At 72.0% G+C, this 55815-nt stretch carries 50 protein-coding genes, 1 tRNA gene and 4 pseudogenes (2 of these 55 running past the window's edge); 26 read left to right on the forward strand and 29 right to left on the reverse strand.

From position 1 onward, the window contains the following. Positions 1–1139: the 5' portion of a methionine synthase gene (gene metH, locus CCZ36_RS05075; protein ID WP_128817104.1), read on the reverse strand. It extends 2374 nt beyond the left edge of the window; the window shows 1139 of its 3513 coding nt (coding positions 1–1139); it begins with the start codon at positions 1137–1139; the stop codon falls past the left edge of the window. Positions 1140–1390: 251 nt separating this feature from the next. On the opposite strand from metH, the gene CCZ36_RS05080 reads away from it, so the two are divergent. The 5 genes and pseudogenes from CCZ36_RS05080 to CCZ36_RS05100 all read left to right on the forward strand — a co-directional run bounded on the left by CCZ36_RS05080 (position 1391) and on the right by CCZ36_RS05100 (position 7915). Next, positions 1391–2155, forward strand: a complete 765-nt coding sequence (locus CCZ36_RS05080; RefSeq protein ID WP_006123393.1) for an IclR family transcriptional regulator — start codon at positions 1391–1393, stop codon at positions 2153–2155. A gap of 379 nt (positions 2156–2534) precedes the next feature. Then, positions 2535–3326 carry an MIP/aquaporin family protein gene (locus CCZ36_RS05085; protein ID WP_069738781.1) on the forward strand — a complete coding sequence of 264 codons (792 nt, stop codon included), beginning with the start codon at positions 2535–2537 and terminating at the stop codon, positions 3324–3326. A 39-nt stretch (positions 3327–3365) separates the two neighbouring features. Then, positions 3366–4910, forward strand: coding sequence for a glycerol kinase GlpK (gene glpK / locus CCZ36_RS05090; RefSeq protein WP_006123395.1), 1545 nt, complete (start codon positions 3366–3368; stop codon positions 4908–4910). Positions 4911–4924: 14 nt separating this feature from the next. Continuing rightward, a pseudogene (locus CCZ36_RS05095) lies at positions 4925–6534 on the forward strand (FAD-dependent oxidoreductase). 334 nt (positions 6535–6868) lie between these two features. Further along, positions 6869–7915, forward strand: coding sequence for a PAC2 family protein (locus CCZ36_RS05100; RefSeq protein WP_069738779.1), 1047 nt, complete (start codon positions 6869–6871; stop codon positions 7913–7915). Positions 7916–8007: 92 nt separating this feature from the next. On the opposite strand, the gene CCZ36_RS05105 is transcribed toward CCZ36_RS05100, so the two are convergent. From CCZ36_RS05105 to CCZ36_RS05125, 5 genes and pseudogenes are all read right to left on the reverse strand, one after another. Continuing rightward, entirely contained in the window at positions 8008–11070 is a 3063-nt protein-coding gene (locus CCZ36_RS05105; protein WP_128817105.1) for an NPCBM/NEW2 domain-containing protein, read from the reverse strand. 114 nt (positions 11071–11184) lie between these two features. Continuing rightward, positions 11185–12413 (reverse strand): annotated as a pseudogene (gene mshC, locus CCZ36_RS05110) (cysteine--1-D-myo-inosityl 2-amino-2-deoxy-alpha-D-glucopyranoside ligase). Between the two features lie 121 nt (positions 12414–12534). After that, entirely contained in the window at positions 12535–13374 is an 840-nt protein-coding gene (locus CCZ36_RS05115) for an SCO1664 family protein (RefSeq protein WP_128817106.1), read from the reverse strand. Further along, positions 13338–13928 (reverse strand): DUF3090 domain-containing protein, encoded by a 591-nt coding sequence (locus CCZ36_RS05120; RefSeq protein ID WP_069738775.1) that lies wholly within the window; start codon positions 13926–13928, stop codon positions 13338–13340. Before CCZ36_RS05120 ends, CCZ36_RS05115 begins: the two co-directional genes overlap by 37 nt. A gap of 70 nt (positions 13929–13998) precedes the next feature. Then, entirely contained in the window at positions 13999–14721 is a 723-nt protein-coding gene (locus CCZ36_RS05125) for a histidine phosphatase family protein (RefSeq protein WP_069743879.1), read from the reverse strand. Positions 14722–14770: 49 nt separating this feature from the next. On the opposite strand from CCZ36_RS05125, the gene corA reads away from it, so the two are divergent. Beyond that, positions 14771–15766, forward strand: a complete 996-nt coding sequence (gene corA, locus CCZ36_RS05130) for a magnesium/cobalt transporter CorA (RefSeq protein ID WP_069738773.1) — start codon at positions 14771–14773, stop codon at positions 15764–15766. Positions 15767–15833: 67 nt separating this feature from the next. Here the strand turns inward: corA and CCZ36_RS05135 are convergent, their stop codons facing one another. Both CCZ36_RS05135 and CCZ36_RS05140 read right to left on the reverse strand, forming a co-directional pair. Beyond that, positions 15834–16622: a ferritin-like domain-containing protein gene (locus tag CCZ36_RS05135; RefSeq protein WP_128817107.1), complete on the reverse strand. Its 789-nt coding sequence runs from the start codon at positions 16620–16622 to the stop codon at positions 15834–15836. 258 nt (positions 16623–16880) lie between these two features. Then, positions 16881–17930 (reverse strand): LLM class F420-dependent oxidoreductase, encoded by a 1050-nt coding sequence (locus CCZ36_RS05140; protein WP_069738771.1) that lies wholly within the window; start codon positions 17928–17930, stop codon positions 16881–16883. 139 nt (positions 17931–18069) lie between these two features. Here CCZ36_RS05140 and CCZ36_RS05145 point away from each other — a divergent pair, with 139 nt between their 5' ends. After that, a complete protein-coding gene (locus tag CCZ36_RS05145) occupies positions 18070–19053 on the forward strand; it encodes an aldo/keto reductase (RefSeq protein ID WP_069738770.1) in 984 nt (327 codons plus the stop codon). Beyond that, positions 19050–21347, forward strand: coding sequence for a helix-hairpin-helix domain-containing protein (locus CCZ36_RS05150; protein WP_128817108.1), 2298 nt, complete (start codon positions 19050–19052; stop codon positions 21345–21347). Before CCZ36_RS05145 ends, CCZ36_RS05150 begins: the two co-directional genes overlap by 4 nt. A gap of 93 nt (positions 21348–21440) precedes the next feature. On the opposite strand, the gene CCZ36_RS05155 is transcribed toward CCZ36_RS05150, so the two are convergent. Further along, a complete protein-coding gene (locus CCZ36_RS05155; protein WP_069738828.1) occupies positions 21441–22103 on the reverse strand; it encodes a hypothetical protein in 663 nt (220 codons plus the stop codon). A 47-nt stretch (positions 22104–22150) separates the two neighbouring features. On the opposite strand from CCZ36_RS05155, the gene CCZ36_RS05160 reads away from it, so the two are divergent. Continuing rightward, positions 22151–22339, forward strand: coding sequence for a DUF5703 family protein (locus CCZ36_RS05160; RefSeq protein ID WP_006123409.1), 189 nt, complete (start codon positions 22151–22153; stop codon positions 22337–22339). A gap of 70 nt (positions 22340–22409) precedes the next feature. Here CCZ36_RS05160 and CCZ36_RS36540 read toward each other — a convergent pair whose 3' ends face one another. From CCZ36_RS36540 to CCZ36_RS05175, 3 genes are all read right to left on the reverse strand, one after another. Next, positions 22410–23222 (reverse strand): chaplin, encoded by an 813-nt coding sequence (locus CCZ36_RS36540; RefSeq protein ID WP_069743909.1) that lies wholly within the window; start codon positions 23220–23222, stop codon positions 22410–22412. A gap of 140 nt (positions 23223–23362) precedes the next feature. Continuing rightward, the gene (gene chpH / locus CCZ36_RS05170; protein ID WP_006123411.1) at positions 23363–23596 is read right to left on the reverse strand and encodes a chaplin ChpH; all 234 of its coding nucleotides are present in this window, start codon (positions 23594–23596) and stop codon (positions 23363–23365) included. Positions 23597–23760: 164 nt separating this feature from the next. Beyond that, positions 23761–25092, reverse strand: a complete 1332-nt coding sequence (locus tag CCZ36_RS05175; protein WP_069738889.1) for a M20/M25/M40 family metallo-hydrolase — start codon at positions 25090–25092, stop codon at positions 23761–23763. A 182-nt stretch (positions 25093–25274) separates the two neighbouring features. Here CCZ36_RS05175 and CCZ36_RS05180 point away from each other — a divergent pair. Beyond that, positions 25275–25362 (forward strand) — tRNA-Leu (locus tag CCZ36_RS05180). A gap of 62 nt (positions 25363–25424) precedes the next feature. Then, the gene (locus tag CCZ36_RS05185) at positions 25425–26363 is read left to right on the forward strand and encodes an RluA family pseudouridine synthase (RefSeq protein ID WP_128817109.1); all 939 of its coding nucleotides are present in this window, start codon (positions 25425–25427) and stop codon (positions 26361–26363) included. 12 nt (positions 26364–26375) lie between these two features. On the opposite strand, the gene CCZ36_RS05190 is transcribed toward CCZ36_RS05185, so the two are convergent. The 3 genes from CCZ36_RS05190 to CCZ36_RS05200 form a co-directional block, all read right to left on the reverse strand. Next, positions 26376–27005 carry an MBL fold metallo-hydrolase gene (locus CCZ36_RS05190; protein WP_069738831.1) on the reverse strand — a complete coding sequence of 210 codons (630 nt, stop codon included), beginning with the start codon at positions 27003–27005 and terminating at the stop codon, positions 26376–26378. Then, the gene (locus tag CCZ36_RS05195) at positions 27005–28090 is read right to left on the reverse strand and encodes an S-(hydroxymethyl)mycothiol dehydrogenase (protein WP_128817110.1); all 1086 of its coding nucleotides are present in this window, start codon (positions 28088–28090) and stop codon (positions 27005–27007) included. The genes CCZ36_RS05190 and CCZ36_RS05195 overlap by 1 nt, the downstream gene beginning before the upstream one ends. A gap of 70 nt (positions 28091–28160) precedes the next feature. Then, complete coding sequence (locus CCZ36_RS05200) at positions 28161–28862, reverse strand: FadR/GntR family transcriptional regulator (RefSeq protein ID WP_128817111.1); 702 nt, start codon at positions 28860–28862, stop codon at positions 28161–28163. A 132-nt stretch (positions 28863–28994) separates the two neighbouring features. Between CCZ36_RS05200 and CCZ36_RS05205 the strand changes: the two genes are divergently transcribed. Next, the gene (locus CCZ36_RS05205) at positions 28995–29522 is read left to right on the forward strand and encodes a gluconokinase (RefSeq protein ID WP_069738834.1); all 528 of its coding nucleotides are present in this window, start codon (positions 28995–28997) and stop codon (positions 29520–29522) included. An 11-nt stretch (positions 29523–29533) separates the two neighbouring features. Beyond that, complete coding sequence (locus CCZ36_RS05210) at positions 29534–30931, forward strand: GntP family permease (RefSeq protein ID WP_069743913.1); 1398 nt, start codon at positions 29534–29536, stop codon at positions 30929–30931. Between the two features lie 109 nt (positions 30932–31040). Here CCZ36_RS05210 and CCZ36_RS05215 read toward each other — a convergent pair whose 3' ends face one another. Together CCZ36_RS05215 and CCZ36_RS05220 are read right to left on the reverse strand one after the other, a co-directional pair. After that, on the reverse strand, positions 31041–32612 hold the full coding sequence (locus tag CCZ36_RS05215) for an APC family permease (protein ID WP_069738836.1): 1572 nt from the start codon (positions 32610–32612) through the stop codon (positions 31041–31043). A 101-nt stretch (positions 32613–32713) separates the two neighbouring features. Then, a complete protein-coding gene (locus tag CCZ36_RS05220; RefSeq protein WP_128817112.1) occupies positions 32714–33685 on the reverse strand; it encodes a hypothetical protein in 972 nt (323 codons plus the stop codon). A 204-nt stretch (positions 33686–33889) separates the two neighbouring features. On the opposite strand from CCZ36_RS05220, the gene CCZ36_RS05225 reads away from it, so the two are divergent. After that, a complete protein-coding gene (locus CCZ36_RS05225) occupies positions 33890–34315 on the forward strand; it encodes an ASCH domain-containing protein (protein WP_069738838.1) in 426 nt (141 codons plus the stop codon). Between the two features lie 58 nt (positions 34316–34373). Here the strand turns inward: CCZ36_RS05225 and CCZ36_RS05230 are convergent, their stop codons facing one another. After that, positions 34374–36029, reverse strand: a complete 1656-nt coding sequence (locus tag CCZ36_RS05230) for an FAD-binding dehydrogenase (protein ID WP_128817113.1) — start codon at positions 36027–36029, stop codon at positions 34374–34376. A gap of 110 nt (positions 36030–36139) precedes the next feature. Here CCZ36_RS05230 and CCZ36_RS05235 point away from each other — a divergent pair, with 110 nt between their 5' ends. The 3 genes from CCZ36_RS05235 to CCZ36_RS05245 all read left to right on the forward strand — a co-directional run bounded on the left by CCZ36_RS05235 (position 36140) and on the right by CCZ36_RS05245 (position 37425). Beyond that, a complete protein-coding gene (locus CCZ36_RS05235) occupies positions 36140–36649 on the forward strand; it encodes an NUDIX domain-containing protein (RefSeq protein WP_128817114.1) in 510 nt (169 codons plus the stop codon). A 72-nt stretch (positions 36650–36721) separates the two neighbouring features. Further along, a complete protein-coding gene (locus CCZ36_RS05240; RefSeq protein WP_128817115.1) occupies positions 36722–37117 on the forward strand; it encodes a YidH family protein in 396 nt (131 codons plus the stop codon). Next, a complete protein-coding gene (locus CCZ36_RS05245; protein WP_069738842.1) occupies positions 37114–37425 on the forward strand; it encodes a DUF202 domain-containing protein in 312 nt (103 codons plus the stop codon). The genes CCZ36_RS05240 and CCZ36_RS05245 overlap by 4 nt, the downstream gene beginning before the upstream one ends. 92 nt (positions 37426–37517) lie before the next feature. Here CCZ36_RS05245 and CCZ36_RS05250 read toward each other — a convergent pair whose 3' ends face one another. Further along, positions 37518–38453 (reverse strand): NADP-dependent oxidoreductase, encoded by a 936-nt coding sequence (locus tag CCZ36_RS05250; RefSeq protein WP_128817116.1) that lies wholly within the window; start codon positions 38451–38453, stop codon positions 37518–37520. A 297-nt stretch (positions 38454–38750) separates the two neighbouring features. On the opposite strand from CCZ36_RS05250, the gene CCZ36_RS05255 reads away from it, so the two are divergent. Both CCZ36_RS05255 and CCZ36_RS05260 read left to right on the forward strand, forming a co-directional pair. Continuing rightward, a complete protein-coding gene (locus tag CCZ36_RS05255; RefSeq protein ID WP_069738844.1) occupies positions 38751–39773 on the forward strand; it encodes a phosphotransferase family protein in 1023 nt (340 codons plus the stop codon). Positions 39774–39779: 6 nt separating this feature from the next. Further along, positions 39780–40994, forward strand: coding sequence for an acyl-CoA dehydrogenase family protein (locus CCZ36_RS05260; RefSeq protein WP_069738845.1), 1215 nt, complete (start codon positions 39780–39782; stop codon positions 40992–40994). A gap of 107 nt (positions 40995–41101) precedes the next feature. Here the strand turns inward: CCZ36_RS05260 and CCZ36_RS05265 are convergent. The 4 genes and pseudogenes from CCZ36_RS05265 to CCZ36_RS05280 form a co-directional block, all read right to left on the reverse strand. Beyond that, positions 41102–42437: pseudogene (locus CCZ36_RS05265) on the reverse strand (M28 family metallopeptidase). Positions 42438–42740: 303 nt separating this feature from the next. Next, positions 42741–43334: a TetR/AcrR family transcriptional regulator gene (locus tag CCZ36_RS05270; protein WP_069738847.1), complete on the reverse strand. Its 594-nt coding sequence runs from the start codon at positions 43332–43334 to the stop codon at positions 42741–42743. 49 nt (positions 43335–43383) lie between these two features. Further along, entirely contained in the window at positions 43384–45171 is a 1788-nt protein-coding gene (locus CCZ36_RS05275) for an AMP-binding protein (RefSeq protein WP_237302596.1), read from the reverse strand. After that, positions 45168–45941 carry an SDR family oxidoreductase gene (locus CCZ36_RS05280; RefSeq protein WP_176734672.1) on the reverse strand — a complete coding sequence of 258 codons (774 nt, stop codon included), beginning with the start codon at positions 45939–45941 and terminating at the stop codon, positions 45168–45170. Before CCZ36_RS05280 ends, CCZ36_RS05275 begins: the two co-directional genes overlap by 4 nt. 201 nt (positions 45942–46142) lie before the next feature. Here CCZ36_RS05280 and CCZ36_RS05285 point away from each other — a divergent pair, with 201 nt between their 5' ends. Beyond that, positions 46143–47417: an exo-beta-N-acetylmuramidase NamZ family protein gene (locus CCZ36_RS05285; protein ID WP_128817117.1), complete on the forward strand. Its 1275-nt coding sequence runs from the start codon at positions 46143–46145 to the stop codon at positions 47415–47417. A gap of 13 nt (positions 47418–47430) precedes the next feature. Here CCZ36_RS05285 and CCZ36_RS05290 read toward each other — a convergent pair whose 3' ends face one another. Further along, on the reverse strand, positions 47431–47916 hold the full coding sequence (locus tag CCZ36_RS05290) for a GNAT family N-acetyltransferase (protein WP_128817118.1): 486 nt from the start codon (positions 47914–47916) through the stop codon (positions 47431–47433). 242 nt (positions 47917–48158) lie between these two features. Between CCZ36_RS05290 and CCZ36_RS05295 the strand changes: the two genes are divergently transcribed. Beyond that, entirely contained in the window at positions 48159–48773 is a 615-nt protein-coding gene (locus tag CCZ36_RS05295) for a hypothetical protein (RefSeq protein WP_128817119.1), read from the forward strand. A 24-nt stretch (positions 48774–48797) separates the two neighbouring features. Here CCZ36_RS05295 and soxR read toward each other — a convergent pair whose 3' ends face one another. Beyond that, a complete protein-coding gene (soxR, locus tag CCZ36_RS05300) occupies positions 48798–49277 on the reverse strand; it encodes a redox-sensitive transcriptional activator SoxR (RefSeq protein ID WP_069738851.1) in 480 nt (159 codons plus the stop codon). Between the two features lie 114 nt (positions 49278–49391). Between soxR and CCZ36_RS05305 the strand changes: the two genes are divergently transcribed. Then, on the forward strand, positions 49392–49853 hold the full coding sequence (locus tag CCZ36_RS05305) for a MaoC family dehydratase (RefSeq protein ID WP_128817120.1): 462 nt from the start codon (positions 49392–49394) through the stop codon (positions 49851–49853). A 10-nt stretch (positions 49854–49863) separates the two neighbouring features. On the opposite strand, the gene CCZ36_RS05310 is transcribed toward CCZ36_RS05305, so the two are convergent. The 3 genes from CCZ36_RS05310 to CCZ36_RS05320 form a co-directional block, all read right to left on the reverse strand. Continuing rightward, complete coding sequence (locus tag CCZ36_RS05310; protein WP_069738853.1) at positions 49864–50502, reverse strand: TetR/AcrR family transcriptional regulator; 639 nt, start codon at positions 50500–50502, stop codon at positions 49864–49866. Between the two features lie 90 nt (positions 50503–50592). Further along, positions 50593–50883, reverse strand: coding sequence for a YiaA/YiaB family inner membrane protein (locus CCZ36_RS05315; protein ID WP_069738854.1), 291 nt, complete (start codon positions 50881–50883; stop codon positions 50593–50595). A gap of 97 nt (positions 50884–50980) precedes the next feature. Further along, positions 50981–52132, reverse strand: a complete 1152-nt coding sequence (locus CCZ36_RS05320) for an acyl-CoA dehydrogenase family protein (RefSeq protein WP_069738855.1) — start codon at positions 52130–52132, stop codon at positions 50981–50983. A 76-nt stretch (positions 52133–52208) separates the two neighbouring features. Here CCZ36_RS05320 and CCZ36_RS05325 point away from each other — a divergent pair, with 76 nt between their 5' ends. The 4 genes and pseudogenes from CCZ36_RS05325 to CCZ36_RS35560 all read left to right on the forward strand — a co-directional run. Next, positions 52209–52898 (forward strand): TetR/AcrR family transcriptional regulator, encoded by a 690-nt coding sequence (locus CCZ36_RS05325; RefSeq protein ID WP_069738856.1) that lies wholly within the window; start codon positions 52209–52211, stop codon positions 52896–52898. A 14-nt stretch (positions 52899–52912) separates the two neighbouring features. Beyond that, complete coding sequence (locus tag CCZ36_RS05330) at positions 52913–53644, forward strand: ArsR/SmtB family transcription factor (protein ID WP_069738857.1); 732 nt, start codon at positions 52913–52915, stop codon at positions 53642–53644. Positions 53645–53798: 154 nt separating this feature from the next. Next, complete coding sequence (locus CCZ36_RS05335) at positions 53799–54731, forward strand: DMT family transporter (protein WP_128819402.1); 933 nt, start codon at positions 53799–53801, stop codon at positions 54729–54731. A gap of 46 nt (positions 54732–54777) precedes the next feature. Then, positions 54778–54912, forward strand: a pseudogene (locus CCZ36_RS35560) (polyphosphate kinase 2); the annotation flags it as partial. Here CCZ36_RS35560 and CCZ36_RS05345 read toward each other — a convergent pair. After that, positions 54909–55815, reverse strand: partial view of a Zn-dependent alcohol dehydrogenase gene (locus CCZ36_RS05345; protein WP_069738859.1) — the 3' portion only. It continues 176 nt past the right edge of the window; the window shows 907 of its 1083 coding nt (coding positions 177–1083); its start codon lies beyond the right edge, outside the window; it ends in the stop codon at positions 54909–54911. The pseudogene CCZ36_RS35560 and the gene CCZ36_RS05345 overlap by 4 nt on opposite strands.

A 55815-nucleotide genomic window follows, 5' to 3' on the forward strand; every position in this document is an offset into this window, starting at 1 on the left:
GCCATCTCCACGCAGTCGTCCCAGCGGGCCTCCAGCATGGCCTCGCGGAACTTCTTGGAGCCGTTGGCGTTGGTGCGCTCCCCGATGGCCAGGTAGGCGGTGTCCTGGCGGAAGGGGACGTGCTGGTAGAGAGAGGCGGCGCCGGGCTCGGGGCGCGGGTCGCGCTCGGTGGGCGTGAGCTCGCGGGCGCGGTCGACGACGGCCTTCAGGTGCGCCGGGGTCGTACCGCAGCAGCCGCCGATGAGGGAGAGGCCGTAGTCCCGGACGAAGTGCTCCTGGGAGTCGGCCAGCCCCTCGGGGCCGAGCGGGAAGTGCGCGCCGTCCTTCGTCAGGACGGGCAGGCCGGCGTTGGGCATGCACATCAGGGGCGTACGGGAATGGCGGGCGAGATAGCGCAGGTGCTCGCTCATCTCGTCCGGGCCGGTCGAGCAGTTCAGCCCGATCAGATCGATACCGAGCGGCTCCAGGGCGCTCAGGGCCGCGCCGATCTCGGAGCCCAGCAGCATCACGCCGGTCGTCTCGAAGGCGAGGGAGCAGATCAGCGGCACCTGGAGGCCGAGGGCGTCCATGGCCCGGCGGGCGCCGATGATGCTGGCCTTGGTCTGGAGCAGGTCCTGGGTGGTCTCGACGATCAGCGCGTCGGAGCCGCCCGCGAGGAGGCCCTCGGCGTTCTGCTGATAGCCGTCGCGCAGGATGTCGTACGTGATGTGGCCGAGCGAGGGCAGCTTGGTGCCGGGGCCGATCGAGCCGAGGACCCAGCGCTGGCGGCCGTCCTTGGCGCCGAACTCATCAGCGACCTCGCGGGCGATGCGCGCACCCGACTCGGAGAGCTCGAAGATCCGGTCGGCGATCTCGTACTCGTTGGCGGCGGAGTGGTTCGCGCCGAACGTGTTGGTCTCGACGCAGTCGACGCCGACCGCGAAGTACTCCTCGTGGACGGAGCGCACGATGTCGGGCCGGGTGATGTTGAGGATCTCGTTGCAGCCTTCGAGATTCTCGAAGTCCTCCAGCGTGGGGTCCTGTGCCTGGAGCATGGTGCCCATCGCCCCGTCGGCCACCACCACGCGGGTGGCGAGTGCCTCTCGGAGTGCTTCTGCGCGGTTCCGGCTGTCGGCGGCGGATGTCGGCAACGAGGCCATGGATGATCTCCCAGGGATGCGACGGCTGTCGGCTTTGCGTCCTTCTCGGGGAAGGCGCACCTCGCCAGCCTAGCCCGAGGACGCCCGGGTCCGTAGGGGCGTCCACGGGACGGAACGCGTACGGCCTGCATGCTGTGCCGGGTGCGGCACGTGCGGCCGGGTGGCGGAGACTTTCCCCCGGAGTCCGGCGCAGGTCGGCATCGACCGATAGTGTTCAGCATTGTCGAACCGAGGTGGAGGAGTACGGCGCGATGGCCAAGAACATCCAGTCGCTGGAGCGGGCGGCCGCGATGCTGCGTCTGCTGGCGGGCGGCGAGCGCCGGCTCGGGCTCTCCGACATCGCCTCCTCGCTGGGGCTGGCCAAGGGCACCGCGCACGGCATTCTGCGCACCCTCCAGCTGGAGGGCTTCGTCGAGCAGGACGCGGCGTCCGGCCGCTATCAGCTGGGCGCGGAGCTGCTGCGGCTCGGCAACAGCTATCTGGACGTCCACGAACTGCGGGCGCGCGCGCTGGTCTGGACGGACGACCTGGCCCGCTCCAGCGGCGAGAGCGTCCACCTCGGGGTGCTGCACCAGCACGGCGTGCTGATCGTCCACCACGTCTTCCGGCCCGACGACAGCCGCCAGGTGCTGGAGGTCGGGGCGATGCAGCCGCTGCACTCCACCGCGCTGGGCAAGGTGCTCTCCGCGTACGACCCGGTGGCCCACAGCGAGGTCATGGAGGCGGAGCGCCGCTCCTTCACCGGGCGCACCGTCACCGAGGCCGATGCGTTCGAGTCGATGCTCGACCTGATCCGGGCCCAGGGCTGGGCGGCCGACGCGGAGGAGACCTGGGAGGGCGTCGCCGCCGTGGCCGCCCCCGTGCACGACCGGCGCAGGATGCCGGTGGGCGCGGTCGCCGTGACCGGCGCGGTGGAGCGCGTGGCCCCGGGCGGCACGCTGCGCCCCGAGCTGATCGCGGCCGTACGCGACTGCGCCCGGGCGGTCTCCCGGGATCTGGGCGCCGGCCGCTTCTGAGGCGCCTGCGGCCCGCACCCTCCGCTCCAGGCCCGGCCCGCACCCTTCCCCCCGCCCGGCACGTACGGGCCCGCGCCGACCCGCGCCCGGCGCGCCCCTGCCGGGTACGCCAGGCACCTGCCGGTAACGATCCCGTCGCGCACCGAGTCGTGGACCACAGAACCCTTGACGCTTCCTTCACTTCGGGGAAACACTGCCGTTCAACGGTCGGCATTGTCGAACGCCTAACGGCAATACGCGTTAGGGTGTGACAGTGCCAAGGGCCGGTCAAGCCCTTACAGATGGGCTGCCCACGCTTCGTGGATACCCATCTGGGGCGCGGAACACCGGCAGGACCGGTGATCCGCTCTCCCCTGGACGAAGGACGAAGGAGTCGCGGGTGTCCAGCTCCGACATTTTCATCGGCGAGACCATAGGTACCGCCGTACTCATCCTGCTCGGCGGCGGTGTCTGTGCCGCCGTCACGCTGAAGAGCTCGAAGGCCCGCAACGCGGGCTGGCTGGCCATCACCTTCGGGTGGGGCTTCGCCGTGCTGACCGGCGCCTACCTCGCCGGCGGCGTCTCGGGCGCCCACCTCAACCCCGCGGTCACGGTCGGCCTGGCCATCCAGGGCGGCACCGAGTGGGGTCACGTACCCCTGTACCTCGGCTCACAGCTGCTCGGCGCGATGATCGGGGCCCTGCTGGTCTGGGCGGTGTATTACGGGCAGTTCCACGCCCACCTCACCGACCCGGAGATCATCGAGGCGCAGCCGACCGAGGAGGCCATGGTCGACCAGGCCGCCGCCCCCAAGGCCGGACCGGTGCTCGGGATCTTCTCCACCGGCCCCGAGATCCGCAACGGCGTGCAGAACGTCGTCACCGAGATCATCGCCACCGTGGTGCTGGTCCTGGCGATCCTGACCCAGGGCCTCAACAACGAGGGCAACGGCATCGGCGTGCTCGGCGCGCTGATCACCGCCCTGGTCGTCGTCGGCATCGGCCTCTCGCTCGGCGGCCCGACCGGCTACGCCATCAACCCGGTCCGCGACCTCGGTCCGCGCATCGTGCACGCCCTGCTGCCGCTGCCGAACAAGGGTGGTTCGGACTGGGGCTACGCGTGGGTACCCATCGTGGGTCCGCTCGTCGGCGGCGCACTCGCCGGCGGGCTCTACAACCTCGCCTTCGCCTAGCCGCCCCTCCACCACCTCACAGACTTCCGGGAGCACACCGTGACCGACGCACACACCACCGGCACCCATGGCACCGGGCCGTTCATCGCGGCCATCGACCAGGGCACCACCTCCAGCCGCTGCATCGTCTTCGACAAGGACGGCCGGATCGTCTCCGTCGACCAGAAGGAGCACGAGCAGATCTTCCCGAAGCCGGGCTGGGTCGAGCACGACGCGACCGAGATCTGGGAGAACGTCCAGGAGGTCGTCGCCGGAGCCATCGTCAAGGCCGGCATCACCTCCGCCGACGTCAAGGCGATCGGCATCACCAACCAGCGCGAGACCACCCTGCTGTGGGACAAGAACACCGGTGAGCCGGTGCACAACGCGCTGGTCTGGCAGGACACCCGCACCGACGCGCTCTGCAAGGAGCTCGGCCGCAACGTGGGCCAGGACCGGTTCCGCCGCGAGACCGGGCTGCCGCTCGCCTCGTACTTCGCCGGCCCCAAGGTCCGCTGGCTGCTCGACAACGTCGAGGGGCTGCGCGAGCGCGCCGAGCGCGGCGACATCCTCTTCGGCACCATGGACTCCTGGGTCATCTGGAACCTCACCGGCGGCACCGACGGCGGCGTCCACGTCACCGACGTCACCAACGCCTCGCGCACCCTCCTGATGAACCTGCACACGATGGCCTGGGACGAGAAGATCCTCGCCTCCATCGGCATCCCGGCCGCGGTGCTCCCGGAGATCCGCTCCTCCGCCGAGGTCTACGGCAACGCCAAGGGCGGCATCCTGGACGGCGTCCCGGTCGCCTCCGCGCTCGGCGACCAGCAGGCGGCGCTGTTCGGCCAGACCTGTTTCGCCGAGGGCGAGGCCAAGTCCACGTACGGCACCGGCACCTTCATGCTGATGAACACCGGTGGCACCCCGGTCAACTCGTACAACGGGCTGCTCACCACCGTCGGTTACCAGATCGGCGACAAGCCCCCGGTGTACGCGCTGGAGGGCTCCATCGCGGTCACCGGTTCGCTGGTGCAGTGGATGCGCGACCAGATGGGCCTGATCAAGTCGGCCGCCGAGATCGAGACGCTGGCCTCCTCGGTCGAGGACAACGGCGGCGCGTACTTCGTGCCCGCCTTCTCCGGACTGTTCGCCCCCTACTGGCGTCCCGACGCCCGGGGCGTCATCGCCGGTCTCACCCGTTACGTCACCAAGGCGCACATCGCCCGTGCCGTCCTGGAGGCCACCGCCTGGCAGACCCGCGAGATCAGCGACGCCATGACGAAGGACTCCGGCGTCGAGCTGACCGCGCTCAAGGTCGACGGCGGCATGACGTCCAACAACCTGCTGATGCAGACGCTCGCCGACTTCCTGGACGCGCCCGTGGTGCGCCCCATGGTCGCCGAGACCACCTGCCTCGGCGCCGCCTACGCCGCCGGTCTCGCCGTCGGCTTCTGGCCGGACACCGACGCGCTGCGCGCCAACTGGCGCCGGGCCGCCGAGTGGACACCCCGCATGGACGCGGACACCCGTGCCCGCGAGTACAAGAGCTGGCTCAAGGCCGTCGAACGGACCATGGGCTGGATCGAGGACGAAGAAAGCTGACGAGGAGCATCACCATGACCACCCTGCAGAGCGTTCCCGCCCTCGGAACGCACCCGGCCTCCGGCTCGCTGCCGAGCCGCGCCGAGACCCGGGACCAGCTGTCCGGGCCACGTACGACCTCCTGGTCATCGGCGGCGGCATCCTGGGCATCTCCACCGCCTGGCATGCCGCGCAGTCCGGGCTGCGGGTGGCTCTGGTGGACGCCGGCGACTTCGCCGGCGCCACCTCCTCCGCCTCCTCCAAGCTCCTCCACGGCGGTCTGCGCTACCTCCAGACCGGCGCGGTGAAGCTGGTCGCGGAGAACCACTTCGAGCGGCGCGCGGTCTCCCGCGAGGTTGCCCCGCACCTGGCCAACCCGCTCACCTTCTACCTGCCCGTCTACAAGGGCGGCCCGCACGGCGCCGCCAAGCTCGGCGCGGGCGTCTTCGCCTACTCCGCGCTCTCCGCGTTCGGCGACGGCGTCGGCCACGTCATCTCCCCGGCCAAGGCGCAGCGCGACGTCCCCGAGCTGCGTACGGACGACCTGAAGGCGGTCGCGGTCTACCGCGACGACCAGATGAACGACGCCCGCATGGCGCTGATGACGGTCCGCGCGGCCGTCGACGCGGGCGCGGTCGTCCTCAACCACGCGGCCGTCACGGGCCTCCGCTTCACCCGGGGCCGGGTCACCGGCGCCGAGCTGAAGGACAGCACCGACGGCACCGAGTTCGGCGTCGACGCCCGGCTCGTGCTGAACGCCACCGGCCCCTGGGTCGACCACCTGCGGAAGATGGAGGACCCGAACGCGGCCCCCTCCATCCGCCTCTCCAAGGGCGCGCACCTGGTCCTCAAGCGGACCCGGCCGTGGCGGGCGGCGCTGGCCACCCCGATCGACAAGTACCGCATCACGTTCGCGCTGCCGTGGGAGGACATGCTGCTCCTCGGCACGACGGACGAGGAGTACGAGGGCGATCCGGCGGACGTCTCGGTGACCGAGGCGGACACCGCGCAGATCCTCGACGAGGCGGCGTTCTCGATCAAGGACCAGCAGCTGTCGCGCGATCTGATCACCTACTCCTTCGCCGGTCTGCGGGTACTGCCCGGCGGTCCGGGTGACACCTCCAAGGCCAAGCGCGAGACGGTCGTCACCGAGGGCCGCGGTGGGATGCTGTCGGTCGCGGGCGGCAAGTGGACGACCTTCCGCCACATCGGCCGTACGGTCATGAACAAGCTGGCCGCCCTGCCCGGGCACCCGCTGGCCGAGGACATGGAGCCGATGAACCGGCTGCCGCGGAAGCTGCCGCTGCCCGGGATCGCCAACCCGAACGCGGTCGCGCACCGGCTGCTGATCGACGGCCCGGCCCCCGGCCCGCGCATGGCGCCGGACACCGCCCGGCACCTGGCCACGCACTACGGCTCGCTCGCCTTCGACATCGCCCGGCTGGCCAACGAGAACCCGGAGCTGGCCGAACGGGTCCACCCGGACGCCCCGGAGATCTGGGCCCAGGTCGCCTACGCCCGGGACCACGAGTGGGCGGAGACGGCGGACGACGTGCTGCGCCGCCGGACCACGCTGACCATCCGGGGCCTGGCGACGGACGGCGTCCGCGAGGGCGTCGAGAAGCTGCTGGCCGAGCGGGACTGATCCATCGGCCCACCCCCCACGGGTACATGGCCGGGGCGGCTTCCTCGCGGGAGCCGCCCCGTTCCCGTACCCCCGGCGCACCGGCCGTGAGCCACACTCTCGCCACACGCCGGCAACGCCCAACGGGAGCAGTGGAGTTCATGCGCGCGCTACCGCGAGGGGTTCGAGGCGTACGGGCACGATCCGGCGGACGCGAGGGCGCGGCGTCAGGCGCCGTCCTCGCTCCGGGAGTGATCGAACACTGTTCACCCGGCCGTGCAAGAGGGCTGCGGCCAGGGGCCCGGGAAGCCGTAAGGTTGCTCCGTACGTATGGAGACATCGGAAGGAGGCCCGGGTGATCGAGCTCGAGTCGGTGCCCGAGCTGGTCGACCCGGTCATGGTGGCCGCGTTCGAAGGCTGGAACGACGCCGGGGACGCCGCCTCCACAGCGGTCGGTCATCTGGACCGGGAGTGGAAGGGCGAGGTGTTCGCGGCGCTGGACGCCGAGGACTACTACGACTTCCAGGTCAACCGGCCCACGGTGTGGCTGGACGGCAACACGCGGAAGATCACCTGGCCGACGACGCGCCTGTCCGTGGTGCGGGTCGGCGGCGACAAGCCCCGCGACCTGGTCCTGGTGCGCGGGATCGAACCGTCGATGCGCTGGCGGTCGTTCTGCAACGAGATCCTCGGCTTCGCCCATGAGCTGGGCGTCGAGATGGTCGTCATCCTGGGCGCGTTGCTCGGCGACACCCCGCACACCCGGCCGGTGCCGGTGAGCGGGGTCACCTCCGACGCGGACCTGGCGCGGACGATGGACCTGGAGGAGACGCGGTACGAGGGCCCGACGGGCATCGTCGGGGTCCTCCAGGAGGCGTGCACGCACGCCGGGGTGCCCGCGGTCAGCCTGTGGGCGGCGGTCCCGCACTATGTGTCGCAGCCGCCGAACCCGAAGGCGACCCTGGCCCTGCTCAACCGGCTGGAGGACCTGATCGGGCTGCGCATCCCGCTGGGCGAACTGCCCGAGGACGCGCGGGCCTGGCAGCTCGGCGTCGACCAGCTGGCCTCGGAGGACAGCGAGGTCGCGGAGTATGTGCAGACGCTGGAGGAGGCGCGGGACACCGCGGAGCTGCCCGAGGCGTCCGGCGAGGCCATCGCCCGGGAGTTCGAGCGGTATCTGCGGCGGCGGGACGGCGGCCCCGGGCAGGGGCCGGGCGGCCATGCCACGGAGACCGGGGACGTCTCCTATCTGCGCGACCCCTCCAGCGGGCGCACCCGCCCGCCGAAGCCGCCGCGCCCGGAGACGGGACGCGGGAAAGCCTCCGACGACAAGGGCGCGAAGGACACCGACGGCGACGAAGGCACCGACGCCGGCCGTCCCGAGGAGGACGGCGAGGGCTGAAGAGCCCGCATCGGTGACGAACGGCGGGGCGCCGCACGGGAGATGATCCCGTGCGGCGCCCCTTCCCTGTTCCTCGCGGGGTCCCGTGCGGCTCAGGCGCAGTGGAACTTCGCGGCCGCCCAGTCGCCGTGGTCCCCGGTCTTGGACCCGTTGGTGTCGGTGACCTTCAGCCGCACCTGCCGTACGCCGTCGAGCTTCACGTGCACCGGCACGGTCGCCGAGGCGCCGGTCAGCTTCGGTGAGGTCCACAGCACCTTGCCGTCGCCCTCCACGGAGAACGCGACCTCGCCGTAGCCGTTGATCTCGTCGTCGATCCCGACGTCGGCGGTGAACGCGGTGCAGCGAGCCCCGAGATGGACGGCGATGTCGGAGTCGGCGTGGGTGCCGATCCCCTTCTCGTACGTCTTCCCCGCGAGCGTCAGCGTGTTCCCGTCGTCGGCGCCCGACTCCCCGTTGGAGCGGTCGCGTTCGGCGGGGCCGTAGCCATTGGTCTCGGAGAGCCAGACGAGGTCGCTCGCCCAGGCCTCGCCCTCGGGTGCCGGTGGCAGGACGGAGACGGCGAGCCGCTGCTGACTCGTGCGGTCCTCACCGGCGGTCCGGTAGCGGGCCAGTGCCGTCAGCCGGGTCTCGCGCGCCTCGGCGTCCTTCGCCGGGGTGAGCGCCACCTCGACCCGGCGGGTGGCGCCCGCCGGGATGCGGCCCGGGACGTTCGCGGTGACGGTCTGCCAGCCCTCGGGGACCTGGAGGGTGACCGTGGTGTCGGTGAGGTCGAACCGGCCCGCGGTCACGTCGACCTGGACCGTGCCGGGCGTGCCCGCTCCGGCCTCCTGGCCGGCGGGGGCGGTGAGGGCGGCGGCCGAGGCCTTCTTCCCGCCGACCGCGCTCGTGCCCAGCAGCTTCACCGTGAACTTCTTCGCGGTGCTCAGGGGCGCGGTCTTCACGTGCACCACGCCGCCCCGGTCGTCACGGTCGTACCACCAGCCCTGGCGGGCCCGGTCGTACGCGGCCTTCGAGGTCAGCTCGGGCAGCGTCCGGTCCAGCTTCACCGCGCGCGGCTCGGAGCCGGTGTGGACGGTGAACTCGTAGGGGCGGGCGGTCTGTTTGCCGGTGAAGCTGCCCCGGCTCTCGTTGATCGTGACGGAGACGTCGCCCGCGCCGTGCTTCGGGGCCCGGACGTCGGCGCGCTGGGTGGCGTACTTCCCGTCGCGGTGCTGGCGGGTGACGCCGTCGTCCTCGTACAGGGTGAAGGAGGTGTTGCCCTGCGGGTAGACGTCCCAGGCCAGCGGGGAGTCGGCGGTGCGGTCGCGGTACGAGCGGATGCCCGGCCACATGGGGACGGCCGCGCCCGCCTTCACGAAGAGCGGCAGGGTGTCGAGCGGGGCGTTGTAGGAGTCGATGGTGGCGGGGCCCTCGTGGGTGCGGCCGCTCCAGTAGTCGATCCAGGTGCCCTTGGGGAGGTAGATGTCCTTGCGTTCGGTGGTGTCCTGGTAGACGGGCGCCACGAGGAAGTGCTCGCCGGAGAGGAACTCGTACTTCGCGGCCTCCGTGGACGCCTTCGGGTCGTCGGGGTATTCGAGGACCAGCGGGCGGACCATGCCGACCCCGGTCTTGGTGGCCTCGTGGGCGTAGGAGTACTGGTAGGGCAGCAGCGACTCCTTGAGCTTGAGGTAGTCGCGATTGACGGAGGTGTACGGCTCCCCGTGGCGGAAGGGCTGCTTGTCCATGGCGGCCCAGCCGTCCATGGTCATCGTGGTGCCGAGGAACATCTTCCACTGGAGGTCGCGGGTGTACGTCTTGGCGCTGCCGCCGAAGATCCCGTCGACGTCACCGGTGGTGTAGGCGAGGCCGGACATGGTGGCGCCCGCGTAGGTGGGGATCTGCCAGCGGATGTACTCCCAGGTGCCGGACTGGTCGCCGGACCACTGGACCCCGCAGCGCTGTGCGCCCGCCCAGCTCTCGGGGGCCCAGGTGAAGCCGCGGGCGTCGCTGTGGTCCTCGATGCCCTGGTAGGCGTCCTTGCAGGCGTCGAGGGCGAACTTGTAGCCGGGGCCGACCCAGGCGACGTCCAGCTTGGCGACCCGCTGGCCTGCCTTGACCTGGGCTCCGAGGTTCTCGATGCCGTCCTCGGTCCACAGGCCCAGCTCCATCTTGCGGTCCTTCAGCCCCTGGGCGGTCTCCTCCAGGTCCTCGTAGCCGCAGCCGTAGCCGTCGTTGACGAGCATCCAGCCGTTGGGCATGTCGTTCTCGACGTATCCGTCGGCGACCTTCAGCGAGTCCAGGGTGCGGCGCTCGCCCCGGTTGGCGTTGTGGAGGTAGCAGTCGGCGTCGCCGATCTCCATGCCGTAGACGGGTGGCAGGAACGGCTTGCCGGTGAGGTCGGTGTACTGGCCGATGACGTCCTTCGCGGCGTCGGCGCCCTCGCCCGCGAAGTAGTAGGCGTCGAAGCGCTGCTCCTTCGCACTGGTCGTCACCGGGTCGGTGAACGCGTAGGTGTTGGGGGCGTAGGTGTTGCGGAAGACGCCGTAGCCGGCCGACGAGAGGTAGAACGGCACGGAGTTGGGGTGGCCGCCGTCGTCCCAGTTGTAGTCGACGGCGACCTCGACGGTCTTGTCGCGGTGGGTGGTGTTGCCGCGACCGTTCTGCATCCCGGCCCCGTAGAACTGCTCGTTCGCGCCCCGGGCCAGTGTCTGGACGGTCTTCTCGCCGGTCCAGCTCAGGCCCTTCGTCTCGGACCAGACGCGGCTTCCGTCGGCCCGGTGCAGGGCGAAGCGCAGCGGCTTCTTGTAGGCCCGCAGGGTGACCTCGCCCGTCGACAGCTCGTAGCGGTCGCCGCGCTCCTTCCAGCGGGTCCGGGGCGGCTCGCCCTGCGGCAGGACGATGTCGTCGCCGGTGGGGTCGGTGAACTTCCCGTCCGGGGCGAGCTCGATGCGGAAGGTCTCCTTCGAGACGAAGCTGACACGGGCCTCGGCCTGCCCGGCGGTCAGCCGGTAGACCGCCCCGTCGGCGCGGAAACCGGTCACGTCCCCGACGGTGGTGGTCTCCGCGCTCTCCGGCGAGGCCTCGTCGGCGCGGGCCCCGCCGGGTCCCGAGAGGACCGCGAACAGTCCGAGCAGTGCAGCAACCGCTGCCGCTCTCATGCGCGTTGATGTTTGCATAGGGAGCTTTTAGCGCAACTTCGAGCACATGACCATGGACAAAAAGGAACCGGCCCCGAACTTCGTAGAGAAGTCCGAGGCCGGTTCGAGCCATCGGGCGGGCGGGAGTTCCGCCTACAACGCGACCCCCAGCAGGGCGTCAACCGTACGGGAGACGAGGCCGGGCGCGCCCTCGTCGGTGCCGCCCTCCGCGCCCTGGAGCGCGGCCCATCGGTCCACCGCGGCGAGCGCGGCGGGGCTGTCCAGGTCGTCGGCAAGGGCTTCGCGGACCTCCTCGACCACTGCGTCGGCGGACGGCCCGTCGGGGCGCGAGACGGCGGCCCGCCAGCGCGCGAGGCGCTCGACGGCGTCGGCCAGCACCTGGTCGGTCCACTCCCAGTCGGAGCGGTAGTGGCGGGAGAGCAGCGCGAGCCGGATGGCCGCCGGGTCCACGCCGTCGCGGCGCAGCGCCGAGACGAAGACCAGGTTGCCACGCGACTTGGACATCTTCTCGCCGTCCAGGCCGACCATGCCCGCGTGGACGTAGGCCCGGGCGAAGGGGTGCTCGCCGGTCAGCGCCTGGGCGTGCGAGGCGCCCATCTCGTGGTGCGGGAAGGCGAGGTCGGAGCCGCCGCCCTGGATGTCGAAGCCCATGCCGAGGTGGTCCAGCGCGATGGCGACGCACTCGATGTGCCAGCCCGGGCGGCCGTCGCCCAGGGAGGCCCCGTCCCAGCTCGGCTCGCCCGGGCGGGCGGCCATCCAGAGCATCGGGTCCAGGGGGTTCTTCTTTCCGGGGCGCTCCGGGTCGCCGCCGCGCTCGGCGGAGAGCAGGCGCATCGCCTCGGCGTCGAGGCCGGAGACCTCGCCGAAGTGCGGGTCGGCGTCGACGGAGAAGTAGATGTCGCCGTCCAGCTCGTAGGCGGCGCCCGCGTCCCGGAGGCGTTCGACGAGGGGCACGATGCCCGGTATGGCCTCGACCGCTCCGATGTAGTGCCGCGGGGCAGCATCCGCAGGGCGGTCATGTCCTCGCGGAAGAGTGCCGTCTCGCGCTCCGCGAGCTCGGTCCAGTCCTGACCGTCGCGCACGGCCCGCTCCAGCAGCGGATCGTCCACGTCGGTCACGTTCTGGACATAGTGAACCTGCCGCTTGGTGTCGAGCCACACGCGCTGAACGAGGTCGAACGCGTTGTAGGTCGCCGCATGACCCATGTGGGTCGCGTCGTACGGCGTGATGCCGCAGACGTAGATGCGGGCGACGGGACCGGGGTCAAGGGTGATCCGTCCGCCGGTCGCGGTGTCGTGGATCCGAAGGTCGCGGCCCTTGCCGGGCAGGGCGGGGACCTCAGAAGCGGGCCAGGCATGCATGTCATGAGCGTAACCGGACGTTGCTTCCGGATACGAACCGGCACCGGAAACCTGTCCGAAGAGGCCCTCTTGCGTGCAACCCATGGCAGGGGGTACAGCGCGGGTCGCCCTCCGGGGCGCGCTACACCGGCGGCCAGGGGATCGGCGGCCACTGGCCGCTCGGCCGCGGGTGCACGGCGCTCTTGAGCAGCCCGTCGACCCGCTTGCGCAGGGCCTCCAGCTCAGCCGCGGTGATGAGTTCGGCCATCCGGGTGGCGAGGGCGGCCCCCGGCGCCAGCTCGGCGGCGAGCCGGCCCAGCACCGCCAGGGCCTCCTCGGTGAGCGGTTCCCCCGCCCAGCCCCAGAGCAGGGTCCGAAGCTTGTCGTCGGCGTTGAAGGTGACGCCGTGGTCGATGCCGAAGAGCCGCCCGCCGGGCGCGGGCAGCAGATGGCCGCCCTTGCGGTCACCGTTGTTGATCACCGCGTCCAGCACCGCGAGCCGCCGCAGCCGGGGGTCGTCCGCGTGCACCAGCAGCGCGGTCTTCCCCTCCCCCACGTCCGCGAAGCCCACGGCTTTCCAGCCGTCGCCCGGCTCCTCGCCCTCGACGAGCGCCAGCAGCTCGGGGGCTTCCTCACCGTCCTCGGGGCCGTCGATCCAGAGCTGGACCATGCCCGGCCCGTACGGCCCGTCGCGCAGGACGGTCGGCGGCACGAGGTCCCAGCCGGTCGCCCGGGAGATCTCGTACGCGGCGGCCTCCCGCTGGGCGAGGGTCCCGTCGGGGAAGTCCCAGAGCGGCTGCTCACCCGCGACCGGCTTGTAGGCGCAGGTGCGTTCCTCGCCGTCGTACGCCACCGTGCAGTGCAGCACCGCGTTGGACGCCCCTTTGACCTGACCGAGGACGGTGATCGTGCCCTCGGTGAGCAGGGTGAGCAGCTCTGGGTCGGTCAGGCTCCGCGACGGTATCCGTTCTGGCGCGGGCATACGTGTCCTTCCGGATCGAGCGGCAGGCTGCACAGCGGGCATGGCGGACGCCCGGCGTTCACGACGTCCAGGGCGCGCTTGGCGAAGGCGCGGGCCTGGGCGCCGCTGAGCCGGACGCGGAGCATCGGCGGGCCGTTCTCCTCGTCCTGGAGGAGCTTCTCCTCGGCCTCCGCGAGGTCGTCCTCGGAGTCGGCGTCGAGCTCGACGAGGGCCTGCGCCTCGACGATCATGCGCTGTTCCTCGCCGTCCCAGGCCAGGGCCATGGTGCCGACCCGGAACTCCTCCTCGACGGGCACGTCGAGCGGGGCGGTGTCGGTGACGTCGGTGGGGGCCACGGCGGGCACCGGGGAGTTGCCTCCGGTGCGGCGCACGACCTCGTCGAGCAGTTCGTCGATCCGCTCGGCGAGCGCGGCGACCTGGGCCTTCTCCAGAGCGACGCTGGTGACCCGGCCCTGGGAGGACGCCTGCAGGAAAAACGTACGGCGGCCAGGCAGCCCGACCGTACCGGCCACGAATCGGTCCGGGGGGTCGTAGAGGAACACCTGACGGGACACGTCCTGCTCCCTTGAGCTTCGATGGTGGTTGGGCGGCGCTACGGCGCGTCCACCCTACTGCCCGGAGCGATCACGGCGCGCCCGCGCCGCCCCCGACCGTCGCGTCCGCCGAACCGTCACCGGCGGGGGACGCGGCGGCGTCCGCCCCGACGGCGTGTTCGCGGGGCGCGAGGGAGTCGAGGTCGCCGGTGTCTCCGAGCCGCAGGAGGAAGGGACGCAGCCGGGTGTAGCGGATCGCGGTGACCGAGCAGGGGTCGACGTGGATGCGCTGGAAGAGGTCCAGGTGCATGCCCAGCGCGTCGGCGACGAGGGACTTGATGATGTCGCCGTGCGAGCACATGACGTACGTGGCGTCCTCGCCGTGCTCCGCCTCGACGCGCTCGTTCCAGTCGCGTACGGCGTCGACGGCGCGGGCCTGCATGGCGCGCATGGACTCGCCGCCGGGGAAGGCCGCGGCGGAGGGGTGCTGCTGGACGACCGACATCAGCGGCTCGTCGGCGAGTTCGGCGAGCTTCCGGCCCGACCAGTGACCGTAGTCGCACTCGCTGATCCGGTCCTCGGTGTGCAGGGCCAGGCCCGGACGCGCGTCCAGGAGCGGCTGGAGCGTCTGCTTGCAGCGCTCCAGGGGGCTGCTGACGGCGAGGACCGGGACCACGGCGGAGAGCCGGCCGGGGAGGGCGGCGGCCTGTCCGGCGCCGCGTTCGTCGAGGAGGACGCCGGGGGTGCGGCCCGCGAGCACCCCGGCGGTGTTGGCGGTGGAGCGTCCGTGGCGTACGAGGATCAGCGTGGGCATACCCGCCAGCGTACGGCGGAGGTGCGTGCGGGCGGGTTCACGGGGAAGAATGCCCGCCGTGATCGTGGACTGTGCCATCTACCGGGACGGGCGCCGCATCGAACGGCCCGACAGCTTCTCCGACGCCCTGGACGAGGCGCGCGGGGCCCTGGACGCCTTCCTGTGGATCGGGCTGCACGAGCCGACGGAGCAGGAGTTCGACCGCGTGCGCGAGGAGTTCGGGCTGCACCCGCTGGCCGTGGAGGACGCGCTGCGAGCTCACCAGCGGCCCAAACTGGAGGTGTACGACGACTCACTGTTCGCGGTCCTCAAGCCGATCGTCTACGAACCGGAGAGCGACACCGTCAGCGCCGACGAGCTGATGGTCTTCGTCGGCGACTCCTTCGTGGTGACGGTCCGGCACGGCGAGGGCGCCCCGCTGGCGGCCGTGCGCCAGCGGCTGGAGTCCGAGCCCGAGGTCCTGAAGCACGGTCCGACGGCGGTGCTGTACGCGATCAGCGACGCGGTCGTGGACCACTACATGGATGTGGCCGGCGAGCTCCAGGTGGACCTGGAGGAGCTGGAGACGCAGGTCTTCGCACCGACCGGCGCGGGCGACTCGAAGAACACCGCCGCCCGGATCTACACCTTCAAGCGGCAGGTGCTGGAGTTCCGCCGGGCGGCCGGTCCGCTGACGGCGCCGATGGCCAGGCTCTCGGCCGCGGGCGTGCCCTTCGTCCACGAGCACGCGCAGCCGTTCTTCCGGGACGTGGCCGACCATCTGACCCGTGCCAACGAGCAGGTGGAGGGGCTGGACCGGCTGCTCTCGGACATCCTTTCGGCGCATCTGGCGCAGATGGGCGTGCGGCAGAACGACGACATGCGCAAGATCTCCGCCTGGGCGGCGATGGCCGCCGTCCCGACGATGGTGGCGGGCATCTACGGCATGAACTTCGACCACATGCCGGAGCTGCACTGGCCGTGGACGTACCCGGTGGTGGTCGCGCTGATGGGCCTCGCGGTGTACGGGCTGTACCGGCTGTTCAAGCGGCGCGGCTGGCTTTAGGGCCTGTCGTCACATCCCGTCGTCGCCCGGGCGTGTCCGGGGGCCCGGGCCCCCGGACAGCCGGGGCTCAGGCGTATGCGTGCTCGGGTACCGCGGGGCTGCCCAGCGCGTTGCGCCGCTCCGGCATCTCCAGGGTCACCATGCGCCGCCAGCCGACGAGGCGCTCGTACGCGTACACCGCGTGGATGCCCGCGGCGAGGACGGCGGCCCTGGGGCGGGACCAGCCGAGGATGCGGCCCATGGCGGCCATCACGGCGAGGCTGACGTCGCGGTAGACGCGGATCTCGGCCAGGGCGCACTCGCGCATGATCCGCTGGATCGTGCGGCCGTGCCCCTCGCGGGCGAGGGCGAGCAGTTCCTCGTGGCAGTAGGCGAGGTGGTTGTCCTCGTCGTTGGAGATCATCTTCACCGCGCGGCCGATGTCGGGGTGGTCGGCGAAGTGCCGGCGCAGCAACTGCATCTGCTCGGAGGCGCGCTGCTCGGTGATCCGGCTGTGGGCCAGATAGGTGATGATGTCGCGCTCGGTGAGCCGCTCCTCGCCGCGCAGCCGGGAGTGCGCGAGGCCGATGCCCTGCTGCTCCAGGAGCATCGTGTAGTCGGTCTCCGGGGGGACCTCGACGGGCTGCAGTCCGCGCTTCTTGAGAAGGGCGTTGAAGATCCGGCCGTGCTTGTCCTCGTCGGCGCCGTGCCGGACGATCCTGGGGGCCAGCTCACGGCGGCCCTCCGGGACGAGGGCGGCGATGCGGGCGTTCTCCCAGCCGCCCTGGGCCTCGCCGCTCGCGGCGATGGAACAGAAGAGCCGGTAGGACTCGTCGTTGTCCAGGATCTCCTGGAACAGGGTCTGCGCAGAGAGCATGAGGGCCACCTCCGTACCCGTTTTTCCGCGGAGCCCAGACCCGCGGATCGGTAGTCCGCAGAACGAGTCAAAGGCGCTACCGGGCGGTCGGCAACCGGAGCGGTCACACACCGCGCACGGCGGCGGCCGGGCCACCGACGGCCGGCACGCGCGCCGGGGCGGCGTAACCCCTGGGCGGGTGGCGCGTTGATCCTGCTGACGGCCGTGGCGGGGAAGACCCCCGAGCCCCACCACGGCCGTAGTGCTGCCCGCGGGCGTTTACGCGAGTCCGGAGCGCTCCAGGGCGTCCGTGCCGGCGCGCAGGGCGGTGAGCCGCTCCTGAAGGGTGAAGCCGGCCGGGGCGAGGTTGAGCGTGGTGACCCCGGCAGCGGCGTAGGCCTGCATGCGGTCGGCGATCCGCTCGACGGGGCCGAGCAGCGCGGTCTGGTCGATCAGCTGGTGCGGCACGGCGGCGGCGGCCCCGGCCTTGTCCCCGTCCAGGTACTTGTCCTGGATCTCGGCGGCCTCCTTCTCGTACCCCATCCGCTGGGCGAGCTGGTTGTAGAAGTTCTGCTTCCGGCTGCCCATCCCGCCGACGTACAGGGCCGTGTACGGGCGGAACATGTCGGCGAGGCCGTTGACGTCGTCGCCGACGGCCAGCGGCAGCGTCGGGCTGACGTCGAAGCCCTCCATGGTCCTGCCCGCCTTCTCGCGGCCGGCGCGCAGCGGCTGGATCGCGGTCTCCTCCAGGTGCTCGGCGGAGGGGAAGATCAGCAGGGCGCCGTCGGCGATCTCGCCGGTCTGCTCCAGGTTCTTGGGGCCGATCGCGGCGATGTAGAGCGGGATGTGCTCGCGCTGGGGGTGCACGGTGAGCTTGATCGGCTTGCCCGGGCCGCCGGGGAGCGGCAGCGTCCAGTGCGCGCCCTCGTAACTCACGCGCTCGCGGGTCATCGCCTTGCGGACGATCTCCACGTACTCGCGGGTGCGGGCCAGCGGCTTGTCGAACTTCACTCCGTACCAGCCCTCGGAGACCTGCGGGCCCGAGACGCCGAGGCCGAGCCGGAAACGGCCGCCGGAGAGCGAGTCGAGGGTGGCGGCGGTCATCGCCGTCATGGTGGGCTGCCGGGCCGGGATCTGCATGATGGCGGAGCCGACGTCGATCGACTCGGTCTGGGCCGCGACCCAGGTCAGCACGGTCGGGGCGTCGGAGCCGTACGCCTCGGCCGCCCAGCAGACGTCGTAGCCGAGCCGGTCGGCCTCCTGCGCGACGGCGAGGTTGTCGCCGTCCATGCCGGCGCCCCAGTAACCGAGATTGATGCCGAGCCGCATAGCCGCTCCCCTTACTGATCAGTAACGTCCCTTTCTCCGGACTCTAGCGCGGGCGGCGGCGATCCGGCAGGCCCGGCGGGCCTCGGCTTGTCCACAGCCCCTGCACCCCGTGGGGCCATGGCCAGTAATCTCAGCGCCCATGGAGCAGAGGCATCTCGGCCGTACCGGCCTTCGCGTGTCCCGGATCGGGCTCGGCACCCTCACCTGGGGCCGGGACACGGACGAGCACGACGCCGCCGACCAGCTGAAGGCCTTCTGGGACGCGGGCGGCACTCTGGTGGACACCGCCGATGTGTACGGCGGCGGCGAGGCGGAGTACCTGCTCGGGCGGCTCGTGGGCAGCCTCGTCCCGCGCGAGGATCTGGTCATCGCCACGAAGGCCGGAAACGTCCCCGACCCCTACCGCCGCGTCAACGGCTCGCGCGGGCATCTGCTGGCCGCCCTGGACGCGTCCCTGGAACGGCTCGGCACGGATTACGTGGACCTGTGGCAGGTCCACGCCTTCGATACGGCGACCCCGCTGGAGGAGACCCTGCAGGCGGTAGACCTGGCCGTCTCCTCGGGCCGTGTGCGCTACGCGGGCGTGTCGAACTTCTGCGGCTGGCAGCTGGCGAAGGCCGCCACCTGGCAGCTCGCCGCTCCCGGGGTGCGCACGCGGCTGGCCAGTACGCAGATGGAGTACTCGCTGCTCCAGCGGGGCATCGAGCGCGAGGTGCTGCCCGCCGCGCTGGACCTCGGGATCGGGCTGCTGCCGTCCTCCCCACTGGGGCGCGGCGTGCTCACCGGCAAGTACCGCCAGGGCACCCCCTCCGACTCGCGGGGCGCGTCCGAACGGCTGGCCCCGTTCGTCGAGCCGTATCTCGACGACGCGGCGGCCCGGGTCGTGGACGCGGTGGCGACGGCGGCGGACGGCCTGGCGACCAGCCCGCTCCAGGTGGCGCTCGCCTGGGTCCGGGACCGGCCGGGAGTGGCCGCGCCGATCCTCGGTGCGCGCAACGCCGGGCAGCTCACGGAGGCTTTGTCGGTGGAGGCCCTTAGTCTTCCCTACGAGATCTGCCAGGCGCTCGACGATGTGTCGGCGCCCGTGCACCGCTATCCCGATCAGGACTGGAGCACGCTGTGACTGCGCTTCCCGGGGAGACCCCCGGCACCGGCGGCACGGACACCCCGCAGGACACCGTGTCCCCGCCGGACACCGGGGCCCAGGAGCCCGCGGCGGACGCCGAAACGCCCGAAACACCCGCGGCGGTCGCCGAAACGCCCGAGGGCGCCGAGGCGCCGACCGGGGCCGCCGACAAGGCCGGGACTGCCGACTCCCCGAGCGCTGGGGCCGGGGCAGTCGACCCCCCGAGCACCGACGCCGATTCCGCGTCTCCCGCGCCCGAGCTCTCCGAGGCGCAGGCCGAGCTGGCCGCCCAGCGCGAGCTGCGCGAGCGGATCGAGCAGCGCAAGGCGGCGAAGGACGCGCCCATCGCCGCCGGTGCGGGGCTGAGCGGCACGGCCGCCGATCTGCTCGCGGCCGTCCGGGCGGTGGAGAGCGGTGAGAAGGCGGGCTCCGCGTTCTTCGCGTCGCCCGCCCCGGCCCCCCGGCCGTCCGCCCCGGCCGCCGCCGCACCGCCGCCCCGGACCCCCGCGCCCGAGGCCTCCCCTGTCCGCACCCCGCAGGCAGCCTCGCCGGAGGCCCTGGACGCGGTGCGCGCGGTGCTCGTGGCGGGCGGGGCCCCCGAGGCACTGGCCCGCCCGGCCGTCGGCGCGCTGGGCGAGCAGGCGGCCGAGCTGCTGCGCACCGACCCCTGGCAGCTGCTGGCCGTGCCGGGTGTGCGGCCGGAACAGGCCGACGGCTTCGCCCGGGCCCTGCTGGGCGCCGACTGCGGCCCGGACGACAGCCGCCGGACGGCGGCCCTGGTCGGCTGGGTGCTGGAACGCGCCGCCCTCCAGGGCCACACCGCTCTGGCCGCCGACGCCGTCCGGGCGGCGCTCGCCGAGCGTGCGGTGAGCGACCCGGACGCGGCCGTGCGCGAGGCCGTCGAGGAAGGCGTCGCGCTGCTCTTCCAGGAGGGGCAGGACGAGGAGCCGGAGCAGGACGGAACGGCGGATGAGGACGGCCTCGCACCGGACGCCGATACGCCCCGGGAGCCGGTCCGCATGCTGCTGGGCCTCGACCGCTACGCCTTGGCCGAGGAGAGTCTCGCCGACGGCCTGGCCCGGCTGGTCAACGCCTGCGAGAAGGCCGCCGACTGGGCGGAGGCCGCTGCCGCCGCCCCGAGCCCGTCGGCCGCCGAGCTGATCCGCACGACCGCCGCCGCCGGGCTGGTCGCGCACAGCGGCGGTGAGGCCGCGCGGGCCGAGCCCGCCGCGCTGATCGCCGCGGCGCGGGGCCTGGGGCTGCGGGCCATCGGCGCGACCCACAGCGAGGACGGGCGGCGGCGGCTCGCGGCGGCCACCGGCGACCCGGACACGGCGGTCACGCTGGCCGGTCTGCTGTCCGGCGCCCAGGGCCCCGGCCGGGACGAGGAGGGGGCGCTCGCCCTGGACCTGCTGGTCGTGCTGGACGCCCCGCAGCTGGACGTCGAGAGCGCGGCGGTCCTCGTCGAGGCGCTGGCCGACGGCGCCCGGCTGGTGCTGAGCGGTGACCCGGGTGTGCTGGGCTCGGCGGGCGCCGGGCGGGTGTTCGCCGATGTGCTGGCCGCCCGCACCTGCCCGCAGGTCGTCTCCCGCACCCCGGACCCCGGGCCGATCGGCGAGCTGGTCTCCGGCATCGGCATCGGCGAGCTGAACCAGGTCGCCGCTCCGGGCAAGGAGGTGGTGATCGTCCCCGTCCGGGACGCGGGCGAGGCCGTCCACCGCACCGTGCAACTGGTCGCCGACTCGGTGCCCCGGGCCTTCTCCATCCCCGCCGACGAGACCCAGGTGATCACGGTGGGCCACGGCGGGGCCGCCGGGACCAGGGCGCTGAACGAGGCGCTGAAGCAGCGGCTCAACCCGGGGCCGGGCCGGTTCGGCGGTTTCGACCCGGGCGACCGGGTGGTCCATGTGCCCGCGCCCGGCCGTGCGGTGCCCGGAGTGGTGCGCTCGGCCGACGCCGAGGGGCTGCATCTGGACTGCGGGGGCGTCCCCGTCGTCGTACCGCAGGAACGGGTGGAGTCGTCGGTGCGGCACGGCTGGGCCCTCAGCGCCCACCAGGCGGCCGGGATGCGCTGGCCCGCCGCGGTGGTCGTGCTGCCGGGCGACGCTGCCCAGGGGCTGAGCCGGCCGTGGGTGTACACCGCGTTCGGACGCGGCGAGCGGCATCTGTCCGTGGTGCACGGGGTGGACCAGGCGCTCCCCCGCGCGGTGGCCGAGGTCCCGGCCCAGGAGCGGACGACGCGGCTGCGCCCCCTGCTCGAAGCGCTCCCGACCTCGGACGCGGCTTCTTAGGAGGCCCACGGCCCGGGCGAGGGGTGGGCCCCGGCGCGATGCGCGCCGGGGCCCACCGTCACGTCCGGTGCGAAGAGCGGTGCGGGACAAGCGTCAGGCGCCGTGCACCGCCGGGCCGGCGAAGTCCTCGTCCGCGTCGTCCTCCTCGTCGAAGACCGCGCTGACGTCGAAGCGGCAGACCACCCGTTCGGGGTCGGCGTCCTCGAAGGGGGCGCCGAGCCACTCCCCGGGCTCGGGTGCCGCTTCCCCGGCCGAGACCCAGAGGGTGGAGTCCCCCTCCTCCAGGCCGAACTCCTTGTGCCGGGAGGCGATCTCGTCGGGTTCGTACTCGCCGAAGAGCACGCCGAGCGCGGCGTGGACGCTGGTGCCGACGACCGGGGTCGTGTCCTCGGCGCCCGGACCGGCGTCGACGTCGGCGAGGCGCTGGGCCTGGGCGAGGAGGCGCGGTGGCTCCGCGACCACGTAGTCGCGGCGGATCAGGACACTCAGCGCGCTGGGCTCCGCGGGACCGGCGTAGGGCGGCAGCGAGTCGTCCGCGCCGGGGATCTCGAAGGGGGTGACTTCGTCGTAGCGGTCGTAGAGGAGTTCGTCGTAGACCTCGGCGGCAGCGGCCAGGGCGTTGAACGCGTCGTAGACGGCGGGGTCGTCGTCTCCGGTACGGCGTTCGACCGCGTCGAGGTGACGGTCGATCGCGGCTTTGACCGCTTCGGCGGCGGCACGTACCTCGGCAGCGGTGGGCTGCGCAGCATCAGACATAGTGCAGACGCTATCCGTAGCGGGGCTCTGCCCGCACAATAGATGCGATGCCGGAATACGAATTCATCGACGTGTACGTGCCGCGCGGGGTCTCCCGTAAGGATGCGGCCCGACTCCTGACCGACCACGCCGAGTACGGACACTGGGAGCTGGACCGCCTGACGCTCCGCAGGGATGGGAGCCGCAGGGTGCGGCTGCGCCGGCGGATCATCCGTCAGCTGCGGGCGACCTGGTGACATGGAGCGGGCCCCGCGGTGGCGGGGCCCGCTCTCTTTCGCGTTGTGCGCCGTGCTGGGCGCGCCCGGATCAGGCGGCGCTGCGCGAGCGGCGGTAGAGCACCGATCCGGCTCCGGCGAAGAGCAGTCCGGCGCCGGCCGGGATGAGCAGTCCGAGCCCGTCACCACCGGTCTGTGCGAGCTGCTCGCGGGGAACGTTCCGGGTCTCGGGGGCGTTCGGCTCGGGCGGCTCGACGACCGGCGGGTCGACCGGCTTCTCCGGGGTGACCGGGGGCTTCTCCGGCTGCTCGGGCGGCGGGGGCGGAACCTCGGCGTCGTTGGAGCAGCTGTTGCCGAAGACGGGGTTGAGCAGTCCGCCGATGGTGACGCTGTTCCCGCAGAGGTTCACGGGGATGTCGATCGGCGCCTGGATCGAGTTGCCGGAGAGGATGCCGGGCGATCCCTGGGCGGTCCCTTCCGCGGTGGCGCCGCCGTCCGGGGCCCGGTGGCGGCCCGTGCCGGGCTCGGACGTGCGGTCCGAGGCCGTGGTGTCGCCGGCCTGGGCGCCGTTCCCGGAGCCGCCGGGGACCGAGCGGTCCTGGGCGCCGCCGGACCGGTCGGACGCCGATCGGTCGGACTGCGCGGACCGGTCGGATCCTGCTGATCCGTTTCCGCAGTCGTTTCCACTGGCGGGGTTGAGCAGTCCGCCGACGCTGACGGAGTTTCCGCAGACGTTGACCGGGATCTCGATCGGTACCTGGACCGAGTTGCCGGACAGCACGCCCGGGGAGCCGGAGGCGGTGCTCGCCGCTCCGGAGTCGGCGTGGGCGTATCCACCGCTCAGCGCGAGCACTCCGCCCGCAGCCGCCATGGTGATCAGGCCTTTACGAGTGACCTGTCGCATAGGTTCGTTTCCTGCCTTCTGGCTTCCGAAAAACCCCCGGACATGACCGTGCGGGAGCCGAATGCCGAACGGTCCCGGAGTGCATGGGGTGCACTCCGGGACCGGTCGAGCTCAAACCCTTACGGGTTGACGTTCAACGATCAGGCGTTGACGCAGGTGTTGCCGAAGGCGGGGTTCAGCAGACCGATCACGGAGACCGTGTTGCCGCACACGTTGACCGGCACGTGGACCGGAACCTGGACGACGTTGCCGGAGAGCACGCCGGGGCTGCCGATGGCCGCACCCTGGGCGCCCGCGTCGGCGGAAGCCATGCCCGCACCCGCGAGAACGAGGCCACCGGTGGCAGCCGCAACTGCGACGACCTTCTTGATCATGATTCCTCCTAGTTGGAAAATGCGGTCCCAGCCGCGGACCGCAAACCTTGTAACGAGGGGGAATTCGCGGGGCTACGTGTGAACGGCTCGTTTCACCCGTTCGGACATGTCCGCACAGGTGGCCGAATCAACGGTGATCCGACTATGAATCGGTCATGGACCGGTCAGGAGTGGTCGATGAAGCGGTCGAGCACCCGCACGCCGAACTGGAGCCCGTCGACCGGGACCCGCTCGTCGACGCCGTGGAACATCCCGGCGAAGTCCAGCTCGGGCGGCAGCTTCAGCGGGGCGAAGCCGAAGCCCCGGATGCCCAGGTCGTCGAAGGACTTCGCGTCGGTGCCGGCCGAGAGCATGTACGGCACGGCCCGGGCGATCGGGTCCTCGGCGACCAGCGCGGTCTGCATGGCGTCGACCAGCGCCCCGTCGAACGTGGTCTCCAGGGCCTTGTCCGCGTGCACGTCCTCGCGCCGGACGTTGGGGCCGAGGATCCGGTCCAGGTCGGCGAGGAACTCCTCCTCGTACCCCGGCAGGTACCGGCCGTCGACATGGGCGGTCGCCTGGCCCGGGATGACGTTGACCTTGTAGCCGGCGCCGAGCTGGGTGGGGTTGGCGGTGTTCTGCAGGGAGGCGCCGATGAGCTTGGCGATGCCGCCGAGCTTGGCGAGCGTCTCGTCCATGTTCTCCGGGTCCAGCTCGGTGCCGAGCGCGTCGGAGAGCTCGTCCAGGAAGTGCCGCAGGGTCTTGGTGACCCGCACCGGGAACTTGTGCCGGCCCAGCCGCCCGACCGCCTCGGACAGCTCGGTGATGGCGTTGTCCCTGTGGATCATCGAGCCGTGTCCGGCGGTGCCGTCCACGGTCAGCTTCATCCAGTGCATGCCCTTCTGGGCGGTCTCCACCAGATACAGCCGCAGGTTCTCGTTGACGGTGAAGGAGAAGCCGCCGACCTCGCTGATCGCCTCGGTGACGCCCTCGAAGAGGCCCGGGTGGTTGTCGACGAGATAGCGGGCCCCGTACGTGCCGCCCGCCTCCTCGTCGGCCAGGAAGGCGAGCACGATGTCGCGCGGGGGCTTGCGGCCGCTGCGCATCCGCTCGCGGACGACCGCGAGGGTCATCGCGTCCATGTCCTTCATGTCGACCGCGCCCCGGCCCCAGACGCAGCCGTCCGCGATCTCCCCGGAGAACGGGTCGTGCGTCCAGTCCGCCGCGTTGGCCGGGACGACGTCGGTGTGCCCGTGGATGAGGAGCGCCGGGCGGGAGGGGTCCTCGCCCTCGATCCGGGCGACGGTGGAGGCCCGCCCCTTGTGCGACTCGAAGATCTGCGGCTCCAGCCCGACCTCCGCGAGCTTCTCCGCGACGTACTCGGCGGCGAGCCGCTCGCCGGGGCCCGAGTGGTCGCCGTAGTTGCTGGTGTCGATCCGGATCAGGTCCCGACAGAGGTCGACGACCTCCTGCTCGGCCTTGCCGGTGCCGGCCTTGCCCGTGCTGCTCTCGCTCACGCTGGTTCCCTCCACTGTCGCTGTGGTGCTCCTCCTCATCCTCCCGCGCCCACGGCGTACGCCCAAGGCCGCACACCCCCCGTCACGCACCGTTCACAGCCCCCGGGCGTGATCGAGCACCCCTGAATGTTTGCTATGGTTTTCCACGTCGGAACGGGCACGGCCCGCAAGACAGACACCTTGTCCGGGTGGCGGAATGGCAGACGCGCTAGCTTGAGGTGCTAGTGCCCTTTATCGGGCGTGGGGGTTCAAGTCCCCCCTCGGACACCAGCAGGAGCCCCACTTCGGTGGGGCTCTTTTGCGTCACCGGGCGATCACGGAGAGGGGCGGGGATGCGGGGTCGCAGGAAGCCGCCCGTCTCCCCTCTTCCCCAGCGGGACGGGATCGATGCCGTACGGGTGCGGCTTCCGGAGGATCCCGAGGGGCGGTGGGCCTCCGTCGGGGAGCATCTGGCCGACCGGTTCGGTGGGGCGATCGGGGCGGACCGGGTCGCCGGGATGCTGGACGCCGGGCGGTTCGTGGGGGCCGACGGGGTCGCCGTGCGGGGCTCGGAGCCGTACGCCGCCGGGCGGTATCTCTGGTTCCACCGGGACTTCGCGGCCGAGGTGCCGGTGCCTTTCCGGGTCGGGGTGGTGTACCGGGACGAGCGGATCGTGGTCGCGGACAAGCCACACTTCCTGGCGACGATGCCCCGGGGTCGGCACATCACCGAGACCGCCGTGGCCCGGCTGCGGCGGGAGCTGGAGCTGCCTACCCTTCAGCCCGCGCACCGGCTGGACCGGCTGACGGCGGGGCTGGTGCTGTTCGTGGTGCGCCCGGAGGACCGGGGCGCGTACCAGACGCTGTTCCGGGACCGGCGGGTGCGAAAGGAGTACGAGGCGGTGGCCCCGTACGATCCCTCGGTGGCGCTCCCCCGGACCGTACGCAGCCGGATCGTCAAGGAGCGCGGGGTGCTCGCCGCCCGGGAGGAGCCGGGCGAGGCGAACAGTGAGAGTTACGTGGAGCTGGTGGAGCACCGCGGTGCGCTGGGGCGCTATCGGCTGGCGCCCGCCACCGGGCGGACGCATCAGCTGCGGGTCCATATGAACGCCCTGGGGCTGCCGATCGTCCACGATCCGCTGTATCCGGTGGTGGCCGCGGAGGCTTCCGCGGATGACTTCTCGCGGCCGTTGCAGCTGCTGGCGCGGGTGCTGGAGTTCACCGATCCGGTCGGCGGGGAGCCGCGTCGCTTCGCGAGTGCGCTGCGGCTCTCCGCCTGGCCGGAGGGGTGACGTACACGGCGGTCAGTGGCCGCGCTTGATCCACTCGTCGAGCTGCGGGGCCTCCGCGCCGATGGTGGTGGGGTCGCCGTGGCCGGTGCGGACCGCCGTGTCGCCGGGGAGGGCGAGCAGCCGGTCCCGGATCGAGTCAATGATGGTGGGGAACGACGAGAAGGACCGGCCGGTGGCGCCGGGCCCGCCCTGGAAGAGGGTGTCGCCGGTGAAGACGACACCCAGCTCGGGGGCGTACAGGCAGACCGCGCCGGGGGCGTGGCCCGGGGTGTGCAGGACCGTCAGCGTGGTGCCCGCCACGGTGATTTCCTGGCCGTCGGTGAGGGCGCCGTCGGGGGCGCGGTCGGGGTGGGTCTGCTGCCAGAGCGGGAGATCGTCCGGGTGGAGCAGGACCGGGGCGCCGGTGGCGTCCGCGAGGGCCGGGGCGGCGTCGATGTGGTCGTTGTGCGCGTGGGTGCAGACGATGGCGCGCAGCGTACGGCCGGCGAGCGCGGTCTCGATGGCGGCGGCGTCATGGGCGGCGTCGATGACGATCGCCTCGGTGTCGTCGCCGACGATCCAGACGTTGTTGTCGACATCCCACTCGCCGCCGTCGAGGGCGAAGGTGCCGGAGGTGACCAGGTGGTCGATGCGGGCGGTCATCAGAAGACCACCACCGAGCGGAGGACGTCGCCGTCGTGCATACGGGCGAAGGCCTGCTCGATGTCGCCGAGTCCGATGGTCTCGGTGACGAAGGCGGCGAGGTCGATGCGGCCCTGCTGGTGGAGATCGACGAGCATCGGGAAGTCGCGGGAGGGCAGGCAGTCGCCGTACCAGGAGGACTTGAGGGAGCCGCCGCGGCCGAAGACGTCCAGGAGCGGCAGTTCGAGCTTCATGTCGGGGGTGGGGACGCCGACGAGGACGACCGTTCCGGCGAGATCGCGCGCGTAGAAGGCCTGTTCGTAGGTCTCCGGACGGCCGACGGCCTCGATGACGACGTCGGCGCCATGGCCGTCGGTGAGGGCGCGGATCGCCTCTACGGGGTCGGTGGTGCGGGAGTTGACGGTGTGGGTGGCGCCCATCTTCTTCGCCGTCTCCAGCTTGCGGTCGTCGATGTCGACCGCGATGATCTTCGCCGCGCCGGCGAGGCGGGCTCCGGCGACGGCCGCGTCTCCGACGCCGCCGCAGCCGATGACGGCGACCGAGTCGCCCCGGCCGACCTGGCCGGTGTTGATAGCGGCGCCGATGCCCGCCATGACGCCGCAGCCGAGGAGTCCGGCGACCTCCGGGGCGACCTCGGGGTCGACCTTGGTGCACTGGCCGGAGGCGACGAGGGTCTTCTCGGCGAACGCACCGATGCCGAGGGCGGGCGACAGCTCGGTGCCGTCGAGCAGCGTCATCTTCTGCTTCGCGTTGTGGGTGTTGAAGCAGTACCAGGGGCGGCCGCGCAGGCAGGCACGGCACTGGCCGCACACGGCACGCCAGTTGAGGATGACGAAGTCGCCGGGGGCGACGTCCGTGACGCCCTCGCCGACCGACTCCACGACACCGGCGGCCTCGTGGCCGAGCAGGAAGGGGAACTCGTCGTTGATGCCGCCCTGCTTGTAGTGCAGGTCGGTGTGGCAGACGCCGCACGCCTGGATCTTCACGACGGCCTCGCCGGGACCGGGGTCCGGGATCACGATCGTCTCGACCCTGACCGGCTCGTTCCTGCCCGGTGCGATGACCGCTTGGACCTGCTGTGCCATAACCCTGCTCTCCCTGCTCCCGCGCTTCGCGAAGATCGATCGCGGACCACCGTACGCCTTGGCGGGCTGGCTACGGAGCGAGGACGTCCAGTTCGTGCAGGGCGCCCACCGCGATGTCCTTGGTGATCCGCTCGGCGGCCTCCGGGTCCCCCTCGCGGACCGCCTCGGCGAGCCGGACGTGCAGGGTGACGGCGGCCGGGTCGGGGTCCTCGAACATCACCTGGTGGTGGGTGCGGCCCGCGAGGACCTCGGCGACGACGTCCCCGAGGCGGGCGAACATCTCGTTGCCGGAGGCATTGAGGACGATCCGGTGGAAGGCGATGTCGTGTTCGAGGTAGCCCTCCAGTTGGTGGCCGCGCGAGGTGGCGACCATGCCGAGGGCGCGTTCGGTGAGCTCGGCGCACTGCTCGGCGGTGGCGTGGCGGGCGGCGAGGGACGCCGCGACCGGTTCGATCGCGGAGCGCAGCACGGTGAGGGAGCGCAGCTGGCGGGGGCGGTCGGCGCCGGCCAGGCGCCAGCGGATGACCTGGGGGTCGTACACGTTCCACGTCTCGGTGGGGCGGACCGTCACACCGACGCGGCGGCGGGACTCGACCAGGTGCATCGATTCCAGGACCCGGATCACTTCGCGGATCACCGTCCGGGAGACGTCGAAGCGCTGGGCCAGCTCGTCGGTGCGCAGGACGCTGCCGGGCGGGCACTGGCCGGAGGAGATCTCCAGACCCAGGGCGTCCAGCACATGTGTATGCAGCCCCTGGCTCTGTGTGGTCATGGGTCAAGCCTACGGGGCGGACCACCGCAACAATAAGTACGACGTTTACGTCACAGGCTCTTGAATAAGTCGTACCTAATAGGTTTCAGTAGCGCGACGGACCGATGTCGAAGAAGACAGCGAGACACCCCCATGAACACCGCACCCCGCACGAGCACCCCCCACGTCGTCGTGGTGATGGGCGTAGCAGGAACCGGCAAGACCACGATCGGCCCCCTGCTCGCCGCCGAACTCGGCGTTCCGTATGCCGAGGGCGACGATTTTCATCCCCCGGCGAACATCGCCAAGATGTCGGCCGGCACCCCCCTGGACGACGACGACCGGTGGCCCTGGCTCGATGCCATCGGCGAGTGGGCGCACGGGCGTGCGGGGCTCGGCGGGGTCGTCTCCAGCTCCGCGCTCAAGCGGGTCTACCGGGACCGGCTGCGGAACGGGGCGCCGGATGCCCTCTTCCTGCACCTGACCGGTGACCGGACGCTGATCGAGGAGCGGATGGCGGACCGCAAGGGTCACTTCATGCCCACCGCGCTCCTCGACTCGCAGTTCGCGACGTTGCAGCCGCTCCAGGCCGACGAGGCCGGGGTGAGTGTCGACGTGTCCGGCACCCCCGAGGAAATCACCCAGCGAGCCGTCGCCGCGCTGCGCCGGCTCGACAGTTAAGGACCATCACCGTGACCAGTCTCAGCGTCGAGATGCTGGCAGCGGACGCCGCCGAACCGATCACCTCGGCAGGCAACGCTCAGTTGGGCATCGCCGTCCTGGCGGGCATCGCCGTCATCGTTCTCCTCATCACCAAGCTCAAGATGCACGCGTTCCTGGCGCTGACCATCGGTTCGCTGGCGCTCGGCTCCTTCGCCGGAGCCGCCCCGGCCGACACGATCGCCAGTTTCACCGCGGGCCTCGGCTCGACTGTCGCGGGCGTGGGCGTCCTGATCGCGCTCGGCGCGATCCTCGGCAAGCTGCTCGCCGACTCCGGCGGGGCCGATCAGGTCGTCGACACCATCCTGGCGAAGGCGAGCGGCCGGGCGATGCCCTGGGCGATGGTCCTGATCGCCTCGATCATCGGGCTGCCGCTGTTCTTCGAGGTCGGGATCGTGCTGATGATCCCGGTCGTGCTGCTCGTCGCCAAGCGCGGCAACTACTCCCTGATGCGGATCGGTATCCCCGCCCTCGCCGGGCTCTCGGTGATGCACGGGCTGATCCCGCCGCACCCCGGGCCGCTGGTCGCGATCGACGCCCTGGACGCCAACCTCGGTGTGACGCTGGCGCTCGGTGTGCTGGTCGCCATCCCGACGGTGATCATCGCCGGTCCGGTCTTCTCCCGTTACGCCGCGCGCTGGGTGGACATCAAGCCGCCGGAGAACATGATCCCGCAGCGTCCCTCGGAGGAGCTGGACCGCCGTCCGAGCTTCGGCGCGACCCTCGCGACGATCCTGCTGCCGGTCGTCCTGATGCTGCTGAACGCGCTCGTCGAGATCGTGGTCGACAACCCGGACAACGGCCTCCAGAAGGTCACCATGGTCATCGGTTCGCCGCTGATCGCCCTGCTCGCGGCCGTCCTGGTCGGGATGTTCACGCTCGGCCGGGCCGCCGGGTTCACCAAGGACCGGCTGGCCGGCACTGTGGAGAAGTCCCTCGCCCCGATCGCCGGGATCCTGCTCATCGTCGGCGCGGGCGGCGGCTTCAAGCAGACGCTGATCGACGCCGGGGTGGGCCAGATGATCCTGGACTTCTCCGAGAACTGGTCGATCCCCGCCCTGCTGCTGGGCTGGCTGATCGCCGTCGCGATCCGCCTCGCCACCGGCTCGGCCACGGTCGCGACGATCTCGGCCGCCGGTCTGGTCGCCCCGCTGGCCGCCGACATGTCGACCTCGCACGCCGCGCTGCTGGTGCTGGCCGTCGGCGCCGGTTCGCTCTTCTTCAGCCATGTGAACGACGCCGGGTTCTGGCTGGTGAAGGAGTACTTCGGCATGAACGTCGGGCAGACGGTGAAGACCTGGTCCGTGATGGAGACGATCATCTCCGTGGTGGCCATGGCGTTCATCCTGCTGCTGTCGCTGTTGCTGTAGCCGGTTCCGTACGGCACGAAGAACGGACGAACGCCCGCCCCGGTACGTCACCGGGGCGGGCGTTTCGCGTACGTGCGTTTCGCGTACGTGCGGTTTCTGTACGGGGATGTCAGCGGCGGGCCGACTCGCTCTCGGCCGCCTTCTCCAGCTGGAACGCCTCGTTGCCGAGGCCGATCCGGGCATGCACCCCGGGCTTGACCGAGCGCAGCACCGCCCCGTACACCAGGCCGCCGACGAGCGCGAGGATGATCACGCCGGGCAGCAGCCAGGTGAGGGCCGAGCCGGGTCCGGAGCCGACGAGGACGCCGAAGTCGCGGACGGTGAAGACGGCGATCGTCAGGAGCGCCAGTCCGGCGAGGGCGGAGGCGACCAGGCGCGGGGCCTGCGCACGGCCCGCGCCGCGCTTGACGAAGAAGGCGATGACGGCGAAGGAGGCGGCGGCCATCAGCAGGATGACGCCGAGCGCGCCGACGTTGCCCATCCAGGTGAACAGCCGCAGGACGGGAGCGGTGGGGTCGCCGACCGGGTTGTCGTCGGTGAACGCGAACGCCGCGATGATCACGAGGGAGACAGCGGACTGGAGCAGCGAACCGGTGCCGGGGGCGCCGCTCGCCCGGTTGGTCCGGCCGAAGCCGGCGGGCAGCAGGCCCTCGCGGCCCATCGCGAACGCGTAGCGGGCCACGACGTTGTGGAAGCTGAGGAGCGCCGCGAACATCCCGGTGACGAAGAGGATGTGCAGCACGTCGGTGAAGGTGGAGCCGAGCCGCTCCTCGGTGAGGCCGAACAGCATGCCGGGGCCCTCCTTGAGGGAGGTGTCGGCGATGAAGCCGGGCCCGGCGGCCACGGTCAGGGCCCAGGAGCTGATGGCCAGGAACAGTGCCGCGTAGCCGACCGCGAGAAACATCACGCGGGAGACCACGATCTGCGGACGGCTGGTCTCCTCCGCGTACACCGGGGCCTGCTCGAAGCCGACGAACGCGGCGACGCAGAAGCAGAGCGCGGTGCCGAGCCCGGCGCCGGCGAGGGTCTCGGGGTTGAAGGCGTGCAGCGACAGCCCCTCGGGGCCCGGCTTGCTCACGGCGGCGATGTCGAAGATCACGACGAGGGCGCACTCGATGACCAGCAGGACGCCGAGCACCTTGGCGTTGAGGTCGATCTTCAGCCAGCCGAGGACGCCGACGACGGCCGCCGACACCAGGGCCGGTATCCACCACGCCAGCTCGATGTCGAGGTACGTGGCGAAGATGCCGGAGACCTCGAAGCCGAGGATCCCGTAGATGCCGACCTGCATCGCGCTGTACGCCACCAGTGCCACGAGCGACGCCCCGGCGCCGGCGGTCGGGCCGAGCCCCCGGGCGATGTACGCGTAGAACGCCCCGGCGTTGTGGACATGCCGGCTCATCTCCGCGTAACCGACGCCGAACAGCATCAGGACCACGCCCAGGATGATGTAGAGCAGCGGCTGGCCGACGATGCCCATGACGCCGAAGACCGTGGGCATCACCCCGGCCACCACCATCAGAGGGGCGCTGGCAGCGACCACCGAGAGCAGGAGGCCGGGGGTGCCGAGCCGGTCGGCGCGCAGGGCGCGTTCCTCGCCCTTGTACGTGTTGATCCCGCCGGTATCGGCCGTCCCCCTGGTGGTGCCGGTCTCGCTGGAAAATGAACTGCCGGTCGACATGGCGGGATGGGTCCCTTTCTGGTGGGTCCTGGTGGGGTGGTGCCCTTCGTGCCGCGTTGTGCGCTGTGTCGCGTACTGCGCTCCGCGCGGTGACGCGTGCCTCACGGGGTGCCGAGTGCGTAGGCGCGCGCGGCCGTGAACGCCGCGTGGGGGTCCCGGCCCGAGTACGACCAGGGCGCGGGGGTGGCGTAGGCGCCGATGCGGTGGAAGAGGGCGGCGGCCTCGGCGGGCCGGCCCTCGCAGACCTTGGCGTGCGCGAGGAAGTTCAGGTCGAGGCGGTGGCGCGGGTGGTCGTCGCGCTCCCACTCCAGCCACCAGTCGAAGGCGGCCTTCATCACCTGGCGGGCCCGGCGGCCGGACCAGTGCTCGGAGCGCGCCGGGTCGTCGGGCTCGATGCCGGCGGCGACCAGGACGCGGTAGCGCTCGGCGTGGGCGACGACCGGGAGGACGGCCAGCGGGGAGTCGGCGGGGGCCAGTTCGGCGGCCCAGGCGGCGAAGTCGTACACCTCGTGGAGCGGATCGTGGCCGCTCTCGGGGCTGCTCTCGGCCAGCAGCCCGGTCATCACATGGTGGGCGTGGTGGTGGTCGGGGTGACGGGAGCGCACCTCCTCGAAGAGCCTGCCGGTCTCGTCCGCGCCGTCGTCGCGGCTCCGGTCCAGGAGGAGCAGCGCGAGCCAGGGGGTGGGGTCGTCGGGGGTGAGGCGGGCGGCGGCCAGGCAGGCCTCCCGGGCGCGGGCGGCCTCGTTCGCCCTGACCTTGGGCCGCAGGGCACGCACGACCCGGGCGCAGGCGAGGAGGACGGCCGCGTCGGCGCTCTCGGGTTCGACGAGCAGCCAGTCACCGGCCCAGTCCTCGGCGGACGAGGTCTCGGCGAGGGCGAGTACGCGATGTCCGCGGCGGTCCCAGTCCTGCCCGGTGGCCACCAGCAGCGTGCGCGCCTCGGACCATCTTCCCTGGGCGAACTGACTGCGTACGGCGCGGAGTTCGCCGTCGTCGAGAGCCGGGTCGAAGACGTGGTCCGAGCGGCTGCCCCGGCGACGGGAGCGACCCAGGGGCGGCGGGGGCGGGGGCATGCCGCGGGCTTCCTTCGATGCGGTGTGCGAGCGGATGATCGCGCACAGCAAACCGGCAGGCCACGCCCCACGTCAAGGGGCACCCTCCGGCAACAGCTCGGGCTTCTCGGCCAGTTGGCTGGATCTGGTCGAACCGTCGGCGGTATCGGCGCAGCGTGCGGGTGGGACGGGCGGGGCGGAGGTGACGCCTGACACACTGCGTGCATGGAGCCTCGTGAACCCCTCGCCCCCTTCCTTCTCGCCTTCCCCGGGCCGTTGCGCGACCGGTTGGTGGCGGCGGTCCTCTCCGGCGAGAAGGTGTCCACCACCGGCCTGCTCTGCGAGTACGAGCTGGAGCAGGAGGAGTTGCCTCCGGTCGGGGAACGCTCCGCGCTGATCGACTCGGACGGCCGGGAGGTCGCGGTGGTCGAGGTGACCGAGGTACGGGTGCTGCCACTGGGGGCCGTCGATCTGCGGCACGCGCTGGACGAGGGTGAGGGGTACACGTCGGTGGCGGAGTGGCGGGCGGGGCACGAGCGGTTCTGGCACAGCGAGGAGATGCGGGAGGCGTTGGGGGACCCGTCGTTCACGGTGGACGACGGGACCATGATCGTCGCGGAGCGGTTTCGGGTGGTGGAGCGGTGGGGGTGACTGCCGGGGCTTCACCCCGGACCCCGCTCCTCCGTCGCCCGAGGGGCTCGAAACGCGCTCAGGTGACTGCGTCGGCCGCTGCCCTGCCCGCCGCTCGGCCCGAGAAGATGCAGCCGCCCAGGAACGTGCCCTCCAGGGAGCGGTAGCCGTGGACTCCGCCGCCGCCGAAGCCCGCCGCCTCGCCCGCCGCGTACAGGCCGGGGAGCGGAGCGCCCTCGGCGGTCAGGACACGGGAGGACAGGTCCGTCTCCAGGCCGCCCAGGGACTTGCGGGTGAGGATGTTGAGGCGGACGGCGATCAGCGGGCCCGCCGCCGGGTCCAGGATCCGGTGCGGCTTCGCGGTGCGGATGAGGCGGTCGCCCAGGTAGGCGCGGGCCCCGTGGATCGCGGTGACCTGGAGGTCCTTGGTGAACGGGTTGGCGATCTCGCGGTCGCGGGCGGTGATCTCGCGGCGCAGCTCGGCCGCGTCGATCAGGCCGTCGCCCGTCACCGCGTTCATGCCCCGGACCAGGGCGTCGAGATCCTTCTCCACGACGAAGTCCGCCCCGTGGTCCATGAACGCCTTCACCGGTGCGGGCACGTCCGCCCGGGCCCGGCCGATCACGTCGCGGACGGACTTCCCGGTCAGGTCCGGGTTCTGCTCGGAGCCGGAGAGGGCGAACTCCTTGCCGATGATGCGCTGGTTGAGCACGAACCAGGTGTAGCCGTGGCCCGAGCCCATGATGTGTTCGAGGGTGCCGAGCGTGTCGAAACCGGGGAAGAGCGGGACCGGCAGCCGCTTGCCTCGTGCGTCGAGCCAGAGGGACGAGGGGCCGGGCAGGATCCGGATGCCGTGTCGGGACCAGATCGGGTTCCAGTTCTCGATGCCCTCGGTGTAGTGCCACATCCGGTCGCGGTTGATGTGGTGCGCGCCCGCCTTCTCGGCGATGCCGAGCATCAGGCCGTCGACGTGGGCGGGGACGCCGGAGAGCATCTTCGCGGGCGGGGTGCCGAGCCGCTCGGGCCACTGGGCGCGGACCAGGTCGTGGTTGCCGCCGATGCCGCCGGAGGTGACGATCACCGCCTGGGCCTTCAGCTCGAAGGGGGCCGTGACCTCACGGCTGCTGGCAGTGCCGCGCTCCGCCCCGCTCGGCTCCAGGATCTCGCCGGTGACCGTGTCGAGCGCCCCGGCCGTGCGGGCGAGGCCGGTGACCCGGTGGCGGAACCGCAGCTGGACGAGCCCCTTGGCGACGCCCTCACGGACGCGGCGTTCGAAGGGGGCGACGACACCGGGGCCGGTGCCCCAGGTGATGTGGAAGCGGGGTACGGAGTTTCCGTGGCCGGTCGCGTCGTAGCCGCCGCGCTCCGCCCAGCCGACGACCGGGAAGATCCGCAGCCCCTGCTGGTGCAGCCAGGAACGCTTCTCACCGGCGGCGAAATCGACGTACGCCTCGGCCCACTCGCGCGGCCGGCGGTCCTCCTCGCGGTCGAAGCCGGCCGTGCCGAACCAGTCCTGGAGGGCCAGTTCCCGGCTGTCCTTGATCCGCATCCGGCGCTGTTCGGGCGAGTCCACGAGGAAGAGCCCGCCGAAGGACCAGTGCGCCTGGCCGCCGATGGACTGCTCGGGCTCCTGGTCGAGGAGGATCACGGAACGGCCGGCGTCGACCAGTTCGGCGGTGGCCACGAGCCCGGCGAGTCCTGCCCCGATCACGATCACATCAGCGTCGTACGCCATGGGTTCCATCCTGTCGGGGAGGGGCGGGCGGGCGACAAGTTACCCGTGCGTCAGATCTTGGATACCGGCCGCTGCCACGTCAACCGTCCGGCTGCTGTTGGATGAAACGCATGACGCCTTCTGACGAGATTCTGGACATCGTCGACGAGAACGACGAGGTCATCGGGCAGGCCCCGCGCGGCGAGGCGACCGCGCGCGGGCTGCGGCACCGGTGCGTGTTCATCGAGGCGCGGGACGCGGAGGGGCGGATCTTCGTCCATCGGCGTACGGCCACGAAGCTGGTCTTCCCCTCGCACTACGACATGTTCGTCGGCGGGGTCGTCGGTGCGGGCGAGTCGTACGAGGAGGCGGCGCTGCGCGAGGCGGAGGAGGAGCTGGGCGTCTCGGGGCTGCCGCGGCCCGAACCGCTGTTCCGGTTCCTCTACGCCGACGGTGAGCACACCTGGTGGTCGGCCGTCTATCAGGTGCGGTGCGAGCTGCCGGTCTCGCCCCAGGTGGAGGAGGTCGCCTGGCACGCGTTCCTGGACGACGCCGAGCTGGCGCGGCGGCTGGGCGAGTGGCCCTGGGTGCCCGACGGCCTGGAGGCGTACCGGCGGCTGCGGGAGCTCAGGGCGGGCTGATCCGGGACCGGGCTCGCCGACGGGGGCCCGCGCGCACGGCCCGATCGGCGAGACACCCCTAGGGTTTGCCGTGTGAACAAGATCGCGCGGAGTGTACGGCTGTGGTTCGCGCCGCAGCGGATCCGGGAGGAGGGGGACACCCCCGACTACCGGTTCTCGCTGGCCAACGAGCGGACGTTCCTCGCCTGGATCCGGACGGCTCTGGCCCTGATCGGCGGCGGTTTCGCCGCCGACCAGTTCCTGCCGGACCTGGTGTGGGGCGTCCGGGCCGGGCTCGCGCTCGGGCTGCTGGCCGCCGGGGTGCTCTGCGCGCTGCGGGCGGTCAACCACTGGGTGCGGTGCGAGCGGGCGATGCGACGGGGCGAGGACCTGCCGGTGTCCCGGTTCCCGACCCTGCTGAGTCTGGTGGTCGCCGTCGTCGCCGTGGCGATGGTGGCGGTGGTCCTCTTCGGCTGGGAGGGCGTGTGACGGCGTCGGACCGGGATCCGGGGTTGCAGCCGGAGCGGACGCGGCTGGCCTGGCGGCGCACGACGCTGACCGCCACGGTGGTCGGGCTGCTCGCGGGGCGGCAGGCGCTGCACAGCGGGGCGACCCCGGCGGCGCTGGTCGGGGTGGCTCTGAGCGCGCTGGCCTGGCTGGGGTTCCTGATGGTCGCCCACCGCAGGGTGAGCGTGCTGGGAGTGGCGCGGCCCGAGCAGTTCGCGCCGCGCGGGGCGCTGACGGCGGCGTTGTGCACGGTGGCGCTGGCGGTTTGTGCGGCGGCGATGCTGTTCTGAGGCTCGGGCGGTGCCCGCGGCGGCGATGCCGCTCCGAGGCCCGGGCGGTGTCCGCAGCGGGATGCCGCTCCGAAACCGGCCGAGCGACGCGGCTACGCGTCCCAGTCCACCGTGACCACGATCTTGCCGCGCGTCCGCCCCTCCTGGTTCAGCCGGTACGCCTCGGCGGCCTCCTCCAGCGGGAACACCCGGTCCACGTGGACGGTGACGATGCCCCGCTCGGCCAGCTCCGCGACCTGGGCCAGGTCCGCCGCGTCGGGGCGCACGAACGCGTAGCGGCCGCCGTAGGAGAAGACCTCGTCGTCCGCGATGGAGGCGAGCCGACCGCCCGGGGCGAGGGTCTCGGCGGAGGCCCTCAGGGCGTCGCCGCCCACCGTGTCGAAGGAGGCGTCGAAGCCCTCGGGAACCAGGTCCCGCAGTCGTTCGACGAGGCCCTCGCCGTACTCCACCGGCTCCGCGCCCAGGCTCCGCAGGTGCTCGTGGTTGCGGGGGCTCGCGGTGCCGACGACCCGGCAGCCGGCGTGCCGGGCGATCTGGACGGCGAGCGACCCGACGCCGCCGGCCGCCGCGTGGACCAGGACGGTGTCGCCCTCGCGGATCTTCAGGGTGCGGTGCAGCACCTGGTACGCGGTGAGCCCGGCCAGCGGCAGCCCCGCCGACTCCTCGAAGCCGAGGCTCAGGGGCTTGCGGGCGAGGGTGCGCACCGGGGCGGCGACGTACTCGGCGAACGTACCGCGTGAGAGGAAGTCCTCCCGTACGTAGCCGATGACCTCGTCGCCCACCGCGAACTCGTCGACGGCGACGCCCGGTTGTACGACGACCCCGGAGACGTCCCAGCCGGGGATCACCGGGAAGACGGCGTCGAGGGCGCCTTGGAGGTAGCCCTCGCGGGCCTTCCAGTCGACCGGATTCACCGCTGCCGCCCGCACCTTCACCAGGACGCTGTCGGGGCCGACCTTGGGGTCGGGACGCTCGCCGTACTCCATGACGTCGGCCGAGCCGTACGCGCTGTAGCTGATCGCCTTCATCCCTCGACCTTCCGCGCAGGTCAGGGCCGCCGCAACTCAGGTGGTACGCCCGTGGCCCCGCCCTCACCAGCGCGGGACGCCGTTGAGATCGGATCGGAGTGAGCCGGACGTCTTCGCTCACCAGAGCCGTATCCATACATGAACCGCATTCAAGGATACGGTTCGCCACCAGGGTTCGGACAACTTCCCGAGCCCCGGATCCCGAAGGGCACTGGACGACATACCGACTGGTCGGCATCATGGTTCCCGATCGCCCCGTGACCTCGTTCCGTCGCCAGTCGCCCGGAGGTACGCACCATGAGCTCAGTCCCCCCACCAGGTCTCGACCCGGAGCTGCTGCGCGGCCATCTCGACCGCGAGCGGCCGGGGCTGGTGAGCGGACCCCTCGAAGCGCGGCTCATCGAGGGCGGCCGCTCGAACCTGACGTACGTCGTCGGCGACGGGGCCGGCCAGTGGGTGGTGCGCAGGCCTCCGCTCGGCCATGTGCTGGCCACCGCCCACGACATGACGCGCGAGCACCGTGTGATCAGCGGTCTGCACCCGACCGCCGTCCCGGTGCCGGAGCCGCTGCTGCTCTGTGAGGACGACTCGGTGATCGGCGCGCCGTTCTACGTGATGGAGTACGTCGAGGGCACCCCGTACCGCACCGCCGAGCAGCTCGCCCCGCTGGGCCCCGAGCGCACCCGGGCGGCGGTCCTCGGACTCGTCGACACCCTGGTCGACCTGCACGCCGTGGATCCGGAGGCGGTCGGGCTCGGGGACTTCGGACGGCCCGAGGGCTTCCTGGACCGGCAGTTGCGGCGCTGGGGCAAGCAGTTGGACGCCTCCCGCAGCCGTGACCTGGCGGGCATCGACGAGCTGCACGCCGCGCTCGGCCGTGCCCTGCCCTCCTCCCCCGCGCCCACCGTCGTCCACGGCGACTACCGGCTGGACAACGTCCTGGTCGGCTCCGACGACCGGATCAAGGCCGTCCTCGACTGGGAGATGTCCACCCTCGGCGATCCGCTGACCGACCTCGGGCTGCTCGTGATGTACAGCTCCGACCTCGGGCTGCCGAAGTCGCCGGTCTCCACCACCAGCGGGGCGGCCGGGCACCCCGCCCCCGCCGAGCTGATCGAGCGCTACGCGGCCCGTTCGGGCCGGGACACCTCCGCCATCTCCTGGTACACCGCGTTCGCCTGGTTCAAGCTCGCCGTGATCCTGGAGGGCATCCACTACCGCTACACCCTCGGCCAGACCGTCGGCGCGGGCTTCGACCGGATCGGCGAACTGGTCCCCGTCTTCATCGCGCACGGCCTCACCACCCTCCAGGAAGGCTGAACCCCCATGGACTTCGCATTCGACGCCCGTACCGAGGAGCTGCGGAGCAAGCTGCTCGCCTTCATGGACGAGCAGGTGTATCCGGCCGAGCAGGTCGCCGAGGAGCAGCGGGCGCGGCTCGCCTCGCCGTGGGACACCCCGGCGGTCGTCGGGGAGCTGAAGGCCGAGGCCAAGCGGCAGGGGCTGTGGAACCTCTTCCTGCCCGACGCCGAGTACGGGGCCGGGCTGACGAACCTCCAGTACGCTCCGCTCGCGGAGATCACCGGACGCTCGCCGCACCTCGCGCCGACCGCGACGAACTGCGCCGCCCCGGACACCGGGAACATGGAGGTGCTGTTCCAGTTCGCCACCGAGGCGCAGAAGAAGCAGTGGCTGGAGCCGCTGCTCGCCGGGGAGATCCGCTCCGCGTTCGCGATGACGGAGCCGGACGTGGCGTCGTCGGACGCGACGAACATCGAGACGCGGATGATCCGCGACGGCGATGACTACGTCATCAACGGGCGGAAGTGGTACATCTCCGGGGCGATGAACCCGGACTGCGCGGTCTTCATCGTGATGGGCAAGACCGACCCGGACGGCGCGGACATCCGCCGCCAGCAGTCGATGATCCTGGTCCCGCGCGACACCCCGGGCGTCGAGGTGCGGCGCGCGATGCAGGTGTACGGGTACGAGGACCACTCCCACGGCGGCCACGCCGAGGTGGTCTTCCACGACGTACGGGTGCCCGCGGCGAACCTGATCGGCGAGGAGGGGGGCGGCTTCGCCATCGCCCAGGCGCGGCTGGGCCCGGGCCGGATCCACCACTGCATGCGGCTGATCGGGATGGCGGAGCGGGCCATCGAGCTGATGTGCCGGCGGGCGGTGGCGCGTACGGCGTTCGGCAAGCCGCTCGCCGCGCAGGGCGTCGTGCAGAACTGGATCGCGGACGCCCGGGTCACGGTGGAGCAGCTCCGGCTGCTGGTGCTGAAGACGGCCTGGCTGATGGACACGGTGGGCAACAAGGGCGCGCACACCGAGATCCAGGCCATCAAGATCGCCACCCCGCGCGCGGTCGTGGACATCCTGGACTCCGCGGTGCAGCTGTACGGCGCGGGCGGCGTGAGCCAGGACTTCCCGCTGGCGGAGCTGTGGGCTTCGGCGCGGACGCTGCGGCTGGCGGACGGTCCCGACGAGGTGCACCAGCGGTCGCTGGCCCGGCGGGAGATCAAGCGGTACGTGTGACGGACGCGGCGCGGCCCCTCCCGATGTGCTCGTCGGGAGGGGCCGCGCCGTTACGGGAGGGGCCGTGCCGTTACGGGAGGGGCCGTGCCGTGACACGGTCGGCATGGTCAGAAGGTGAGCTTCCAGCTGTCGATGTAGCCGGTGTCGGACCGGTAGACGTCCTGGACGCGGAGCTTCCAGGAGCCGTTGGCCACCTCGCTGGAGGCGTTGACCGTGTACGTCGTGATGACGTTGTCGGCCGAGTCGCCGCTGCTGGAGTTCTTCAGCCGGTACGCGCTGCCGTCCGGAGCGATCAGGTCCACGACGAGGTCGCCGCGGTAGGTGTGCTTGATGTCGACACCGACCTGAAGTGCGGCCGGCGCGTTGCCCGTTCGGCCGGTGACCGCGACCGACGAGGTCACCGCCGCTCCGGCGTCCGGGATGGCCACGTCGGTGGTGTTGCTGAACACGCCCTCACCGGTGGGCGGTTCACCGGAACCGTCGGAGAGGGTCCAGACGGCGTGGGCGGCGGCGTCGCTGTTGCGGTCCAGGGCCGTGTCGTTGACGTTGCTCAGGTTGTCGCAGGAGGAGTGGTAGCAGCGGTCGAAGGCCTGGCCCGCCGTTCCGCCCCACTTCTGGGCCTGGGCGGCGGACTTGGTGTTGCCCGCGCCGGTGAAGAGCCCCCGACGGGGATGCCGACGTTCTTGAACGGGGCGTGGTCGGAGCGGCCGTCGCCCTCGACCTCGATCTCGGTGGGAACGTTCAGGCCCGCGAAGTAGTCCTTGAAGGTCTTCTCGATGACCGGGTCGTCGTCGTAGACGAAGTAGCCGGCGTTGGGCGAGCCGATCATGTCGAAGTTGAGATAGCCGGAGAGCTTGGAACGCTCGGCGGACGGCAGGTTGTTGACGTAGTACCGGGAGCCGACCAGGCCCAGCTCCTCCGCGCCCCACCAGGCGAACCGCAGATGCTTGTCGGGCTGGTATCCGGCGCGGGAGACGGCGAGCGCGGTCTCCAGCACGGCGGCCGAGCCGGAGCCGTTGTCGTTGATCCCGGCGCCGGAGGAGACCGAGTCGAGGTGGGCCCCGGCCATCAGGACCTTGTTCGGGTCGCCGCCGGGCCAGTCGGCCACCAGGTTGTAGCCGGTGGCGCCGTTGGAGGTGAACTGCTGGATCGTGGTGGTGTAGCCGGCCGCGTCGAGCTTGGCCTTCACATAGTCGACGGACGCCTTGTAGCCGGGGCGGCCGTGGGCGCGGTTGCCGCCGTTGTTCGCGGCGATCGTCGAGAGCTGCGAGAGGTGGGCCTTGACGTTGGCCAGGGAGATGTCGGGGGCTGCCGCGGCAGCCGCCTCGGCCGTCGGCGCCCCGGCGGCCTGGGCGGCCGGGGCACCGGCCCGAGGGCGACGGAGAGGGCCACGGCGGCGACGGCCGCCGAGGATCTGCGCAGGGTGAAGCGGTTCGGTCTCATTCACGGGCTCCGGATTCCGTTGGGGACTGACGGAACGTGCGGGGGGTACCCGGCCGCGCGGTGCCCGGTCGGGTCCTGGAGCTGGCTGTGCGCGATGCGAGACCGATGCTCAGGGAAATGACAGTGCTCCGTCAAGAGCGGAAACCGGACAGGTCTGTTCTATTAACGAACGGGCCTGTCCTGACGGACGGATCCCTCGCCGTGAACACCGTCTCCTCCGGAGGAGGCCGGACGTATCTCATGCATCCAGATTCACCCCGCCCGGCGAAGCGGGCCACCGGATCAGCCGCGTGACGGGAACCCTTACGGGCGCAGGGCCCGCAGCAGCAGGTCCGCGAGGTGGTCGGCGACCTCCTGGCGGCTGAGCGGGCCGTCCGGGCGGTACCAGGTGGAGAGGTGGTGAACGGATCCGAAGTGGTAGTCGACGACCAGGTCGGCGGGGGTGGCGGTGGAGAACACACCGCTGTTCTGCCCCTCCTCGATCAGCGCCCTGAAGCGCTCGTGGTAGCGGCGGCGCTCGACGCGCACCTGCTTGTTCTTCTCGGGGCTCAGGTGGTGCATGGAGCGGAAGAAGATCGCGGCGTCGTCCAGGTTGTCGATGGTCGTCACCACCACGTCGGCCGCCGCGTCACGCAGCCGCTGCTCCACGGGCGCGTCGGCGTCCGCGAAGGCGTCCAGGCGCTCCTGCTGGAGCCGCAGCACCCGGGCGTAGACCTCCTGGAGCAGGTCCTCCTTGGAGCCGAAGTAGTGGTAGAGCGCCCCCTTGGTGACGCCCGCCGCCTCGACGATCTCCTGGACCGAGGTGCGGTCGTACCCGCGCTCGGCGAAGAGCCGGGTGGCGGCGGCCAGCAGCCTCTGGGGGACGGGAGTGCCGTTCTGGTCCGTCGCCTTGGCCATGAGCCGCCACCTTCCTTTCGTACTGTGCATGAGCTGTTTCGACGCTGTTCTAACGGAGGGAACGCAGTTCCCGCCTGAGGATCTTCCCACTCGCCGTCTTCGGCAGCTCGGTCAGGATCTCCACCTCGCGCGGATACTTGTACGCGGCGAGCCGTTCCTCGCAGTACGCGCCCAGCTCGCCGGGTGCCACCGAGGCCCCGGGCCGCAGGCTCACGTACGCCCGGACCGTCTCCCCCCGGTAGGCGTCGGGCACGCCGACGACGGCCGCCTCCCGCACCGCCGGGTGGGTGTAGAGGACATCCTCCACCTCGCGGGGCCACACCTTGAACCCGGAGGCGTTGATCATGTCCTTCTTGCGGTCCACGACGTACAGCCAGCCCGCCGCGTCCATGAACCCGATGTCACCGGTGCGCAGCTCGCCGTCCGGGAAGGCGGCGGCGGTGGCCTCGGGGAGGTTCCAGTAGCCGGAGACGACCTGGGGGCCGCGCACCGCGATCTCGCCCTGCTCCCCGAAGGGCACCTCCCGCCCCTCCTCGTCGAGGATCCGGACGACGGTGTCGGGTCCGGGCACCCCGACGGAGAGGGTGCCGGAGACCGGGTCGACGGGGGCCTCGTGCTCGGGCGGGACCGAGGCGCAGGGGGCGGTGCACTCGGTGAGCCCGTAACCGTTGCGGATGTACGGGCCGAAGCCCGCGCGGAACTTCTCCACCAGCGCGGGCGGCAGAGGCGCGCCGCCGGAGGAGATCACCCGGAACGAGGAGAAGTGGTCCGGGGTGGCGTCCGGGTGCGCGGCCAGCGCCATGAAGGCGGTGGAGGGCCCGACGGTGTAGGCGGGGCGGTGGGCGGCGAAGGCCTCCAGGACGACACCCGCCTCGAAGCGGTGGGCGAGGACGAGGGTGCCCGCGTTGGCGACACAGGCGGAGAGCTGGCAGACCATGCCGGTGATGTGGAAGAGCGGGGCGAGCGCGAAGTAGGCGGCGCCCTCGGGGATCGGATGGCCGGTGCGCTGGCGTTCGGCGTTGACCATGATGTTGCCGTGGGCGTTCATCGCGCCTTTGGGGGTGCCGCTGGTGCCGGAGGTGTAGCTGATCAGCGCCACGTCCTCGGCGGTGAGACCCCGGTCCGCCGGGGCCGGGTGCCCGGCGCGGGCGGCGGCCAGCAGATCGTCCGCGAGGTCGTCGGGGCCGGGGGCCGACAGCCGTTCGAAGCCGAGGACGCGGGGGTCGTTCACGCTCTGGAGGTCCAGCTCGCAGGCGGTCAGCGCGATACGGAGGCCCGGGGCGGCCGCCGCGGTGTCCCGGAGATACGTCTCCCACGCCCGGTCCGAGCAGATCAGCGCGGTGACCCCGGCGTCCGCGAGGACATGCCCGACCTCGCCCGCCTTGTACATCGGGTTGAGCGGTACGACGGTGGCTCCCGCCTTCCACGCGCCGAGCAGCGCGAGGACGAAGTGCGGGCTGTTCTGGAGCATGATCGCGACCCGGTCGCCACGGCGCAACCCCCGGGCGGCGAGGTACCCGGCCACCGAGTCGGACAGCTCGTCGGTCTCGCGGTAGTCGAGCCGTCCGTCGAAGTAGGCCAGAGCCGGGCGGTCCGGGGCCCGGTCCACGGCCGCCCGCCAGGCGTGGAGCACGGTCGGGGGCGGGGCGACCGGGGCGCGCTGGGCCTCACTGAGCAGGGCGAGCCAGGGCTGGGCGGCGTAGATCGAGGTGCCGGGGGCGGCCGGGGCGCCAGCGGCCGGGGGGTCGGCGGCCGGGGCGCCGGAAGACGTGGCGCCGGAAGACGTGGCGCCGGGAGCCGGGCCGTCGGAGGGCACGGAGCCGGTGGGGCCGCTCATGCTCCGCTCCCCTCCTCCCACTGCCGCTGGAGCCGGTTCATCCCGCGCATCCACCGGTCGGGATCGGCGGCGCGGGCCTGGTAGTAGTCCGCCACCTCGGGGTGCGGCAGGACCAGGAAGCGGTCGGCCTCCATCGCCGCGAACAGGGCGTCGGCGACGGCGTCCGGCTCGATGGCGCCGGGGGCGAGGACCAGCTCGCCGGCCGATCCGGCGGCGGTGAGCATGTCGGTGCGCACGCCCTGCGGGCAGATCGCGTGGACCTTGATCCCGCGGTGGCGGTAGGTGAGCGAGAGCCACTCGGCGAAGGCCACCGCCCCGTGCTTGGTGACGCTGTACGGGGCGGCGCCGATCATCGTCAGCAGTCCGGCGGCGGAGGCGGTGGTGACGAACCGCCCGCTGCCGCGCTCCAGCCAGTCCGGCAGGAGGGCCCTGGCCGCGCGGACGTGGGCCATCACGTTGACGTCCCAGGCGGCGGCCCAGACCTCCTCGTCGGCGAACGCGTCGCCGGGCGAGGCGAGACCCGCGTTGGCGCAGTAGACGTCGACCGTGCCGTCCAGCGCCTCCCGGGCGGCGTCCACGATCCCCGAGGCGTCCCCGGCCACGGCGATGCCGCCGATCTCCTTCGCCAGCGGTTCGATCCGCGCGAGGTCGAGGTCGTTGACGACGACCCGCGCCCCTCCGGCGGCGAACCTGCGGGCCAGAGCGGCGCCGATGCCGCCTCCGGCCCCCGTGACCACCACGCCGGCGCCCTGCACCGTACCCATCGTCATCCCGCCTCTCCGATCCGGCTGCACGGGCAGACTAACCGGTCGGTATGTCATCGGGAAGGGGTCGGTCCACGATCGGGAAGGGCCTGGGAGGCGCCCGGCGGGCGGCTCGGGGAATCGGCGCGGCCCAGGTCGTTCCGCCCGGCCCCGGCCCGCGCTAGCGTGCGTGGCCATGACAGTCGGCGCGATCATGGAGGTAGCGGAATGAGCCTGTCCCGACGTGGTGTGCTGGCCGCGGGAGGCGCGATGGGAGCGCTTGCGGCGACGGCGGCCGGCACCGGTCCCGCCTCCGCCGCCCCCGGACGCGGCCCCGGGCACGGGCGGGGCCGGGTGCGTACCGGCTTCGACCGGCTGGCGGCCGACGGCTACCGGCTGCTGCGGGGCCAGAAGGTCGGGGTGGTCACCAACCCGACCGGCATCACCGCCGACGTCCGGCACATCGTCGATGTGATGCACCCGGACGAGCGGGTGAACCTGACCACCGTGTTCGGCCCCGAGCACGGGTTCCGGGGCACCGCGCAGGCCGGCGGCTCCGAGGGCCGTTACGACGACCCGGCGACCGGGCTACCGGTCTATGACACGTACCTGAAGAGCGGGCAGGACCTCGCGGACATCTTCACGGCGTCGGGCGTGGACACGGTCGTCTTCGACATCCAGGACGCGGGTGCGCGCTTCTACACGTACATCTGGACGCTGTACGACTGCATGGAGGCGGCGGCGCTCGCGGGCAAGCGCCTCGTCGTACTGGACCGGCCGAACCCGGTGACCGGGCGGGCGGCGCTCGGCCCGGTGCTGGACCCGGCGTTCGCCACGTTCGTCGGCCGCCGGGAGATCGCCCAGGCGCACGGGATGACGGTGGCGGAGCTGGCGCTGTTCTTCAACGCGGAGTTCCTGCACGAGAACCCGGTGCGGCTGGACGTGGTGACGATGTCGGGGTGGCGGCGCTCGGACTTCTTCGACGACACCGGGCTGCCATGGGTGCCGCCGAGCCCGAACATGCCGACGCCCGAGACGGCTCTCGTCTACTCCGGCACCTGTCTCTTCGAGGGCACGAACCTCTCCGAGGGCCGGGGCACCACACGCCCCTTCGAACTCCTCGGCGCGGAGGGCATCGACCACCGCTGGGCGGCCGCTGCCAACGCGCTGGAGCTGCCGGGGGTCGCCTTCCGGGAGGCGTACTTCACGCCGACGTTCTCCAAGTTCCAGGGGAAGACGGTGGGCGGGGTCCAGCTCCATGTCCAGGACCGGGAGGTCTTCGACCCGGTCCGCACCGGGATCGCCCTGCTGGTGACGGCGAAGCGGACGTGGAGCGGCTTCGCCTGGCGGCCGGACAACTGGATCGACAAGCTCACCGGGAACACCCGGGTCCGCACGATGATCGACGCGGGCGCGGACACCGACGCGGTCGTACGGGCCTGGCAGGAGGACCTGTCGGCGTTCCGGGCGAAGCGGCGGAGGTATCTGCGGTACGGAGGCTAGGGCCTCTGCCGGGTCAGGCTGCCGTGAGATCCAGGTCGCCGAGGTACTCGCCGTCGTCGGTGAGGCCCCGCTTGCGGTAGCCGAGCCCGAGGTAGAACGCCTCGGGGCCGCCCTCGCCGGGCTTCCAGGTCACGGTCGAGACCGTCCCGCCGCGCCGCCCGATCTCCTCGTTGACCGCCCCGACGGCGAACCGCCCGTAGCCCCGGCCCTGCTCACCGGCGGCGACGGCGAGCCGCCAGAGCCCGGAGCGGGGCGGGGCGTCCGGCACCCCGGCGTCGAAGTCGAACGGCAGGTCGAAGTACGCCATCACGAAACCGACGGCCCGTTCACCGTCACAGATCAGCCGGGGCCAGGCGAGGTCGGGATGCACATAGGCCTCGGCCAGGGACTGCGCCACCGGGGAGACGAACCCGCGCTGCTCGGGTGCGACTTCCAGCCGACAGGCGTCGAGCACATTCTCGGCGGTGATCTTTTCGAGGCGCGGTCGACCTGTTGTCATGCGGGAACCCAACCTCAGGGGACCGTACCGGCGCCAGGGAATTTCGCCACCCGCCGGACACCTCCCGGGCACGCGCGCCCGCGCACCACCGCTCGTGCGCCGCTCCGCTTCCATCCGTGGCACCCCGTCCCACATGGGGATTCTCGGCCAATGGATGGTTTTCATCTTTCGATGGAGCCGAAACGGGCAGGCGTACGTCCATTCCATGACGTCCAAGGACGAGCGACGGAGGTGGCGGTGGCATGGCCGGTTTCCGGAGTCTTGCGAGACAGGTCCGAGATCCGCGGGGCGATCTGGCCCTGCGGCGGTATTCGCTGCGGAAGTGTCTGGAGCGGTTCGCCCCGTACGGGCACCGGGCGACCTGGGACCATCTGTGCGCCCGGCACGGGATCGGCCCCGAGGACCGGGAGCCCGATCCGGTGCGCCTGATGCGCGCGCTGGACGAGCTGGAGGAGGCGCGGGCGGTCTGGCTCGCGTACGAGGCGGGGTTCGCGGAGCGGCGGCGGCGCGAGAAGCACGCGGGTCTGCGGCGGCCCGGCGCGTTCGACGACTGGCACCGGCGCACCTGGGGCGGTCACGGGGTGGCCCGCTGCACCGACCCGGGCGTCCACCCCACGGAGCCGCTCGCGGAGGTCCTGCGCCGCCTGATCGCGGCCCTCGGCTCCGATCCCGGCTCGGCCTGTCCGGTCTGCGCGGACACGGGCATCGAGTGGCGGCAGGAGTGGGGCGAGAAGCCGTGGGCGGGCCCGGTGTGCACGGGCTGCGGGATCGCGGTGCCGCAGCCCGCCCTGACCGACCGCACGCTGGCCAGGGCCCGGCTGCCACGGCACCGGAGGCAGGCGGCGGCCGCCGCCTGAAGTGACCCCGAACGGCGTTCGGCGCTAAGCGCGAGGGTCGGTCGGCTGCTTGCGTTCGGGCATGAGCCGGGAACCGGTGATCTTCTCGCCGTTGATGTCGTCGGGGTTGGAGAGGACGCAGGTCTCCAGCGAGAGACAGCCGCAGCCGATGCAGTCGGTCAGATGGTCGCGCAACCGGTGCAACTGCGTGATGCGCTCGTCCAGTTCCTTGCGCCACGCCTCGGAGAGGCGGGCCCAGTCCTCGCGGTTCGGCGTGCGCTCCTCGGGCAGTTCGGCGAGCGCGTCGCGGATCGTCGCCAGCGGGATACCCACGCGTTGGGCCGCCCGGACGAAGGCGACCCGCCGCAGCGCGTCACGCGTGTAGCGGCGCTGGTTGCCGCTGGTGCGGCTGCTGGTGATCAGGCCCTTGGACTCGTAGAAGTGCAGGGCCGAAACGGCTGCGCCGCTGCGCGCCGAGAGCTGGCCGACCGAGAGTTCGTGGAGTGTCTGTGGGATCTGGGGCACCCCGCAAACCTACTGCCATGTCGTTGACAGGAACGGGCCGCCCAACCATGCTGAGCAAGCGCTTAGACATCGCGCCGGGACGGCGCGGCGAGCCGGAAGGCAGGGACCGGGAACATGGCAGAGCCGAGGATCTTCACGTCCGCGCAGGAACTGCGGGACGGAGTGGGCGAGCAGCTGGGACACAGCGACTGGCTGGAGATCGAGCAGAAGAGGATCGACCAGTTCGCCGAGGCGACCGGCGACCACCAGTGGATCCACGTGGACCCGGAGCGGGCGAAGGACGGGCCGTTCGGCACGACCATCGCGCACGGCTATCTGACGCTGTCGCTGCTGCCCGCGCTGGTACCGCAGGTGATGCGGGTCGAGGGCATGAAGATGGGCATCAACTACGGGGCCAACAAGGTCCGTTTCCCCTCGACCGTCCCGGCCGGCTCACGACTGCGGGCCACGGCGGTGCTCCGGGACGTCACGGAGGTGGGCGGCGGCGTGCAGGTCACGGCGGTCGTCACCGTCGAGCGCGAGGGCGGCGAGAAGCCGGCCTGTGTCGCGGAGTCGGTCTCCCGCTACTACTTCTGATCTCCCGCGGCTACTTCGGGTCCGGGGCCGTACGCGCCCCGACCATCCGCAGGACGAGGTCGGCGTACAGCTCGCCCACCTCGTCGGGCGTACGGCTGCCCCGGGCGTTGAACCAGCGGGCCACGTCGATGCAGAGGGAGAGCACCGCGAGCGTGGTGCCGGAGACGTCGGGGACGTCGAACTCGCCGTCACGCACCCCTTCGTTGATGATGCGGCGCACCACCGCGTCGCTCCTGCGCCGCAGCTCGACGATCTCGGTGCGGTGCTCCTCGCCCAGCGCGTCGAGCTCGTACTGCACGACCCGGGCGGTGGTGTGACGCTCCGCGTGCCAGCGGACGAAGGAGCGGACGGCCCCGGCGAGCCGTTCGGCGGCCGTACCGTCCCGGTCCGCCTCGGTGTCGAGGACGTACAGCGCCCGCTCGTGGCCGATCTTGCTGATCCGGTGGAGCAGCTCTTCCTTGGTCTTGAAGTGGATGTAGAGCGCGGCCGGGCTCATTCCGGCCCGGCCGGCGATGTCACGGGTGGTGGTCGCGTGGTACCCGCGCTCGGCGAAGGCGTCCACGGCGGCGACGAGGAGTCGCCTGGCCGCCTCGGGGGTGACCTCGCCCCACGGCGTCTCCTCGCCGGTCGTCTCCTCCGCCGCACTCATCGCCCAGGGCCCCTCTCCGTCAGCAGGACGAACACCATACCCCGAACCTGAGCAAGCGCTTAGGGGTTGTCCGGCCGATGGTGCCCGGGGTCAGAGCTTCTGGAAGGGGTCGTGCTCGGCGAGGATCTTCTCCAGCCGGGCCTGGTCGACCCGGCTGTGGATCTGGCCGGCCTCCTGGCGGTCCCTGATCACCTTGGCGAGCGTGAAGCAGGACGTGACCAGGTAGAGCACGCCGATCGCGAGGAATCCGCGCACCCAGGCGTCGGCGTCGAGGAAGAAGATGCCGAAGGCGACCGCGCCGATCGCCACCATGAATGAGGCCACGGCCTGGACGTAGAAGGCCGCCGTGCTCTGCTGCTTGACCGCTGTCGTGTCACTCATGGATGCAGCATCGGCCGAGGTGCCGCACGCCACATCCGTGCCCGTACTCAGGCCGGCCCAGGCCCGTACTCAGACACCCGTACGAGCCCGGCGCCGGTCAGAAGGCGGAGACTCCGGTGAGCGCACGGCCGATGATCAGCTTCTGGATCTGGCTGGTGCCTTCGTAGAGCGTCATCACGCGGGCGTCCCGCAGCAGCTTGCCGACCGGGTACTCGTCGATGTAGCCGTAGCCGCCGAAGACCTGGAGGGCGTTGTTGGCACAGCGGACGGCGGCCTCGGAGGCGTACAGCTTGGCCTTGGAGGCGGCGGTGGCGAAGTCCTGACCCCGGTCGATCAGGTCGGCGACCCGCCAGGTCAGCAGCCGGGCGGCGTCCACGTCCACGGCGATGTCACTCAGCAGCTCCTGGACGAGCTGGTGGCGGGCGATGGCCTTGCCGAACTGCTCGCGTTCGCCCGCGTAGCGCACGGCGGCGTCCTGGGCGGCCTGGGCGATGCCGACGCAGCCCGCCGCGACCGACATGCGCCCCTTGGCGAGGGCGGACATGGCGATGGAGAAGCCCTTGCCCTCGGGGCCGAGGAGGCAGGACGCGGGGATCCGGACGTCCTCAAGGACCAGTTCGGCGGTGGCCTGGCCGCGCAGGCCCAGCTTGCCGTGGACGGTCCGGCGGGTGAGGCCGGGGGTGTCGGCGGGGACGAGGAAGGCGGAGACGCCGCGGTGGCCGGGGCTGTCGTTCGTCCGCGCGAAGAGCAGGACGACATCGGCCCAGGTGCCGTTGGTGATGAACATCTTGGTGCCGTTGACCACGTAGTCGCCGCCGTCGCGGACGGCCCTGGTCACGAGGTTCCCGGCGTCCGAACCGGTGCCGGGCTCGGTGAGGCCGAAGCAGCCGATCGCCTCGCCGGAGGTGAGCCGGGGCAGCCACTGCCGCTTCTGCTCCTCGCTCCCCCAGGACGCGATGGTCTTGGCGACGAGGCCGAGCGATACGGAGACGATGCCGCGCACCGAGGAGTCGCCGCGCCCCAGTTCCTCGGTGACCAGGCAGTAGGACAGGTGGTCACCGCCGGAGCCGCCGTACTCCTCGGGGACGGTCAGTCCGAGGAAGCCGAGACCGCCGAGCTTCTTCACGATCGACCTGTCGACATTCTCGGCCCGGTCCCACGCGACGACGTGCGGAGTGACCTCGCGGGCGACGAAGTCCTCGGCCAGTTTCCGGACGGCTTCCTGCTCCTCGCTGAGCGCCAGGTCCATCGTGCGCCACCCCGCTTCCCACGATCACTTAATTAGCACTGCTAGTTTCCGGCTCGCAGGGCCTACTATGAGCCGCATGGCCCGACCGCGCAAGCCCCTCCTCAGCAGAGACCGCATCGTCGGGGCGGCGAGCGCGCTCGTGGACGCCGAGGGGCTCGACGCCGTCTCCACCCGTCGGCTGGCCGCCGTGCTGGGGGTCAGCGGGCCCTCGCTCTACAACCACTTCCGCAACAAGGAGGAGATCCTCGACGCCGTCGCCGACGCGGTCTCCGCGCAGGTCGATCTGTCGATGTTCGAGGAGTCGGACCCGCGCGACTGGCGTGCGGCCCTGCACGACTGGGCGCTCTCCTACCGGGCCGCCCTCGCCGCGCACCCGCACATCGTCCCGGTCCTCGCCCGGGGGCCCGGCCGCCGTCCGGCGGGGCTGCGGGTGGCCGACGCGGTGTTCGGGGCGATGGTGGGAGCGGGGTGGCCCCCCGCGCAGGCGACCCGGATCGGGGCGCTGATGCGGTACTTCGTCACCGGCTCGGCGCTGGGCTCCTTCGCCGGGGGTTTCGTCGACGACGAGACCGCCTACGACCCCGCCGACTACCCGCACCTCGGCCAGGCCCATCTGCTGGCCGACCACCGCCGCCAGGTGGACGAGGGGGCCTTCGAGACGGGGTTGCGGGCGTTGCTGGACGGGCTGGCGATCCAGTACGCGCAGTACGCGCGACCGGTGGGCCATGACGCGGTGACGGTTCGGCCGGCGCCGAACCGTCCGTGACGCACGCTGGACGTATGGACCGTTCCCCCCGGCCGCGGCCGCACGACTCCACCGCCGTACGCCTCGCCGCGCTGGCCGCCCTCCTCGCGGACGAGACCCGCGCCTCCTTCTGCCTGGCGCTGCTGGACGGGCGGGCCTGGACCGCCGGTGAGCTGGCCCGGTACGCCGGTGTCGCCCCGTCCACGGCCAGTGAGCACCTGGGGCGGCTGGTCGCGGGCGGGCTGCTCGCCGAGGAACGGCAGGGCCGCCACCGCTATGTCCGGCTGGCCGACGAGCGGGCGGCGCACCTGGTGGAGGAGCTGGCTTCGCAGACGATGACCGGCGAGCCGGAGCCGCCTCGGTCCCTGCGCGCGGCGAGTGCCGGGAGTGCGCTGGCCCGGGGGCGTACCTGCTACGACCATCTCGCCGGGCGGCTCGGCATCCGGATCACCGGGGCGATGACCGTACGGGGGCTGCTGCGGCAGGACACCGGGTTCGCGCTGACCGAGGCGGGTCTGGAGTGGTTCGCCGCGCAGGGCGTCCCCCTGGACCGGTCCGGGCGGCGGCCCCTGGCGCGGGGCTGCCTGGACTGGACGGAGCGGCGGCCGCATCTGGCGGGGGTGGCGGGGGCTGCGCTGTGCGCGCACGTGCTGGAGGCGGGGTGGTGCGAGCGGTTCGGGTCGGGGCGGGCGGTCCGGGTGACTCCGGCGGGAGCCCGAGCCCTGTCGGACCGCCTGGGCCTGGCGCCCGACCCGCTGCCGGACTGACGCCGCGCATCCGGCCCGGCCGGGTGGATGGACGGGCTCGGGAAGCCCGGGGGGAACGGTGCCGCCGAGGTCACGATTGACAGGGATCGACAATTCGGTGGGGGCCGAAGCGTTTCGGCTTTACGGTTCTGGCCATGACCACGACCACCCTCCCCTGGCGCGCCCCGCCGCCGCCTGCACCACCGTCGTGCTGTGGGCCTCCGCCTTCGTCTCCATCCGCAGTGCGGGCGGGGCCTACTCCCCCGGCGCGCTCGCCCTGGGCCGGCTGCTGGCCGGCACGCTGGTGCTCGGGGCGATCCTGATCATCCGCCGGGAGGGGCTCCCGGGGCGCGGCGCCTGGCCCGGGATCATCACCTCGGGGGTGCTGTGGTTCGGGCTGTACATGGTCGCCCTGAACTGGGGCGAACAGGAGGTCGACGCCGGAACGGCCGCGATGCTCGTGAACATCGGGCCCATCCTGATCGCCCTGCTCGGCGCCCGGATGCTCGGCGAGGGGCTGTCGCGCCGGCTGTTGCTGGGCATGGGCGTCTCGTTCGCCGGGGCGGTCGTGGTGGGGCTCGCGATGTCCGGACACGGCGGCTCCTCCGTGCTGGGCGTGGCGCTGTGCCTGCTGGCCGCCGTGGCGTACGCGGCGGGCGTGGTGAGCCAGAAGCCGGCCCTCGCGCACGGTTCCTCGCTCCAGATCAACACCTTCGGCTGCCTGATCGGGGCCGTCGCCTGTCTGCCGTTCACCGGGGTCCTGGTCTCCGAGGCCGCCGACGCCCCGCTGTCCGCCACCCTGAACATGGTCTACCTGGGCGTCTTCCCGACCGCGCTGGCCTTCACCACCTGGGGCTACGCGCTGGCCCGGACCACCGCGGGGAAGATGGGCGCGACCACGTACGCGGTCCCGGCGCTCGTCGTGGGGATGGCGTGGGTGCTGCTGGACGAGGTGCCGACCCCGCTCGGCATCGTCGGCGGGGTGCTGTGCCTGGCCGGGGTGGCGGTCTCCCGGAGCCGTCAGCGGACTGGGCCCACACGCGGAAATCCGGTGCGGCCGGTGGAGGGATCCCGTCACGCCGAGGAGCGCCAAGCGGAACGGACGTAACGGGGGCGAGGGCGGGGCGGGCCGCGACAGGCCCGCCGCCCCCTGCCCGGGCAAGGACCCGGAGGCGGGGGGGAAGCCGGACCCGCTGATCGTGGGCCCGGCCTCCCGGTTGTTCGAGGAGGGCGAGACGGACGCCCGGCTGCTCGGGCCGGTCGCCTCGCCCTCCCGGACCACGGACTACTGGAAGACGACGAGCGCCCGGCCGCCCTTGCCCGCGATCATGTTGTCGAAGGCGGCGGGGATGCCGTCCAGAGCGATGTGCTCGGTGACCATCATCGACAGGTCGAAGCGGCCCGAGCGGATGTGGTCGGCGAGAACGGGCAGGTCGCGGGCCGGGTCGCTGTTGCCGTAGACGCAGCCCGTCAGGGACCGGCCCCAGTGGAAGATCTCCAGGGCGTTGAAGGTGACTTCCTGGTCCTTGCCGCCGATGCCGACCACCGTGGTGCGGCCGCCGCGCCGGGTGGACTCCCAGGCGGCCCGGATGGTCGCGGGGCGGCCGACGCACTCGACCGCGACATCCGTGCCCTGGCCGCCGGTCAGCTTGCGGATCTCGCGCGGGGTGGTGGCGGAGGCGACGACGTAGTCGGTGGCGCCCGCCCGCCGGGCCAGCTCCTCCTTGGCCGGGGAGACGTCGACCGCGATGACCTTGGCGGCGCCCGCGATCCGGGCGGCCTGGAGGGCGGCGAGGCCGACACCGCCGATGCCGAAGACGACGACGCTCTCGCCCTCGCGGACCCGGGCGCTGTGGTGGACCGCCCCGTAGCCGGTCAGGACCGCGCAGCCGAGGAGGGCGGCGTCGGTGAGCGGGATGCCGTCGGGGGCGGGGAGGACGCAGTTGGCGGCGACGACGGTCTCCTGCGCGAAGGCCGCGACGTTGAGGCCGGGGTGGAGGTCGGCGCCGTCCGCCGTACGGGCGTGGAGACGGGAGATTCCCTTGAGCGCGTCGGCGCAGAGCCACACCTCGCCGATCCCGCAGTGGAAGCAGACCCCGCAGGAGGGGGCCCAGTTGAGGACGACGCCGTCGCCGGGCGCGACGTGCGTGACGCCCTCGCCGACGGCCAGGACGGTGCCCGCTCCCTCGTGG

The sequence above is a fragment of the Streptomyces sp. S063 genome (assembly GCF_002832675.1).
Classification (GTDB): domain Bacteria; phylum Actinomycetota; class Actinomycetes; order Streptomycetales; family Streptomycetaceae; genus Streptomyces; species Streptomyces sindenensis.

Coding starts and splice junctions, on each gene's coding strand:
- CCZ36_RS05080 (WP_006123393.1), top strand. CDS start 1,391: ATGGCCAAGAACATCCAGTCGCTGGAGCGGGCGGCCGCGATGCTGCGT.
- CCZ36_RS05105 (WP_128817105.1), bottom strand. CDS start 11,070: ATGCAAACATCAACGCGCATGAGAGCGGCAGCGGTTGCTGCACTGCTC.
- CCZ36_RS05115 (WP_128817106.1), bottom strand. CDS start 13,374: ATGCCCGCGCCAGAACGGATACCGTCGCGGAGCCTGACCGACCCAGAG.
- CCZ36_RS05125 (WP_069743879.1), bottom strand. CDS start 14,721: ATGCCCACGCTGATCCTCGTACGCCACGGACGCTCCACCGCCAACACC.
- corA (WP_069738773.1), top strand. CDS start 14,771: ATGCCCGCCGTGATCGTGGACTGTGCCATCTACCGGGACGGGCGCCGC.
- CCZ36_RS05135 (WP_128817107.1), bottom strand. CDS start 16,622: ATGCTCTCTGCGCAGACCCTGTTCCAGGAGATCCTGGACAACGACGAG.
- CCZ36_RS05140 (WP_069738771.1), bottom strand. CDS start 17,930: ATGCGGCTCGGCATCAATCTCGGTTACTGGGGCGCCGGCATGGACGGC.
- CCZ36_RS05145 (WP_069738770.1), top strand. CDS start 18,070: ATGGAGCAGAGGCATCTCGGCCGTACCGGCCTTCGCGTGTCCCGGATC.
- CCZ36_RS05155 (WP_069738828.1), bottom strand. CDS start 22,103: ATGTCTGATGCTGCGCAGCCCACCGCTGCCGAGGTACGTGCCGCCGCC.
- CCZ36_RS05160 (WP_006123409.1), top strand. CDS start 22,151: ATGCCGGAATACGAATTCATCGACGTGTACGTGCCGCGCGGGGTCTCC.
- CCZ36_RS36540 (WP_069743909.1), bottom strand. CDS start 23,222: ATGCGACAGGTCACTCGTAAAGGCCTGATCACCATGGCGGCTGCGGGC.
- chpH (WP_006123411.1), bottom strand. CDS start 23,596: ATGATCAAGAAGGTCGTCGCAGTTGCGGCTGCCACCGGTGGCCTCGTT.
- CCZ36_RS05185 (WP_128817109.1), top strand. CDS start 25,425: ATGCGGGGTCGCAGGAAGCCGCCCGTCTCCCCTCTTCCCCAGCGGGAC.
- CCZ36_RS05190 (WP_069738831.1), bottom strand. CDS start 27,005: ATGACCGCCCGCATCGACCACCTGGTCACCTCCGGCACCTTCGCCCTC.
- CCZ36_RS05195 (WP_128817110.1), bottom strand. CDS start 28,090: ATGGCACAGCAGGTCCAAGCGGTCATCGCACCGGGCAGGAACGAGCCG.
- CCZ36_RS05200 (WP_128817111.1), bottom strand. CDS start 28,862: ATGACCACACAGAGCCAGGGGCTGCATACACATGTGCTGGACGCCCTG.
- CCZ36_RS05205 (WP_069738834.1), top strand. CDS start 28,995: ATGAACACCGCACCCCGCACGAGCACCCCCCACGTCGTCGTGGTGATG.
- CCZ36_RS05215 (WP_069738836.1), bottom strand. CDS start 32,612: ATGTCGACCGGCAGTTCATTTTCCAGCGAGACCGGCACCACCAGGGGG.
- CCZ36_RS05220 (WP_128817112.1), bottom strand. CDS start 33,685: ATGCCCCCGCCCCCGCCGCCCCTGGGTCGCTCCCGTCGCCGGGGCAGC.
- CCZ36_RS05225 (WP_069738838.1), top strand. CDS start 33,890: ATGGAGCCTCGTGAACCCCTCGCCCCCTTCCTTCTCGCCTTCCCCGGG.
- CCZ36_RS05230 (WP_128817113.1), bottom strand. CDS start 36,029: ATGGCGTACGACGCTGATGTGATCGTGATCGGGGCAGGACTCGCCGGG.
- CCZ36_RS05235 (WP_128817114.1), top strand. CDS start 36,140: ATGACGCCTTCTGACGAGATTCTGGACATCGTCGACGAGAACGACGAG.
- CCZ36_RS05250 (WP_128817116.1), bottom strand. CDS start 38,453: ATGAAGGCGATCAGCTACAGCGCGTACGGCTCGGCCGACGTCATGGAG.
- CCZ36_RS05255 (WP_069738844.1), top strand. CDS start 38,751: ATGAGCTCAGTCCCCCCACCAGGTCTCGACCCGGAGCTGCTGCGCGGC.
- CCZ36_RS05260 (WP_069738845.1), top strand. CDS start 39,780: ATGGACTTCGCATTCGACGCCCGTACCGAGGAGCTGCGGAGCAAGCTG.
- CCZ36_RS05270 (WP_069738847.1), bottom strand. CDS start 43,334: ATGGCCAAGGCGACGGACCAGAACGGCACTCCCGTCCCCCAGAGGCTG.
- CCZ36_RS05275 (WP_237302596.1), bottom strand. CDS start 45,171: ATGAGCGGCCCCACCGGCTCCGTGCCCTCCGACGGCCCGGCTCCCGGC.
- CCZ36_RS05280 (WP_176734672.1), bottom strand. CDS start 45,941: ATGACGATGGGTACGGTGCAGGGCGCCGGCGTGGTGGTCACGGGGGCC.
- CCZ36_RS05285 (WP_128817117.1), top strand. CDS start 46,143: ATGAGCCTGTCCCGACGTGGTGTGCTGGCCGCGGGAGGCGCGATGGGA.
- CCZ36_RS05290 (WP_128817118.1), bottom strand. CDS start 47,916: ATGACAACAGGTCGACCGCGCCTCGAAAAGATCACCGCCGAGAATGTG.
- CCZ36_RS05295 (WP_128817119.1), top strand. CDS start 48,159: ATGGCCGGTTTCCGGAGTCTTGCGAGACAGGTCCGAGATCCGCGGGGC.
- CCZ36_RS05305 (WP_128817120.1), top strand. CDS start 49,392: ATGGCAGAGCCGAGGATCTTCACGTCCGCGCAGGAACTGCGGGACGGA.
- CCZ36_RS05310 (WP_069738853.1), bottom strand. CDS start 50,502: ATGAGTGCGGCGGAGGAGACGACCGGCGAGGAGACGCCGTGGGGCGAG.
- CCZ36_RS05315 (WP_069738854.1), bottom strand. CDS start 50,883: ATGAGTGACACGACAGCGGTCAAGCAGCAGAGCACGGCGGCCTTCTAC.
- CCZ36_RS05320 (WP_069738855.1), bottom strand. CDS start 52,132: ATGGACCTGGCGCTCAGCGAGGAGCAGGAAGCCGTCCGGAAACTGGCC.
- CCZ36_RS05325 (WP_069738856.1), top strand. CDS start 52,209: ATGGCCCGACCGCGCAAGCCCCTCCTCAGCAGAGACCGCATCGTCGGG.
- CCZ36_RS05330 (WP_069738857.1), top strand. CDS start 52,913: ATGGACCGTTCCCCCCGGCCGCGGCCGCACGACTCCACCGCCGTACGC.